This is a genomic window from Paenibacillus sp. J31P190 (assembly GCF_059692075.1).
Window position 1 is genome coordinate 1 of sequence record NZ_JCAUAS010000016.1, and the last position, 57671, is coordinate 57671.

General features: G+C 47.2%; 45 protein-coding genes, 1 rRNA gene and 1 pseudogene (1 of these 47 running past the window's edge). 12 read left to right on the top strand and 35 right to left on the bottom strand.

Annotation, left to right across the window (positions count from 1 at the left end):
* From AC58U0_RS24245 to AC58U0_RS24310, 14 genes are all read right to left on the bottom strand, one after another.
* A 16S ribosomal RNA gene (locus AC58U0_RS24245) occupies positions 1 to 584 on the bottom strand; the annotation flags it as partial.
* Between the two features lie 222 nt (positions 585 to 806).
* A complete protein-coding gene (locus AC58U0_RS24250) occupies positions 807 to 1817 on the bottom strand; it encodes a DUF1835 domain-containing protein (protein ID WP_497381515.1) in 1011 nt (336 codons plus the stop codon).
* A gap of 23 nt (positions 1818 to 1840) precedes the next feature.
* Positions 1841 to 3862, bottom strand: coding sequence for an NAD-dependent DNA ligase LigA (ligA, locus tag AC58U0_RS24255; RefSeq protein ID WP_497381516.1), 2022 nt, complete (start codon positions 3860 to 3862; stop codon positions 1841 to 1843).
* Between the two features lie 66 nt (positions 3863 to 3928).
* Entirely contained in the window at positions 3929 to 6286 is a 2358-nt protein-coding gene (gene pcrA, locus AC58U0_RS24260) for a DNA helicase PcrA (RefSeq protein WP_497381517.1), read from the bottom strand.
* A gap of 3 nt (positions 6287 to 6289) precedes the next feature.
* Positions 6290 to 6985: a heptaprenylglyceryl phosphate synthase gene (gene pcrB, locus AC58U0_RS24265; RefSeq protein WP_497381518.1), complete on the bottom strand. Its 696-nt coding sequence runs from the start codon at positions 6983 to 6985 to the stop codon at positions 6290 to 6292.
* A gap of 180 nt (positions 6986 to 7165) precedes the next feature.
* The gene (locus AC58U0_RS24270; protein WP_497381519.1) at positions 7166 to 7639 is read right to left on the bottom strand and encodes a DUF6130 family protein; all 474 of its coding nucleotides are present in this window, start codon (positions 7637 to 7639) and stop codon (positions 7166 to 7168) included.
* A 193-nt stretch (positions 7640 to 7832) separates the two neighbouring features.
* On the bottom strand, positions 7833 to 8648 hold the full coding sequence (locus AC58U0_RS24275; RefSeq protein ID WP_497381520.1) for a spore coat protein: 816 nt from the start codon (positions 8646 to 8648) through the stop codon (positions 7833 to 7835).
* Between the two features lie 29 nt (positions 8649 to 8677).
* Entirely contained in the window at positions 8678 to 8902 is a 225-nt protein-coding gene (locus tag AC58U0_RS24280) for a hypothetical protein (RefSeq protein WP_497381521.1), read from the bottom strand.
* A gap of 176 nt (positions 8903 to 9078) precedes the next feature.
* Entirely contained in the window at positions 9079 to 10011 is a 933-nt protein-coding gene (locus AC58U0_RS24285) for a DUF4340 domain-containing protein (RefSeq protein WP_497381522.1), read from the bottom strand.
* A complete protein-coding gene (locus AC58U0_RS24290; RefSeq protein WP_497381523.1) occupies positions 10008 to 11396 on the bottom strand; it encodes a GldG family protein in 1389 nt (462 codons plus the stop codon). Before AC58U0_RS24290 ends, AC58U0_RS24285 begins: the two co-directional genes overlap by 4 nt.
* Positions 11397 to 11401: 5 nt before the next feature.
* Positions 11402 to 12118, bottom strand: a complete 717-nt coding sequence (locus AC58U0_RS24295) for an ABC transporter permease subunit (protein ID WP_497381524.1) — start codon at positions 12116 to 12118, stop codon at positions 11402 to 11404.
* On the bottom strand, positions 12111 to 13181 hold the full coding sequence (locus tag AC58U0_RS24300; protein WP_497381525.1) for an ABC transporter ATP-binding protein: 1071 nt from the start codon (positions 13179 to 13181) through the stop codon (positions 12111 to 12113). Before AC58U0_RS24300 ends, AC58U0_RS24295 begins: the two co-directional genes overlap by 8 nt.
* Before the next feature lie 252 nt (positions 13182 to 13433).
* On the bottom strand, positions 13434 to 15725 hold the full coding sequence (locus AC58U0_RS24305) for a hypothetical protein (protein ID WP_497381526.1): 2292 nt from the start codon (positions 15723 to 15725) through the stop codon (positions 13434 to 13436).
* Positions 15726 to 15919: 194 nt separating this feature from the next.
* The gene (locus AC58U0_RS24310; protein ID WP_497381527.1) at positions 15920 to 18472 is read right to left on the bottom strand and encodes a U32 family peptidase; all 2553 of its coding nucleotides are present in this window, start codon (positions 18470 to 18472) and stop codon (positions 15920 to 15922) included.
* Between the two features lie 249 nt (positions 18473 to 18721).
* Here AC58U0_RS24310 and AC58U0_RS24315 point away from each other — a divergent pair, with 249 nt between their 5' ends.
* The 6 genes from AC58U0_RS24315 (at position 18722) to AC58U0_RS24340 (ending at position 26996) form a co-directional block, all read left to right on the top strand.
* Positions 18722 to 21961, top strand: coding sequence for an FG-GAP repeat domain-containing protein (locus AC58U0_RS24315; protein ID WP_497381528.1), 3240 nt, complete (start codon positions 18722 to 18724; stop codon positions 21959 to 21961).
* A 55-nt stretch (positions 21962 to 22016) separates the two neighbouring features.
* A complete protein-coding gene (locus AC58U0_RS24320; RefSeq protein ID WP_261303522.1) occupies positions 22017 to 22274 on the top strand; it encodes an acyl carrier protein in 258 nt (85 codons plus the stop codon).
* A 7-nt stretch (positions 22275 to 22281) separates the two neighbouring features.
* Positions 22282 to 23481, top strand: a complete 1200-nt coding sequence (locus tag AC58U0_RS24325; protein ID WP_497381529.1) for a class-II aminoacyl-tRNA synthetase family protein — start codon at positions 22282 to 22284, stop codon at positions 23479 to 23481.
* Between the two features lie 289 nt (positions 23482 to 23770).
* Positions 23771 to 24682, top strand: coding sequence for a hypothetical protein (locus tag AC58U0_RS24330; protein ID WP_497381530.1), 912 nt, complete (start codon positions 23771 to 23773; stop codon positions 24680 to 24682).
* 142 nt (positions 24683 to 24824) lie between these two features.
* Entirely contained in the window at positions 24825 to 25979 is a 1155-nt protein-coding gene (locus AC58U0_RS24335) for an MBOAT family O-acyltransferase (RefSeq protein ID WP_497381531.1), read from the top strand.
* A 48-nt stretch (positions 25980 to 26027) separates the two neighbouring features.
* Positions 26028 to 26996 (top strand): sugar phosphate isomerase/epimerase family protein, encoded by a 969-nt coding sequence (locus AC58U0_RS24340; RefSeq protein ID WP_057303263.1) that lies wholly within the window; start codon positions 26028 to 26030, stop codon positions 26994 to 26996.
* Positions 26997 to 27086: 90 nt separating this feature from the next.
* On the opposite strand, the gene AC58U0_RS24345 is transcribed toward AC58U0_RS24340, so the two are convergent.
* On the bottom strand, positions 27087 to 27290 hold the full coding sequence (locus AC58U0_RS24345) for a DUF2759 family protein (RefSeq protein ID WP_497381532.1): 204 nt from the start codon (positions 27288 to 27290) through the stop codon (positions 27087 to 27089).
* Between the two features lie 158 nt (positions 27291 to 27448).
* Here AC58U0_RS24345 and AC58U0_RS24350 point away from each other — a divergent pair.
* Positions 27449 to 27577: pseudogene (locus AC58U0_RS24350) on the top strand (hypothetical protein); the annotation flags it as partial.
* 100 nt (positions 27578 to 27677) lie between these two features.
* Here the strand turns inward: AC58U0_RS24350 and AC58U0_RS24355 are convergent.
* The 3 genes from AC58U0_RS24355 to uvrB all read right to left on the bottom strand — a co-directional run bounded on the left by AC58U0_RS24355 (position 27678) and on the right by uvrB (position 33024).
* Positions 27678 to 27836: a hypothetical protein gene (locus AC58U0_RS24355; RefSeq protein WP_261303518.1), complete on the bottom strand. Its 159-nt coding sequence runs from the start codon at positions 27834 to 27836 to the stop codon at positions 27678 to 27680.
* Between the two features lie 270 nt (positions 27837 to 28106).
* Positions 28107 to 30989 carry an excinuclease ABC subunit UvrA gene (gene uvrA, locus AC58U0_RS24360; RefSeq protein ID WP_497381533.1) on the bottom strand — a complete coding sequence of 961 codons (2883 nt, stop codon included), beginning with the start codon at positions 30987 to 30989 and terminating at the stop codon, positions 28107 to 28109.
* A gap of 37 nt (positions 30990 to 31026) precedes the next feature.
* The gene (uvrB, locus tag AC58U0_RS24365) at positions 31027 to 33024 is read right to left on the bottom strand and encodes an excinuclease ABC subunit UvrB (protein ID WP_497381534.1); all 1998 of its coding nucleotides are present in this window, start codon (positions 33022 to 33024) and stop codon (positions 31027 to 31029) included.
* Positions 33025 to 33363: 339 nt separating this feature from the next.
* Here uvrB and AC58U0_RS24370 point away from each other — a divergent pair, with 339 nt between their 5' ends.
* On the top strand, positions 33364 to 34158 hold the full coding sequence (locus AC58U0_RS24370; protein WP_497381535.1) for a flagellar motor protein: 795 nt from the start codon (positions 33364 to 33366) through the stop codon (positions 34156 to 34158).
* Complete coding sequence (locus tag AC58U0_RS24375; RefSeq protein ID WP_497381536.1) at positions 34142 to 34957, top strand: flagellar motor protein MotB; 816 nt, start codon at positions 34142 to 34144, stop codon at positions 34955 to 34957. The genes AC58U0_RS24370 and AC58U0_RS24375 overlap by 17 nt, the downstream gene beginning before the upstream one ends.
* A 47-nt stretch (positions 34958 to 35004) precedes the next feature.
* On the opposite strand, the gene AC58U0_RS24380 is transcribed toward AC58U0_RS24375, so the two are convergent.
* The 5 genes from AC58U0_RS24380 to ftsE form a co-directional block, all read right to left on the bottom strand.
* Positions 35005 to 36288, bottom strand: a complete 1284-nt coding sequence (locus AC58U0_RS24380) for a PDZ domain-containing protein (RefSeq protein WP_497381537.1) — start codon at positions 36286 to 36288, stop codon at positions 35005 to 35007.
* 123 nt (positions 36289 to 36411) lie between these two features.
* A complete protein-coding gene (locus tag AC58U0_RS24385; RefSeq protein ID WP_497381634.1) occupies positions 36412 to 37875 on the bottom strand; it encodes a S41 family peptidase in 1464 nt (487 codons plus the stop codon).
* Positions 37876 to 37966: 91 nt separating this feature from the next.
* On the bottom strand, positions 37967 to 39157 hold the full coding sequence (locus AC58U0_RS24390; protein ID WP_497381538.1) for a murein hydrolase activator EnvC family protein: 1191 nt from the start codon (positions 39155 to 39157) through the stop codon (positions 37967 to 37969).
* 294 nt (positions 39158 to 39451) lie between these two features.
* A complete protein-coding gene (ftsX, locus tag AC58U0_RS24395; RefSeq protein WP_497381539.1) occupies positions 39452 to 40369 on the bottom strand; it encodes a permease-like cell division protein FtsX in 918 nt (305 codons plus the stop codon).
* Positions 40359 to 41045 carry a cell division ATP-binding protein FtsE gene (ftsE, locus tag AC58U0_RS24400; protein ID WP_047682153.1) on the bottom strand — a complete coding sequence of 229 codons (687 nt, stop codon included), beginning with the start codon at positions 41043 to 41045 and terminating at the stop codon, positions 40359 to 40361. Before ftsE ends, ftsX begins: the two co-directional genes overlap by 11 nt.
* Positions 41046 to 41632: 587 nt before the next feature.
* Between ftsE and AC58U0_RS24405 the strand changes: the two genes are divergently transcribed.
* From AC58U0_RS24405 to AC58U0_RS24415, 3 genes are all read left to right on the top strand, one after another.
* On the top strand, positions 41633 to 43075 hold the full coding sequence (locus AC58U0_RS24405) for a VanW family protein (RefSeq protein WP_497381540.1): 1443 nt from the start codon (positions 41633 to 41635) through the stop codon (positions 43073 to 43075).
* A 120-nt stretch (positions 43076 to 43195) separates the two neighbouring features.
* On the top strand, positions 43196 to 43900 hold the full coding sequence (locus tag AC58U0_RS24410; protein ID WP_497381541.1) for an HAAS signaling domain-containing protein: 705 nt from the start codon (positions 43196 to 43198) through the stop codon (positions 43898 to 43900).
* A gap of 3 nt (positions 43901 to 43903) precedes the next feature.
* A complete protein-coding gene (locus tag AC58U0_RS24415) occupies positions 43904 to 44791 on the top strand; it encodes a DUF4097 family beta strand repeat-containing protein (RefSeq protein WP_497381542.1) in 888 nt (295 codons plus the stop codon).
* Positions 44792 to 44847: 56 nt separating this feature from the next.
* Here the strand turns inward: AC58U0_RS24415 and argH are convergent, their stop codons facing one another.
* The 12 genes from argH to secA form a co-directional block, all read right to left on the bottom strand.
* Positions 44848 to 46263 carry an argininosuccinate lyase gene (gene argH, locus AC58U0_RS24420; protein ID WP_497381543.1) on the bottom strand — a complete coding sequence of 472 codons (1416 nt, stop codon included), beginning with the start codon at positions 46261 to 46263 and terminating at the stop codon, positions 44848 to 44850.
* Positions 46264 to 46914: 651 nt separating this feature from the next.
* Positions 46915 to 48153 carry an argininosuccinate synthase gene (locus tag AC58U0_RS24425; protein WP_497381544.1) on the bottom strand — a complete coding sequence of 413 codons (1239 nt, stop codon included), beginning with the start codon at positions 48151 to 48153 and terminating at the stop codon, positions 46915 to 46917.
* A gap of 39 nt (positions 48154 to 48192) precedes the next feature.
* Entirely contained in the window at positions 48193 to 49152 is a 960-nt protein-coding gene (gene argF / locus AC58U0_RS24430; protein WP_047682143.1) for an ornithine carbamoyltransferase, read from the bottom strand.
* A 31-nt stretch (positions 49153 to 49183) separates the two neighbouring features.
* Positions 49184 to 50380 (bottom strand): acetylornithine transaminase, encoded by a 1197-nt coding sequence (argD, locus tag AC58U0_RS24435; RefSeq protein WP_497381545.1) that lies wholly within the window; start codon positions 50378 to 50380, stop codon positions 49184 to 49186.
* A 27-nt stretch (positions 50381 to 50407) separates the two neighbouring features.
* Complete coding sequence (locus tag AC58U0_RS24440) at positions 50408 to 50683, bottom strand: hypothetical protein (protein WP_497381546.1); 276 nt, start codon at positions 50681 to 50683, stop codon at positions 50408 to 50410.
* A gap of 281 nt (positions 50684 to 50964) precedes the next feature.
* Entirely contained in the window at positions 50965 to 51735 is a 771-nt protein-coding gene (gene argB, locus AC58U0_RS24445; RefSeq protein ID WP_497381635.1) for an acetylglutamate kinase, read from the bottom strand.
* A 68-nt stretch (positions 51736 to 51803) separates the two neighbouring features.
* Positions 51804 to 53030, bottom strand: a complete 1227-nt coding sequence (argJ, locus tag AC58U0_RS24450) for a bifunctional glutamate N-acetyltransferase/amino-acid acetyltransferase ArgJ (protein WP_497381547.1) — start codon at positions 53028 to 53030, stop codon at positions 51804 to 51806.
* A gap of 30 nt (positions 53031 to 53060) precedes the next feature.
* Complete coding sequence (argC, locus tag AC58U0_RS24455) at positions 53061 to 54110, bottom strand: N-acetyl-gamma-glutamyl-phosphate reductase (protein ID WP_497381548.1); 1050 nt, start codon at positions 54108 to 54110, stop codon at positions 53061 to 53063.
* A gap of 457 nt (positions 54111 to 54567) precedes the next feature.
* Entirely contained in the window at positions 54568 to 55461 is an 894-nt protein-coding gene (locus AC58U0_RS24460) for a YitT family protein (protein ID WP_497381549.1), read from the bottom strand.
* A 16-nt stretch (positions 55462 to 55477) separates the two neighbouring features.
* On the bottom strand, positions 55478 to 56296 hold the full coding sequence (gene speD / locus AC58U0_RS24465; protein WP_060647717.1) for an adenosylmethionine decarboxylase: 819 nt from the start codon (positions 56294 to 56296) through the stop codon (positions 55478 to 55480).
* A gap of 183 nt (positions 56297 to 56479) precedes the next feature.
* Positions 56480 to 57593, bottom strand: a protein-coding gene (gene prfB / locus AC58U0_RS24470) for a peptide chain release factor 2 (RefSeq protein ID WP_127527829.1) whose coding sequence is annotated in 2 segments (ribosomal slippage) — positions 56480 to 57520 and positions 57522 to 57593 — 1113 coding nt in all. Because the reading frame shifts where the segments join, the coding sequence is not laid out codon by codon here.
* Between the two features lie 66 nt (positions 57594 to 57659).
* Positions 57660 to 57671, bottom strand: the end of a protein-coding gene (gene secA, locus AC58U0_RS24475) for a preprotein translocase subunit SecA (protein WP_497381550.1). Its footprint extends 2508 nt past the window's final position; only the last 12 of its 2520 coding nucleotides appear in the window; the start codon falls outside the window, past its right edge — the gene reads right to left on this strand; it ends in the stop codon at positions 57660 to 57662.

The window sequence follows — 57671 nt, forward strand, 5'->3', positions numbered from 1 at the left end:
CTGCGCGCGCTTTACGCCCAATAATTCCGGACAACGCTTGCCCCCTACGTATTACCGCGGCTGCTGGCACGTAGTTAGCCGGGGCTTTCTTCTCCTATACCGTCACACAAAAGGCAGTTACTCCTCTTGCTGTTCGTCTAGGGCAACAGAGCTTTACGATCCGAAAACCTTCATCACTCACGCGGCGTTGCTCCGTCAGACTTGCGTCCATTGCGGAAGATTCCCTACTGCTGCCTCCCGTAGGAGTCTGGGCCGTGTCTCAGTCCCAGTGTGGCCGTTCACCCTCTCAGGTCGGCTACGCATCGTCGCCTTGGTAGGCCGTTACCCTACCAACTAGCTAATGCGCCGCAGGCCCATCTATAAGCCACAGATTGCTCCGTGTTTCATAATTCTCTCATGCGAGAAAACCAGTTATCCGGTCTTAGCTATCGTTTCCGATAGTTATCCCGATCTTATAGGCAGGTTACCTACGTGTTACTCACCCGTCCGCCGCTAACTTATCCCGAAGGATAAATCCGCTCGACTTGCATGTATTAGGCACGCCGCCAGCGTTCGTCCTGAGCCAGGATCAAACTCTCCATAATAGAAAAGCTGAAATGCTCATTGACTTGCTAGCGAGATTTTGCAATCTCAATTGTAGTCACTTGCGTGACTGAATTTGCTGATTTGCTTCATTCATTTGTTCAGTTTTCAAGGAGCTTTATTGCGTTACCGTTTAAAGCGTTAATGTGTCGCTCTTGCGGTGACAAGAAGTAATATTATCAGGTTTCAAAACGAATTGCAAGCAATTTTATACATCCATTATCTTACATCTTCTCAAACCCCGTAGAAATGCCTTTTCTGCGCCATATATCCTTTTTCCCAAGCAGATGAACGCCGCCAATCCAATCGTCAATGCCATTTAGATACAGATGATCCAACACACATGCATGAACTAGTTTGCCCATGTCCGTCCTTTGTAATCGCCATTTTTCAAAATGAGGCGGCAGTGCTTCGCTGTAAGTAGGCAGCTTGTCCCCTCCAGTAAGTCGGACCAGCGGAACCTCACATTTGCGGATACTATCCACTATAGCCCAGAACTGCAAATCACCGAGGCCGTAATGACTGGCCGTTTGGCCTACACTTTTAAACAATGACAGCATCGGCATTTCCTCCTCCCCTATCAGCTCCAGAATAAGCTGCTGGTTGGCTGACAAGCCATTTTGAGAGGATGGGTAGCGTTCTGAATTGGCCTCTAGGGCTTTTTTAAGAAAAGGCAGTGCAGATAAATCCTCTTCCAATAATGTCGCCATAAGAAGGGGCTCAGAAGCTGAGTAAGCTATCCAAACCTTGCAGGCCAAAAGAAGTTGGTCTTCATTAACAGGCAACCATTCGTGATGCAGCTGAGTAATTTGATCAACGTTTAGTTGTCCCAATCCATGAAAGAACTCAACGCCAGGAAATTGATTGATACTTAACAAAGATAGTTTAAAGGATCGATTAGGGAGAGCGAGTAATCTCGATAGCAAATAACAAAGCATCAATTGGTCATATAAATCATGCTCAAACCACAGGACAACTTCGTCTACATCCTCCGCGAGCTTGTCCAGCGCTTTTTCCTGCTGTAGGGTAATGGACTTGAACATTTCCTCAGGAATGCCGTGCTGGCGATTCATATAGGCTGCCCTCATAGATAAAAGGACACTATCAGACATCTCCATGCCGATAGGTCCTTCATATAGTGACTCGCGCCATACCAATATGTCTCCATCGATATCTGAAGCACGCAGCTTATGTCCAAATGCGTCTCCATTCACAATATGAAGTTTCTTCGGCATGGCACTGTCCCCTTATTTGTGATTTAAGCTTCACCTAAAAGCTGTAAAAGCTCCTGTTCATCCTCAATGATCCGAATTCCAAGTTCTTGCGCTTTCGTCAGCTTGCTTCCGGCGCTTTCCCCTGCGATCACGATGTCCGTTTTCTTAGAAACACTTCCGGTAATCTTAGCCCCTAGCGCTTCGAGCTTCTTGGCACATTCGTCACGTCCCATGGTCGATAGCGTACCTGTGAGGACAATGGTTTTACCAAAGAACGGATTGTCAGGGCTAGCCAATACAACCGCAGGCTCTTCAGCTATTGGATTGACGCCAGCAGCGAGCATACGCTCAATACTGGACACCATTACTGGGTCACGGAAGAATGAGTAAATACTCTCAGCTACTATTCCGCCTACATCTGGAAGCCCGATTAGCTCCTCAGGCGTAGCCGCCATAATCTTCGTTAGGCTGCGATAGTAGTCTGCCAGCACCTTGGTCGTGGTTTTACCCGAGTTAGGAATGCCTAGGGCATAAAGGAACGAAGCTAGATCGCGCGATTTACTTTTTTCAAGGGCATCAAGCAGGTTGCGCGCCTTCTTCTCGCCAAAGCGATCGAGCTTGACGAGATCCTCGAATTGTAAGGTGTACAAATCCGCAGGATCACGGACATCCAGCTCTTGATGCAGCTGTGAGGCAGTCATTTCGCTGAAAAACTCAATATCCATCGCATCGCGCGAGGCAAAATGCGCCATACGCCCAACCAGCTGCGGACTGCAGCCGAGACGGTTCAAACAAAACAGATGCGCACCACGCATCTCAAGTTCACTGCCGCAGGAAGGACAATGCGTCGGAGCTACAATCTCCTCTCCGTCATTCTCCTCGGTTACTTTGCCGAGAATCTCAGGAATGACATCATTGGAGCGACGGATGTAGACGAGGCTGCCTAAGGCATGCTTGAGGTTTTTGCGCTCAATGTCACCAACATTGTTGAGCGTACAGTTCTGTACGGTTACGCCAGCGAGATCCACGGCTTCAACACGGGCTAACGGTGTGATTTTGCCTGTGCGGCCGACTTCCCAAGATACACTTTGCAGGATCGTTGTCGCTTCTTCGGCTTCAAACTTATAAGCAATCGCCCAGCGAGGGAACTTCTCTGTGTAGCCGAGTACTTCTCTTGTGCGCATGTCCGTAATCTTAATGACACTTCCGTCAATCAGAAAATCAAAGCCAAGGCGTTCTTCGGCAATTTGCTCCAGCTCTGCACTTACTTCTTCAATCGTGCTGAAATAACGTGTGCGGTTGCTCACTTTAAAGTGGTTGTCACGAAGAAACTGAACCATATCGAAATGATTATCGAACTGGATGCCGTCTGAGTAACCCACATTATAGAAGAAAGCGTTCAGCTTACGCTCTGCCGTCACTTTGGGATTGAGATTGCGCAGTGCTCCAGCTGCAGCGTTGCGGGCATTTTTGAGCGGATCCGTAGCAGTCTGATTGTACGCCTCGAGAACGGAGAGGAACATCATGCCCTCACCCTGCACTTCAATGGTTCCGTCCTTGTACGGGATCTCCAGCGGGATGGATTTGATCGTCTTGATCTGGGCTAAAATGCCCTCACCAACCGTACCGTTTCCTCGCGTGGAGGCTTGAACTAGCTCTCCTTGCTTATAGGTAAGGTTCAGCGTGAGCCCGTCGAACTTCAATTCCACCACATACGTCGGGTCTGGCAACGGGTTCTCTGGATTCTTGCTGTTGTAATCTGCAATTAACTTAAGTACACGTGTATGCCAAGTCTGCAGGTCTTCGGCATTTTGCGCTTTGTCCAAGCTCCAAAGCCTAGCCAGATGCTTGTGTGGATCAAAACCTTTGAGAATGTCGCCGCCCACGCGCTGAGTCGGAGAAGAAGGCAGGGTAATCCCTGTCTCCTTCTCTAACGCGGTCAATTTATTGTATAAAGCATCCCACTCGGCATCGGAAATCGCCGGTTCATCGAGCGTGTAGTAGTTATGGTTATGTTTGTTGATTTCTTGGATGAGGGTTTTCATTGCCGCGATGGCATCTGTCATTACGGGCTCTTCCTCTCTAATGGGTAATAGGGGGTTGGTGCGGCAAATAAAGGCGCAAAGCGGCTCCTATTCTTTCGTAATAGGAGCGAACTTCGCAAGCAGGCGCTTCAAGCCAACTGGCGCCGGGAAAGCAATTTGCAGCTCGGTGTCATCACCCGAGCCTTTTACGGACACGACGGTGCCGATGCCCCACTTGCCATGCGACACTTTGTCGCTGGCTTTGTAGTCCGGCACCGCGCCGCCTGCGGCAGGCTGCGGAGCCCGGAACGCTGCCGGCTTCGCCCCGGCTGCAGGGCTTGGCGCAGCCGCGCCAGAGCTAGGCCGTCCGAAGGAGGACGGCGTGCCCCAAGCGGACGAGCCGGCGGAGCCGCGGCCCGCTTGGGAGGCAGTGGCGCTGCTGCCACTGCTGCCCCACGAGCTGGAGCTGGTGCGGCCAGCTCGCGAGAAGCCTCCGCCGATGGAGCCTCCCATCGAGACATTCTCCAGGAGTTCCTTCGGAATCTCCTGAAGGAATCTCGATGGCGCGTTCGCGGCGGTGCGGCCGAAGAGCGTGCGCATACGGGCGCACGTGAGGAAAAGCTCTTGCTCGGCGCGCGTGATACCGACATAGGCCAAACGGCGCTCCTCTTCGAGCTCTTCGTTATCGGCGAAGGCACGGCTGTGCGGGAAGACGCCTTCTTCCATCCCGATGATGAATACAACCGGGAACTCTAGACCTTTGGCACTGTGCATCGTCATTAGCACAACGGCGTCTTGCTCTTCCTCGCTTTTTTCTTTATCCAGCGTATCGATATCGGCGATAAGCGCCAAATCGGTTAGGAACGAAATGAGCGACTTGTCCTCATTACGTTTCTCGAAGTCCATCGTCACGGACAGGAACTCCTCAATATTTTCGAGACGAGCCTTGGATTCAATCGTATTCTCGCGCTGCATTTCCAGACGGTACTGCGACATCTCCAGTATTTTCTCCGTAAGTTCAGTTACAGATAAGTATTCAACCATTCGGTTCAGGTTATCAATCATTTCGCGGAAATCGGCTAAAGCGTGCTTAGCCTTGGACGTGATCTCCAATGAATCGACTTCCTCCAGCATGGCATATAAGGAAATGCCTCTTCGTCCCGCCATTTCGGCCACTCGGTCCATCGAGGTGTCACCAATGCCCCGCTTCGGCACATTCACGATTCGGCTCAAGCTAATATCATCATCCGGATTGGAGATGAGGCGCAGATAAGCCAAAATATCCTTGATCTCTTTCCGATCGTAGAACTTTACGCCGCCAACGATGGTGTATTGGATATCGGATTTAATGAGAATTTCCTCAATCACCCGAGATTGTGCGTTCGTTCGGTACAAAATGGCGTGATGACCGAACTTTTTACCATTGGACTTATTTTTATTAATTTCACTCGTAACAAAATAGCCTTCTTCGTGCTCGGAGTCAGCTTGAAATAGCTTAATCCTTACGCCGCCTTCTTTATCCGTCCATAAGTTTTTGGGCTTACGGCCCGTATTATTGGCAATGACCTTATTGGCAGCCTGCAAAATATTAGAAGTGGAGCGATAATTTTGCTCCAATAAAATAGCGGTAGCATTCGGATAATCTTTTTCAAAATTAAGGATATTCGAAATGTCAGCTCCACGCCAACGGTAAATGGACTGGTCACTGTCACCCACAACGCAAATGCGCTTATGTTTGGCCGCAATCATTTGACACAGCATGTACTGCGCCCTGTTCGTATCCTGATACTCATCGACATGAATATATTGAAATTTATTTTGATAAAACTCCAGAACTTCTGGAACTTCATTAAACAAATGAATGGTTGCCATAATTAAGTCATCGAAATCCAGGGAGTTATTGCTTCTAAGCTTCTTCTGATAAAGCGTATATATTTTCGAGGTCAACCCGTCGAAGTAGTCACCGATTTTATCTTCAAATTGTTTAGGAGAGATGAGTTCATTTTTGGCTGTAGAAATGGCCGCTTGAAAGGTCTTAGGTTCGTACTTCTTGGTATCAATGTTCAGTTCTTTGCAGCACGTTTTGATGACGGATAACTGATCACCGGAATCTAGAATGGTAAAATTCGAGGTGAAACCGATGCGTGAAATGTCTTTGCGCAGCATGCGTACACACATGGAGTGAAACGTGGAGACCCAAATATCGTTCCCGCTGCCGCCAACCAGCTTGCCGACACGGTCCTGCATCTCACGAGCCGCTTTATTCGTAAATGTAAGGGCCAGAATGCTCCATGGAGCCGCTCTGCGCGTGCCGATCAAGTAAGCAATACGATGCGTTAGCACGCGTGTCTTCCCGCTTCCCGCTCCAGCCATAATCAGAAGTGGGCCGTCGACAGCTTCGACTGCTTTGCGCTGTTCGGGATTCAACCTTTTTATCGCATCTAAAATATTGACTGTCTCGTTCATAAGTTACCTTCCTGTTCTATCAAAGTTCACGGTCTGAAGCGCCTGCTCCAGATCACTATAAATAATGTTGCCGACGACGATGGTATCTGCGACTTCCGCTGCTTGTTGCGCTTTATCTAGGCTGTCAATGCCGCCGCCATACAATAAACGGGCATTCTCCAGCACTTGTCGAGTCCGCCGTACCAGCTCCATATCTCCAAACACACCGCTATATTCCAAGTAAACAATAGACATGTGAAAAAGCTTGTCCGCCATGCGTGCGTATGCCGCAACATCCTTGGCATCCAAGTTCGTACGAGCCGACGTTAATTGCGCGGCCGTAGCTTCGCCATTTAGAATAATGTAGCCTTCAGCTATAATTTCGTCCCAATTGAGCATAGAACCATATTCCTTCAACGCCTCGTGATGCTGCCCAACGATCCAATTCGGATCATCCGCATTCAGAACAATCGGAATTAGGAATAAATCGAACCCTGGGACGATGGCCTCTTGATTGGATATTTCAAGCACACAGGGTACCTCATACTGACGAATGCGAGATAAAAGATCTACCGTGTTATCAAAGGTTATCCCCGTTGAGCCCCCCACCATGATCGCATCTGTACCAGACAGGCATAGCCGATCGAGCGCTTCATCTGAGATGTACCGATCTGGGTCAAGCTTAAAAACATGCTTCCACTTACGTATATCGACGATCAATTGTTTCCCTCCGATTAGGCGGCAATACTGCCATACTATCAACAGTCTATGCTACGTATTCAGGTGTGTCAAATGCCAAAAGACGGGCTAAGCGCCCGCCTTTTCAAGGAATATGTACGTAATGTTACCTGATCTGCGTCCAAGCTTGATTTCCGGTTAAATACGCACAAATGTTCCCAATTATTTTACTTCAATATTAAGAATTTTCTCTACATTAAGATCCTTATGATCATTTTGCTGAAGCTCGAGTTTGATCTCGTGTTTGCCTGCAGCTAAATTGGTCAGAGTTAACGGACCCGTTTTGCCGATCATTGCTTTCTGCTTACCATCTACGTATAAATGCAAATGTCCTTCACCTTGTACGGCCTTCTGATCCATATGATCCGCTATCTGGAAATTACTTGTTTGATACGTGATCGTAACATTTCTGCCGTCTACTTTATACTCGGCATCGATAGCTGGCTTGCCGCTGGAGGTCACCGTCTTCACACTGCTTTCCGTCTTCCCTTGAGCCACTGTAGTCGCTGCTTTGGGGTCCTTCAACCCTGCTGCACCGCTGCTAGCAACTTCCTCTTTGGAACCACATGCTGTTGTTAATGCTCCTAGTACAATTAAAGTAGCTGCGCCGTAAATCCACGTTTTTCTCATCAGCATTAGCACCCTTCTCCCATAAGTTTGGACATCCTATGTTCCTTATATATGAGTGACAAGCTGGTTCCATACCATGATTATGAGAAAAGTGGGACAAAATAAAAAATAAAACATATTTGGAGCGATGGAATGTTTGATAAAAAAAAGACGCCCTAGCTATAAGCTAGACGTCTTGGTCTTGAGGGAACGATGAGATTTAGAAGCTATATTTACTTCCCTCATGTTGTTGTTTACTAAGGTAAGAGCTTTCCCCTGCGGTTGAGGTATGGGAACCTGTTTGACTGCGGGAAGCGTTGGCGGAACTTGCTGATTTGCTAGTAATGCCAGCATTTTCAGATGCGCTGTATCCAGATGATGCAGAATAACCCTGAGATTGACCGTAGCCGGTTTGTCCATAATTCTGATCTTGAAAATTTTGTCCTTGCTGGTTGCTAATATAGGCTTGCTGTTGAGTTGTCTGATTTGGTGAAGACTGTGTGTGGGTTGAATAGCCTTGCCCTTGATTACTGTACACCGCATTCGGATATTGGGAGGCACTAATCATGGGTTGGATAGGTGTCTGTGCTTGATATAAAGCAGCAATCTGGTTCTGTTGTTGACTTTGCTGCTGATGTTGCTGTTGCTGGGCGATAGGCATCTGGTCTTGCTGCTGATAGCTCGCCGTGTTGGTTTGACTCAAATTTTGTTGTACAAAGGACTGCAGCTGAGCTGCGGTCTGGCTTTGTTTCTGCAGCTCTTGCCCAATTTGCTGCTGAGGAGCAGCTTGAATCTCATATTGGCCAAGCTTCTGGATTTCCTGAAATACGGCAGCTTGATCCTGCAGTGTCTTTTGCAATAACGACTGAAAGGCCTGCCTGATCTGTGGATTCGCGGCTTCCAAAGCGGCAGTCGTATATTCACGAGCACTGCGTTTCAATTCAGAAAGGACAAAGTTCGCGAAGTCCTCGTCTTTTAATTGTACTTGTTGCTGGTGAGACTGCTGCTGTTGTTGATAAGGGTTTTGCTGATACATGGCTTCTTGCACCTCCTATTATGTACGAATTAATGGGTAATGCCTGATTGCTGCTGTAGGGTGTTGATGAGGACGCTAATGTTTTGCAGACGCTCCTGCGAAAGTTGAGACAAGGTTTGTTTCAAGGATTGACTCTGGCTGTTCACCGCACCTTGAACACAAAGCTTTGCTAACAGCTCTTCATTTTTCAGCGTATCGGCTACATACAAAAGCTCTTTGCCTGAAATAGGATGGTTCCCTTGATTGCTATACATGTGAATGTTACCTCCTTTCCATTCCTTTTTTGTAGGTTTCCCAAATTATTCCGTTTTATGTGTTATTGGAAAAAAAAGTTAAACAAAATTTTGAGAAACTAGGTCATGCAGCTGCAGCAAACTACCAAAAAAACTGCTCCCCCACAGCACAATAGCTGTAGAGAGCAGTTTTCCTGTTAAGAGGCAGGCTGAGCCGGTTTGCCGGCATAGGCATCCGCCAATTTCTGTATATCTGCGGCTGTAAGCAGGTACGCCCACTGTCCGCCTTGCTTAGCCATCCAAACTTGATCTTGGCTTAGCTTGCCTTCATAGATCTCAGTGACTTCTTTGCCATCAACAGACAAGCCTAGCTCTACTTTGAGCTCACCGCCCGTAGTTGGCTTCTGAGCCGCTGGCTGCGGAAGCTCAGCGCTGTGCAGGAAGATCAGCTCATCCAACAGCGGATTCGCCTCCGTGCCTTTCAGCTCTTTATCACCAAGCTTCCAATTAGCCTCGGCAGCCACCTTGTCTTTGTCTGTTTTGGTAAGCGTCCAAGTCTGACCTTTCCACGTCAGCTTTACGCTTTGCACCTTATCGCTTTCGAATTGGACTGGGCTGGCATCAGCAAAGTCTACCGGTGCTTTGCTGAGGGCAGAGAGCGTCTGATCGCTCACCTGATAGACAGCAGGAGCTCCCTCCACCTGAACATAGGAGAAGCCTTCAATAGGAAGCGCTGCACCCACCAACAGTCCTTTCTTTGAGCCGTCTTTTAACGTAACTTCATAAGTTCCAAGCGGCTTATCTAACCCATAGTTGGATAGATTACTTACCTGATCTTCAACTAGTTTCGTTGATGTCACTAAACCTAGGGCATCCAACCACGAACCTACTTGATTCGTATTAATCGGCGCTGCTGCCGGGTTTTTCATTTCCCAGCCGCTGCCACTCCGGGCTAATTCAATCTGCTGTGCCTCTGTTTTTACATGGATGGACTGCACTTCTTCTTGCTTGAGTGTGATGAGCGATTTCGGTTCATCTTTTTTCTCTTGAAAGAAGTCTTTGCTCGAAGCGTACCAAAAACCGCCGATACAAATAACGACTAACAGAATCGTAGGAATAAACCGTTTCATCCTCGTCTCCTCCTCCACCAGATCAAGCCGCCAATGACTAGGAACAAGAGCGGTAAGAACACGATCGTTACGAGGAAAATAGTATTCGCTTGGCTAGGTGTAATCATGGCTTGTTGGAACGCATCCCCTTGACGCGGACGGATCGTGATCTGATCCTTCTGTTCCTGCAGCCAGCCGATACTGTTCAGAGCAAAATCCTTATTACCTTGGTTCTGAATATCTTCATCCAGTACGAATGTCGATCCCCCTAGAATAACAGCTTTAGGCTTGTTATCCTTGTTGGCAATCGCATAACCCAGATTGAGCGGTCCTTTGACATCTGTCGCATCCTGCTTGGTCTTGGATTGTGCAAGAAGGTTAATATCTGTTTCCCCGTAAGCTTTGTCTGTTGTTTTCAAAAGCAGAGACTGCGTGTAGTCTGGCGCACTTTCATCCGCATTCAAACTTACAGCCAGCGACAACATCGTAATCAAATTATTACTGGACAGCTTGTTGGTAATGTCATGGGGTCCATATTCCGGAATAATCGTCAGAGGATCATAGAGCGACGTTTGTTTCGGTTCAATGGCAATCGCATGTTGATCCTGAATGCCGTATGTTTTCATAATCGCATCGATGTTTTTCCACTTGGTCGCCATATCTTTATTGAAGCCTAACGCCATATAAATCTTGCCTTTATCCTTCAAATAAGCCTCTATTAGCGCCGCTTCTTTATCATTCAGGTCATTTTGCGGGCCAAGCAGCATGAGCATCTGCGCATCGTCCGGTATTTTACCCTCAACGAACAGATTAAGATCCTTCACGACATAATTAGCGGCTTCCAGACTGCTTTTCAAAATAGTCATGGCATTCAATGGATATTCCTGATGACCGGAAAGCAGATAAATCGTGTGCTTCTCTGTGGATGTGAGACTCTTAATGGCCTGGGTAAATTTCTCTTCCCCTGAGAACGTATAAGAACCGTCCTGTTGGCCTACAAACAATTCATAGAAATTGATATTCTGCTTTTTAGAACCCATCTCAAAAATAATCGTTCCGCCTTGATCAACACCATATTGCTTGGCCATCGAAGGCTGTTTCAGCATATCGTATTCATCATACGTAATCTTGCCGCTTTGCTTCTTGTATTCAGTCACCATATCGGTGACTTGTCGTGTTACAAAACCGTTGTTGTCCCCACTATTCGTAAAGGCAACGATGTGAATATCTTGGTTTAAGTTTTTGAGTGTGGCAACTGTTTGCTCGGAGAGCGTAAAGCTCTTATTTTTCGTCAAATCGACCTGAAAGCCTTTCAGCGAGTGAAGGAAGATGGTCAAAATGATGAAAATGCCGATAACGGCGATCGATAAAACAGTCGCATTAGTTCCCCGTATCCACTTATTCATCCCGCTCACCTCCAACGCTTTCTTTCAAGGACTTGTATGCAAAGAACCAGGAACACAGCTGTCAATGTGATATAAAAGAGGATGTCCCCGCCGTGCAGGACGCCTTTTTGTAAGTTTGTCAGATGGCTCGTCAATGAGAATTGAGCGAAGTAATCCTTTAGCTTGCCTGTCATACTGCCGCTTACCCAATCAAGCAGCCATAACATAAGCAAAATAACGAAGCCTGAAATACCGGCAACCATCTGGTTGTTAGACAAACTCGAAGCGAACAAGCCAATGGCCATCATCGCGCATCCTAGCAGGAACATACTTAGATAAGACAGCCACATAACAGGCTTATCCAACGTTCCGAAGGCAGACATAATAAGTGGATAGATCAAGCTGATCCCCACTAGCCCCACTTGTACAATAAAAGCAGATAAATATTTACCCAGCACGATTTCACCAATACCTGCAGGTGAAGTCAGAAGCAGCTCATCAGTCCCTTGACGGAACTCATCTGCGATAAGACGCATCGTTAAAAGCGGGATGATAAATAGGTACACGAATGTGGTATTTCCAACAACGGAACGCGCATCCACAATCGGCGGCTGGCCGTTAACGAAGTTGATGTAGAAGAAGAAGCTCGATAGCAGCACATAGAAAGCGAATGCCACGTAAGCAACAGGCGAAAAGAAATACATTTGCAGCTCTTTCGAGCAAATAGCCCAGACTCTACGCATCGGTGTCTACCTCCTCCTTCGGAGTGCTGTCGGCTTCGGTAGGCTCATCCGTCGTCAACTTGAGGAAGATATCCTCTAAGCTGAGGCTTTCCCGCCTCATCTCTAGAATCGGGTAGCCCGCGCCTGCCAGGCGGAAGAACAGCGCCTCGCGGATATCGGAGCGATCCGCGGAGGTGACGAGCAGCTTCACGGTTTCGGCTGCTGGTTCTGTGATCGCCGCTTCTGCTACTGCATCATCGGCAATGAACACATCCTGCGCAGCAGACGCAGCGATAGTTGCAGCGTCGCTAAGCGCGTCGACTTCTTTCACTTCTGCGACCGCTTCTAGGCTGCGCAGCTCGGTCAAGATCCGCTCGCGAGGTCCCTTGACCTCGAGCGACACCTCGAACGTCTCGCCCATCGTGCGGCCGAGGTTCTCAGGGCGCTCGTCGAGAACGACGCGGCCTTGGTTAATGATGAGAACGCGGTTGCAAATCGCGTTAATCTCCGGGAGAATGTGCGTGCTCAGCAGCACCGTATGGTTCTCTCCCAGCTCATGAATCAGCTGGCGAATCTCAATGATCTGCTTCGGATCGAGGCCGGACGTAGGCTCGTCCAGAATCAGCAGATCCGGTTGGTGCAAAATCGCTTGCGCGAGGCCCAAACGCTGCTTGTAGCCCTTAGACAAGGAGCGGATGATTTGCTTCTCGCGGCCTTGCAGACCTAGCTTGTCGATCGCTTCGCCGACACGCAGCTTCTGCTCCCGTGCAGGCACATCGCGAAGATTTGCGATAAATCGTAAATAAGCTTGCACCGTCATCTCGGGATAGAGAGGCGGCGTTTCGGGTAAGTAGCCGATTTTGCGGCGTGCTTTCTTCGGGTTATCAGCCATGGAGTGACCATCCACCCATATTTGACCATGCGTAGGGTTCAAATAACCCGTAATCATGCGCATCGTCGTTGTTTTGCCAGCACCGTTCGGCCCCAAGAAGCCAACGATCTCACCGCGCTGCATCGAGAAATCGATGTTGTGTACGCCGCGATCATTTTCGTACAGCTTGCTGACTTGTTTGACCTCAAGCATCCAAGATCCCCCATTTCTACTCGTTCATATAACCATCATCACTATACCCGTGGAACAATAAACCAACCTTAAGCAAATCTGAAAAATAGATTAAAAATTTGTGTCTGAATTGTGAACAAATAAGATAAGGCAGATAATGGGGGCTATATCGTCGAATGCTAAAGCAAGCTGAAATATGTATAAATAATAGAACTCCCTAGCTGCAAGGGAGTTCTATTACTTGTGGCATCATGATAAGGATTAAATGGTAGCCTAAAAACCTAACATTTTAGAGATCTTTTCAAGTAGTCGTTGCTGTGATGTCAATTGTTGAGATATGTCATCATATCGTTTGTTTAGTGATTCCGCAGTAGCAAGCATTTCACTTCGGATTTCTTGTTCCAACCTTTCACTTACCTTTTGCGTGTGAAGATGAATCAAATTACGAAGGTCCTTTACATCCTCCGAAACGCCCTCATATCTTTGATTCAGTAACTCCGTTATGGAAGTAAGTATTTCACCTTTGGGATCTTGATCCGAAGCTTCAGTTACCGTTTGTTGAACAGTTTCGATCACGTGTCGCAGTTCCGTTATTTCTTCAGTTACGTTATCATAGCGTTGGTCCAGTAACTCCGCTGTGGCAGTAAGTATTTCACCTTTGAGATCACGCTCTGAAGTTTCAGTTACCGTTTGTTGAACGCTTTGGATCGCATTCTGCAACCCTGTTACTTCTGTAGAAACACCCTCAATTTGTCTGTTCAGTATTTCAATTGTAGAAAAGACTTCACTTCTGATTTCATGTTCCAATATTTCACTTGCCTTTTGCGTATGGAGTTGAATCTCATTACGTAGGTTCTTTACATCCTTTGAAACGCCTTCATAGCGTTGGTTCAGCAACTCCGTTGTGGCAGTAAGTATTTCACCTTTGAGATCTTGCTCCGAAACTTCAGTTACCTTTTGCTTAACGTTTTGGATCACATTCTTCAGCCCTATTACTTCTTCAGATATGGTGTCATAGCGTTTGTATAGCGATTCTGCAGAAGCATTTACTTCACTTCGGATTTCTTGTTCCAATATTTCACTTGCCTTTTGCGTTTTGAGATGAATCTCATTTCGCAGGTTCTTTACATCCCGCGAAACACCTTCGTAACGTTGGTTCAGCAACTCCGTTGTGGCAGTAAGTATTTCACCTTTGAGATCTTGCTCCGAAACTTCAGTTACCTTTTGCTGAACGGTTTGGATCACATTCTTCAGCCCTATTACTTCTTCAGATATGGTGTCATAGCGTTTGTATAGCGATTCTGCAGAAGCATTTACTTCACTTCGGATTTCTTGTTCCAACATTTCACTTGCCTTTTGCGTTTTGAGATGAATCTCATTTCGCAGGTTCTTTACATCCCGCGAAACACCTTCGCAACGTTGGTTCAGTAACTCCGTTGTGGCAGTAAGTATTTCACCTTTGAGATCTTGTTCCGAAACTTTAGTTACCTTTTGCTGAACGTTTTGGATGACATTCTTCAGCCCTAATACTTCTTCAGATATGGTGTCATAGCGTTTGTATAGCGATTCTGCAGAAGCATTTACTTCACTTCGGATTTCTTGTTCCAACCTTTCACTTACCTTTTGCGTTTTGAGATGAATCTCATTTCGCAGGTTCTTTACATCCTCCGAAACGCCTTCATATCGTTGGTTCAGTAACTCCGTTGTGACAGTAAGTATTTCACCTTTGAGATCTTGCTCCGAGACTTCAGTTACCGTTTGCTGAACGGTTTGGATGACATTCTTTTGCCCTATTACTTCTACAGATACACCCTCAATTTGTCTGTGTAGTAATTCTAGCGTAGTAGTAACCTCACTTCTAATGTCCTGTTCGAATAAATCAGCTACATGTTGAGATAGAATCTGGATCACGTTTCGCAGTTCCGTTATTTCTTCAGAAACGCTCGAAACTTCGACAACCTTTTGCTTGAGCGTATGGATGATGTTACTAAGTTCCGCGACTTCATTACTTAATTGAACGAAATGAGAGTTGGAGTGACCCCTCATAGGTGACAAAAGCCCGCTACCTGCTATAGACGATATACCTGCCTTTTGATTCAAATCGTCGATATGTTCCTTCAAATTCCTTGGGGATTTATTCGCTTCTATTTTTTGCGTAAGGAGCTTTACCCTGTTACTTAATTCCATTGTTTCTTTACTTAATTGCAAGTTGGAGTTGTTCATAACTGGAAGTAGGATTGATTCGTCGACGGAAGGAGGTACATTGGCAATGGAGTCAGGAACAACAGTAGCTGTAGGAGGTAATGATTCTTCATCATTGAGTGCAATAATAGCCTTCTGACGCATTTCCTGTAAATGTTCTTTTATAAATTTAGGCGTTTTATTGGCATCGCTCAACTTGGATATGATCTCAAAAATTTCGATGGCTTCTTCTGTGTACCTTTGGGATCCGCCAAAAGCTTTAGTCGGAAGAAATTCGCGATAATAATTTGACCATCCCCTTACAACTTCTCGTGTTTTTCCGATTTTACCAGCGATCTCGGTGAACTTATATGTCCTTTTCATTGTTATCTATCGTCATCCTTTCTTCTTATGTCCATTAGGCTTAGGCATCAGTTGTAACATATTATTCAGGACATCAAACAAGTGACAACAAATGAAGGAAACATTTAAGAGTCCGCTTTTCCTCACCTTCCAAAAAACAACAAAAAACCCAGTACCTATGCGGCACTGAGTCTGTTTTCCACACTATAGATCCTCTACTTCACTAGCTGACCGCGAGTAACACCTAATTGGTTCGTCGCTTTCAACGAACGCCATACTTGCGTACCGCTAATTTCACCATCAATCGCGCGACGGTACAGGTCGAGAATTTCTCGTACCTTGTCTGGCGTCTCTTCAAGGAACTCCACACGGAAGGATCGAATGCCTAAATCCATAAAATGACTCAAGTACTCGGCACCAGATTGATCCACCGCGTTATACACCGTATTACGACAACCTTCATCGACACGCACCGGGTGAGACATACCGACACGGTCTTGTAAAGAAACGCTGTGATCCTCACATGGACGACCGCAGTTTGTAAAGTCGGTGCCTTCGCTCAGGAACGTACAGTACACACAGTGCTCCGTATGGAACATCGGCATGTGCTGATGGATAACAACCTCAAGCTTCGAGGTCTCAGCACGGCGAAGCAAATCGACCATTTGCTGAATGTTCAAATCGTACGAAGGCGTAATCTTCGAAAGGCCCGCTTCTAGGAACAAGGCAGCCGTTTTGTGGTTGGCCACATTGAGCGAGAAATCCCCGATTAACTGCGGTTTCGGCGCGTCCGGATTTTCCAACCGATGCTTCAAGAAGAAGTAGGCTGCGCCCGTATTGCGGATCAATACCGCATCCGGATTAAGCTTTAATATATGGTTAAAATAGCCCGTTTCCCCTGGCATGTGAATACGCGGTGTCACCAAAGCGATTTTGCGCCCGGCTGCACGAACGGCTTCCACGGCCGCTGGGAACTGCTTAATAAATTCGAAATCCGCATAAATAAATTCGATTTCCGTTGTTTCAAGCACAGCCTTCACCTGATCCAGGTTACGGCAAAGTGCAGTAAGCTCCACAGCCTTGCGTTCCGCTAAGGAAAGCGCAGGCGCATTCGCGGCAGCGTTGGTGATAGCCAACTCAGCAGCTGACTGAATCACGTCGTCATACACGCCGATCTCACGCTTCATGTAAACCGGTGGTTTCTGCCGCTCGTCTTCCATCAGCTCCACAGCCATGCGGCGCATGCTGTTAAGTTCACGCATCGGCACGATCAGCTCGCCGGTCAGCTGCACATCCAGCTGACTAAGCGCATAAATCGTACCGCCAAGGCGTCCGAACTGCTCCGTAAAGAGCTGTTCGTCCATCGGTCTTTTCTCCGCGCGAACGAGCGGAAGCTCGGATTGAACGAAAACGGTATGTCCGCCTTGAATATCCGTCCACCAGCTCTTGAGCGGCTCGCCTTCAACGCCGCTTACCTTCACACTAACCGGGAATGTCCGGTAAGGCTTGTCGGTCTCAAACGTCTGACGCAGGCGCTTGTCCAGCTGCGGATCATTCGTCTTCCAGATGCGGTCCCCGACATGCAGACGGCCCAGCTCCACATCATTGCGTCCCATAATGATCTCGATGAGTCCGCCCTCGGCTTCACCTTCGAGCTTCTCTCCCTTGCGGCGCAAATCGTAGATGCGTCCGCCTTCTTCCTTCTTCGTCGGATCCCCCGCGTCGAAAACAAGACCGTCACCGCGCTTGAGCGGCGCCTCCAACTCACAGATCACGCCATCGCGCAAAATCTGCTTGATGCGGCCAACGAAAACCCCGCGGCTCTTCGGAAACGTGCCGTCGACCAGCTGCTTATTGTTGGTTCCATTCAAGAAACCAACCGTAAATCCACGCGAGAAGCTTTGCTGAAGCTCACGAACCTCTTCTTTGGTCGGACGAGCATCCTCGCCATCGAAATAACGGTCAATCGCACGGCGATACTTGCTCACGACATTGGCCACATATTCAGGGGTCTTTAGACGCCCTTCAATTTTGAAAGAGCGTACGCCGGCTTCAATAAGCTCCGGCACGATCTCTATCGCTGCCAAATCCTTTGGCGACAGCAAATACGTGACATCACCCATCGGCTTTTGCACGCCATCGACCATCAGATCATACGGCAAGCGGCACGCTTGTGCGCATTCTCCGCGGTTAGCGGAACGCCCGCCCCACATCTCAGAAGTTAAACACTGACCGGAATAAGATACACAAAGCGCACCGTGCACGAAAACTTCCATTGGAAGCTTCGCTTGATCACCGATTTGTTTAATCTGCTTCAAGTTATTTTCGCGGCCTAAAACAACGCGTTCAATATCGAACGGCTTCGTAAATTCAACCGCCTCAGGCGATGTAATCGTCATCTGTGTCGATCCGTGAATCGGAAAATCCGGGGAGATTTGGCGAATCATTTTAACCAAACCAAGATCCTGTACAATGACCGCATCCACACCGGCGTCCACACATGCATCTATCAATTGCTTCGCATCATTCAGTTCTTCCTCAAACACAAGGATGTTGAAGGTAAGAAAGCCCTTTACCCCATATAGATGAAGGAACGACATAATATCCGGCAGTTCAGCCATCGTAAAGTTATGCGCGCGTGCCCTAGCATTAAATTTCTCCACACCAAAAAACACGGCATCCGCGCCATTGGCAACAGCCGCTCTCAAACAATCCCAATCCCCCGCAGGGGCCAACAATTCTATATCTTCTCTGCGTATCGTACGCATGGCAGCAAATCCTTTCAATAATAGATCCTCGGTTAAACCTCAAAGTCTTCTCTTTAGTGTAACAGAAAGGATAGGTAGGAATCTAGGGCGGGGGGTAATTACAAACTTAGCCAATATCCGACAGCCACAGCTGATTGCCAAACGTTTCCTCTCGGAACACCAAACCCTTTAGAAGTTAACAAAGCTTCCTATGAATGCTATAATGGCAAGGATAGTGACCTTTTTAGTAATTGAGGGATACCTTTGGTTTTGTCGAAAATTCGTGTTCTTAAACTACTGATCGGACTAGGCCTTGTCAGCCTATTTACCATTGTCCTACTTTTATTTTTGCCAAAAGTAGATGAAACCAAGCTCCTCTATGCGACGAGCGGGGATCTTTATGATGCGGCAGCCTATGGAAATTTTCAGCAAACCTTGCAAGCAGGCGTTCACATTGACAAGCAAAACCTACCTTCCTTAACAACGAGCCAGCTTCGTAAGTATGATGCGATTTATCTGGATCCTGCCCTTGCGCAAGATGCCGGGTGGGCGGAGCAAGTTACGAAGCTTGTTACATTCGTGAAGCAGGGCGGACATTTATTAGTGGAAAATGAGTTTGCTGACCGGTTTCCGCTGGATTTTCTTGGAGCTGCCAGAATTGTTGATTTAAAAAAGGTACCACTGAACAAATTCGGCTCACCTTTCTTATCAGGGGATTCACTGTCTCTCAGCTACCCGCAGGTGCCAGTTAATCTTCAGGGCATTCAACAAACCTTTCAATTATTTACGCAAAGCTATCTTAAGCATAATACAATGGACGATGATCTACCTGGTTTTAACCTCGGATACGGTTTCGATCCCTCCACAGGTCAAACGATTGTGGCAATGAATAAACCTGTGGAATCGAAGATGCCTGTATCGCTTGTTATGCAGAACCGCGTTGGAAAAGGCACCGTGCTGATCAGCAGTAACTTTCTGCCTAACCGGTACTTCCTAACAGGCTACGACATGATGAGCGGCATGGATCCGAAGCTAGGGTTCTCTCAGCTGGCTGCAAAGTACCAAGCAGAAATGAAACGGGTTCCGGGAACGACTTATTTCAATAGAAAAACGTTACCGATTGAGCCTTACTTTAACTTTGCTTTTGCTGCAGCGAACATGCAGTATCGCAGTGAGCTGCTGGCTTATGTATCGAAAGAAACACTTGGTTACAGTGTGAAAAAAATTCTCGGCCCTTACGGAAGGCCTGCGATGGCCTTTCAGAACCATTTTGAGGCGATGCCGGCAATTCAGCAGAAAGACGGCATTGCTTGGGCGGAGAAGCTGAAGGAATATAACGAGATCCCCTCGTTTACACTTGTGCGCAATGCCTTCTACTGGGGGCAATGGCGCGAGAGCGTGACGGTGCAGCTCAATACGGGAACGAATGCGCAGCCGAAGTTCGTAGGAGAGCTGCCTGGCTCGGGTTACGCGAGCGGGCTGCACGTGATGGCTGCCGGCAAGCCCCTGCGGCAGGCTGTGTTTCCGCAGTATCGTGATCTGCAGAGCGCGATTGAGCTGCCTTACCGCGCGTACCCTACGGCCGCGGATATGAACGGCGACGGCCGCGCGGACCTCGTGGTCGGCAGCTCGGATGGATTCGTGTATGTGTACACGAATCAAGGCGTGGACGCGGCGGCCTACACGAGTGAGCCGCTGCCTGAGGGCATGGCGCTGCCGGACACGTTCGGCGCGCCGGTGAAGCTGCTGCTGGAGTCCGGCGAGCCGCTCCAGCTTGGTCCTTACAGTGCCGTTCACGCCGCAGACGTGAACGGGGATGGCCGCACGGACCTCGTCGTCTCAGACGAGTCCGGGGCGGTAAGGCTTCTGCCGCAGCTCGCTAGCGGCAGGTTCGCGAAGCCCGCGGCGCTGCTCGCGGGCGGGAAGCCGCTGCAGCTGCCCGGAGGGCCTGCAGCGCCGTTCGTCGCCGACGTCGATGGCGACGGCAAGCTCGACCTTGTCCTAGGCGGAGCCGATGGACAAGTGTGGCTCTACAAGGGCCGCAGCGCAGCGGCCCTTGAGATCGAACAGGGCAGCGCCCTGTTCCCGCTGCCGCAGCATGCCACGCATGCCGCACCATCCGTGCGTGACATCAACGGCGATGGCCGACTTGATCTCGTGGTCGGCAGCAGCGATGGGGACCTACAAGTGTATCTTCAAGGCGCCGATGGCACTTGGACGCCACAAGGTCCCCTGCAAGGCACAACCCTGAACCAAGTTGGCGATCACGCCTTGGTTGCTGGCCACTACTCCGTCCCGCTTTGGATAGATCTTAATCACGACGGCAAAGACGACCTGGTCGTCGGCGGTATCGAATTCGGGTCCCCCGTTTCGATCGACGACCCGCAGTTTCCTTATCAAGCGGAGCTCCAGGAGTTCATCCAATACGCACGTGACAATCATTTACAAATCGATCCGCACATGTTCGTGCATAATTTCAAAAGTGCTGAAGAGGAACGTACCGAGCTTTCCCTTCACAAGAAAGCTTTCGATAAGCTCGGTATCCCTTGGCTGCACCCTGGAACGAACCAACACACGTGGCGCATCAATAACATAGATCAACAGCAAACACTGGAAAATGAACAACAGCAAGGATTATGGTACAATTTCGGATTCTTATCACCCGATTCGCCCGTTATTTCACGTCCCGAAGAGATTTGGTCGCTTCCCTTCCAACTACAGGATAAACAAGGGAATACAGATCATACGATGCTGATTCATACACCGACGCCGGTACTGCGGACAGGAGATTATGCAACGACGGACGTATTCGAATCGATGGCTAAATTGGACATGCCAATTGATTATTTCGAGCACATCGAGTACCATTTTCCAGTACCGTCTTTGGTTGCCGACTTAACCAATTTTGCTGATTACTTTAATAAACTTCGTATGAAGCATGATTATAATTTTATGACCGAAACACAGATGGCGAAGTCATTCTTAACCGCTATGAAAAGCGAAGTTCGTATTAGTCAGTCATGGGCTTCTTATTTATGGGACAAGCTGAAAGATCGTTTATCAGGCAGCAGCCCGCACTTTCACGCCATTTTGACACCGAATACCAACAAGGTGCCAAGCTTGGCTGGTGAGTATGCTGCCACACTTGGTGTTGTCATCGAAAAGGGTGAAAAACTTGCCCTATACTCCCTACAAAGTGATTCGGATATTTACACGACAATTGACAACCAATTCTATGTAGGTTTGGCTAAGCCATCCTCCATCGGTATTGGAGTGACCAAGGAAAAGTTCCACGTCGTGCGTTCTAATGTTCCATTTGAGCTGACACAGCAAGGAAACACTCATCAATTGGTCCTGAAATCAGCAGGTCTGCAGCAAGTGAAGGTATTCAGTCCCACGGAGCTACTATTCGACGGATCCGATGCCAAGATCGAGCATGATGCCCAAACACATATGTACACCATCACCCGATACGGTGATTTGACGACACTTTCTTTTACAGCAAAATGAACTAACGTTCTTTTATCTTATGACCACTTTTAAATTAACCAGGAGGCTTTCCAACATGTCTAATGAAGAATTAGTAGCGCAGCTTGAACAGCATATTCGCGAGCGTTATGAAATTGCTGAGGATGACGATGATTTTGACGTTGATGTTCATCTGTTTGATTATGGGTTCATTGACTCCATCGGAGCCACAGCACTCATCGCCCATATTGAGAAAACGTACAGCATCCAAGTGACGAATCAAGATTTAATGCTGTACTCTATGAACACGGTAAGCGAAATTGCCGATTTTATTTCCAAGAAGACTGCGAGGTAACCCACTCATGTTGACATGTAAAATTTCTTTAGAAGGCCTGGCTGAAAGTCAGCATGGACAAGTTAAATACGCGTCCGCCTTTGCCGATGAGCATATTCAGGATATTGCCCTTGTGGATGGTCACATTATCATTACCCATAACTCTCCGAATGGAAACGAAGGTATTACCGAACGGGTTCAGCGTCTTATTGAACGCTTCTCACACGGTGATTTCGGCTTCAAAGAAAACATTCTATTCGAACATAAAGTCAATACCCCTTACGAAGGCGATATTATCGCTGAGCTTGTAGAGCGTAAAGCAATTAAAGTGTTGGAGCCCGGTCTTTTTATTTTCCGTGAGCCTTTCTCCAGCTTAATGCGTTTCTTGGACTACTCTTTCGTTACAAAGATCGCCAAGCGTTTCGAAGGCATGCAGGAAGAGTCCTATCCAGCTGTCATTCATAGTCACACTTTGAATAAAACAAATCACTTCACTTCTTTCCCGGAGCACATTCATTTCGTGACTCATTTGCGTGAGGATTTGGATGTCATCGAATCCTTCTCCCAATCGATCCGCGAAGCTGGCGGTTGGAACCAAGAGCAGCCATTGGCGCTTGATAATAATATGGTGAAGCCGAACTTCATGATGAATCCTTCTACTTGTTATCACTGCTATGAAGGTCTTGAGAATGAAACGCTTGAGGGAGACGGCATCGTCGTTACAGCTATTGCGAAATGTCACCGTTTCGAGTCCAAAAACCACACCGATTTCGGTCGTCTGCTCGACTTCTCGATGCGCGAAATTATTTTCGTCGGTAAACCAGACTTCGTCAAAGAAAATCGCCTAAAATCGATTGAATATCTTAAAGAGCTTGCCGTTGAATGGAACGTGGACAGCATGATGGAGATCGCCAACGACCCGTTCTTCACGAACGATTTCCAAGTGAAAGCGTCCTTCCAACGCAATCAAGAGATGAAATATGAGCTGCGCTTGAGCATTCCTCATGTGAAGAAATCAATCGCCTGCTCCTCTGTAAACTTCCATAGCAACACGTTTGGGAATGCTTTTAATATTAAAATGGGCAAGCGCAACGCCGTTACAGGCTGTGTAGGTTTCGGAATCGAGCGCTGGGCGTTCGCATTCTTGGCGCAGTACGGTCTCGACGAGCAGCAGTGGCCTGCCACATTCCGTGAGCAGTACCATTCTTGGCAGGAGAAGGCGCTGTAAGTGCCTTTTCTGTTCTATCCGTAACTAACTTTGCTATATCGATCATAAGCAGATACCCTGATGGATCATTGATGTATAACCATTGATAATAAATCCCGATGAGTGATCCTCGAGGGCGCTGGATACATCAAGCAACCTACCCATTTCCCAAGTAACATTACATGGCCCACACGCCGACATTAGCTGTACGATATACAGTTCCTTGTCAGCTGTGGGCCAACTAATGCTTCATGCGTTCTCTATGGCAAGCCAGACGTGATGAAGCGTCCATCCTATACAAAGATAATGAGTGATACCGTTGAAAGTAGCTGCATTTCTCAAAAAAAATAGCTTCGTACTCGGCCTGATGCTGGCAATCGTCGTCTCCGACCTGCTCATTTCCTGGTGGAACCCGATGGTTAGCTCGCGCCGTTTTTACAAAAACGACTTTACCAAAACGCTCTACCACCACGGCTGGTCCCAATCGGGTCCAGTTTTCTTCGGTAATTCCTCCGTTACGGGTGCGTATATCGAAGAGAAATCCGAAGCCCATTTGGTTGAGATGGGACTTTCTTATGGAAAGCTAACCGACCTGAAAGCCATCCTATCAAATAACCTTTACCAGGTGAAGGATGAGCTTGTGATTGGCATTGATGTTCACACTATGCTGGACTCACTTGAAACCGATCCAACCTACCAATGGTTCAAACCCTGGTATCAGCCTTATGTTTACACGTATCGCGACTATTTCCGGGATTCCGGTGAAGAGTTTGCTCGTAATTTGAGTAAAGGCAGCCTAACCTACGAGCCTCGCTGGATAGATAAAGAGCTGTACCCCGGTCGCAAAGACGATGCATTCCTAAAGACGAAATGGACCGATTACGACAAACGTTTCGGTTCCATGAAACTGAAGGATTTTCAGGCAAATTTGGATGCTCTGCAATGGGTTATCCAGTATGCGAATAAGCATCAACTTCCTCTGCGTGTGATTTGGATGCCGTGGAACAAAGGATATGCGGATCCGCCTTACGTCGCCTCCTTAATGCAAGAGGCAAATCGCCAGCTGCAAGCTGCGAATGTGCCTACATTGGATTTGCTTCACAAATACGATCCACGCTATTTCCATGACCTTGTCCACTTGAACCGAGAAGAGGGCGCGCCGCTATTTACAAAGGAGGTAGGCACATGGTTAAAATCCTTAGGAAAACCATCGAAGTCCTGATCTATCTCGTGATGCTGTATTTGGTTTTCATCTATTTTACTGGCAAGGGCTTGTTTATCTACGAGAAATTCTAGTATTTCTAAATCTTCTAGAAGTCTAAGATGAGACTGATCAAGCTTTCGAAGCGAGGAGTTCTATAGCTATGTTTTATATGCACATGAACGCAATTATCGCTATGATTGGCATGGTTGCCGTTCTGATGCTCACCCGCAAGTGGGCTAATAACAAACGCATTCTGATGATTATTTTCAGCCTCTGCTTTCTGCTGCTGTTTAGCCAGAAGTTGCTTATTTTCTATGCTGCTTTCACGATCATTAATTATGCTGGCTTTGTTTATCTATGCCGAACAACGTTCTGGCGTAAAGCGACCTTTATTTTCGCGATTGCCGCTAATGTTGTCGGTGTGTTTCTCGGTGTCCGGCTTTTCGTCATGGACATTTTTCACAATCCTTTGTTCGATGCTATCATCTATTTAGGCCTCATTTATAACGTTCTAAAAGTGATCGATGCTTACTATTTTGCTTATTTTTTCGGTAAAGAAGGCCAAGTTCCAGCCATTGATTACGCGAATTACCTGCTCTTCATTCCAACTTTTACATCGGGACCGATTTTAAAATTCCGTGATTTCATGGCCGATAGCAAAAAGCCTTACAACGTAGACGCTGCTCTTTTTGAAGACAGTGTGAAACGGATCATTTTAGGTTTGTTTAAGAAAATTGTTGTGGTTACCTGGATGACCAGCGTATTCGATCAAGTGCTAAAGCAGGATCTGCACACCCATCAGTCGTTATTTCTATTGATCTGGTTCTATGCACTCATTTACTTTGATTTCTCCGGTTATTCCGATATGGCGATCGGCTTTGGGCGATTGATGGGCTATACGATGCCTGAGAACTTCAAGCGTCCTCTCTTCTCTCCTTCCATGACGCAGTTTTGGCGAAATTGGCACGCGACGTTAGGTGATTTTTTCCGAGATCATATTTTCATGTTCTTCTCCCGTACTGCTCCATCCCGCTGGGTAGCCTCCAGCTTGTCCGTTCTGATTATGGTCTTGATTGGTCTGTGGCATGGCTTTACATGGCTTTATTTCTTCTACGGGCTCTATCATGGGATCATTCTGGCCATCGAAAATATCTTTAAAATCACTACCGTTAACAAAAAGAAAGTATACAAAACTTATTTCTACTTTCGTTGTTTCGTGACACAAGCATTAGTTACGTTCTCGGTTATTATCTACAGCTCCAATTATGAGACGGTACTTCGGATCTATAAAGGCTTGCTTCATTTTACTGGATGATAGTGGTATAATTTGTGTGGTTGTTTACCATTTATGGAGGTGTACCTAATGAAGTTAGGCGTTTTTATGGTTCTGTTCGGTGGAAAACCTTTCGAGGAAGCGTTGGATTACATTGCTGCGAAAGGCTTAGATGCTGTCGAAATTGGTACAGGGGGCTATCCCGGTACAGCTCATTGCAACCCAAGCGAACTTCTCGCAGACGCAGGGAAATTAAAAGCATTTAAACATGCGGTGGAATCCCGCGGTTTGACAATCAGCGCGCTTAGCGCCCACGGTAACCCGCTGCACCCGCAAAAACACATTGCTAAAGAGTTTCATGATGCTATCATACAAACGATTGATCTTGCTGAGCGCTTAGAGGTACCTGTAGTTAATACGTTCTCAGGCTGCCCTGGTGACCATGAGGATGCGAAGTATCCGAACTGGCCGGTAGCGCCTTGGCCGAACGATTTCCAAGAGATTCTGGACTGGCAGTGGGGGAACAAAATTATTCCTTACTGGACAGAGACAGGCAAGTACGCTTCCGACCGTAATATTAAAATTGGTCTGGAGCTGCACGGTGGTTTCTCCGTACATACGCCAGCAACTCTCCTTCGTCTGCGCGAAGCAGCAGGTGATGCGATCGGCGCGAATCTTGACCCGAGTCATATGTGGTGGCAAGGAATCGATCCTGTTCAAGCTGTTCAAATCCTTGGCCGTGCCGGAGCGATTCACCATTTCCACGCCAAAGATACATCTCTTGATGTTAACAATGTGAACCGCTATGGTGTAACAGACATGCAATCCTACGCTAACATGCTTGACCGCGCTTGGCAGTTCCGCTCCGTTGGTTATGGTCATGATATGAAGGTTTGGGCTGACATCATTAGCGCTCTGCGCCTTGTTGGTTACGACTATGTCGTGAGCATCGAGCACGAAGACGGTTTGATGTCCGTTGAAGAAGGATTCTCCAAAGCGGTGCAAAATCTGCAACAAGTGCTCATCAAGGAACCTCTTGGTGAAATGTGGTGGGTATAAGCGTTCGCTTTAAATAAAACAAAAAAGCCCGCAGGTGCCGTTGATCTTACGATCTGGATCCTGTGGGCTTTTATCTTGTTTTGCTCTGATTTACCAGCCGCTGATCATAACGTAATCCATGAAGCCGAATACGATCAAGGAAACTCCCGCAAACCCAAGGGCAAACAAATTTCTTCGAGGGTTGATCAACTGTCTAATAACCGCAATGGCGATGACAACCGTGAAGATCAAAACGTAAATATCAAAGCTTGTATACGTACTTGTTGTTGCTGCTGCTGCTTCCGCTAATAACATGGTGAAACCTCCTTATAGTAACTCGGTGCAAGGCACACGTCCTGCTATTTTAATTCTATGTTAGCTTGATTGGGCATTAGATGCAAGTGATTACAACGATGTGTAACAAGTTTGTCACCTTTTGCAAGCCTTGACCCCTATGATAAGGCCATAGATGGATAGATTTAACGAAGCTAATACATCAAATCAATGATTTCTTTTTGATGAATCGTGTTTTCTCCTACCTGCCTCGTAAGTATAAAATGTCCATCTCATCGAATATTTATAACTCCGGTCATACTAAGATTTAACTCTTAATTTATACATCAGCTGCCAAAATAAAAAATAAACCCGACATCCCTATCGAGGGACGTTTCGGGTTCTATGTTTTTCATAGAGTTACATTTCTTAAACGACTAGTCCGTACACGGGGTCGAATTCTTTATGCTCCTCTAAGTATGCGTTTTGTAGTTTTTCTGCTAATTCTTTCTCCTGCCAAGCTAAGAATCGAAAAGGATCAATACCTAAAGCAGAAACAATCTCTTGTAACTCTAACGTCGGTTTCATAACAAGCCTCCATAAAGTAGATAGATTAGACTGCTTATATCCTCAATCATGGATAGTTAGTAAGTGGGATATTTTCGTATGCAACTTATAACCTAATTATAGGTCTATTCTCCCTCATTGAGATAGAGGGTTAAATTGTCGAAGCTTGTATCATTCAATTAAGTCTTAACAAAATTAATGGTATGTTAGTCGGAATTGTGACAAAAAGAACAAAATAAGCTTGGCGTCACGATCTCTTGTATCGTGAGCCAAGCTTATTCGGGTAACTGACTAGCCGACTGATTCTTCTAGCACCTCAAGGCGCTTCGCGTAGTTCTCAGAGCGCTCCCGATCCCGTTCAAGGATCGGTTTCAAATACTGGCCGGTGTAGGACCCGGCCACCTTCACGACATCCTCCGGCGTACCGGCAGCGACGATCAGTCCTCCGCGGGTACCACCCTCGGGGCCTAGATCGATGACGTGGTCCGCCGTCTTGATCACATCGAGGTTATGCTCGATGACAAGCACCGTTTCACCGTTCTCAACGAGACGGTGAAGCACCTTCAGCAGACGATCGATATCGTGGATGTGGAGCCCCGTAGTGGGCTCATCCAGGATGTAGATCGTCTTGCCTGTGCTGCGGCGGTACAGCTCCGCCGCGAGCTTCACACGCTGGGCTTCGCCGCCAGACAGCGTAGTAGCTGGCTGGCCGAGGGTCATGTAGCCCAGCCCCACATCTAGAAGTGTCGTCAGCTTACGATGAATACGCGGCAAGTTCTTGAAGAACTCGCAGCCGTCCTCAATCGTCATCTCTAACACTTCAGAAATGCTCTTGCCTTTGTACTTCACTTCCATCGTCTCGCGGTTGTATCGCTTGCCTTTACAGACTTCACAAGGCACGTACACGTCCGGTAAGAAGTGCATCTCGATCTTGATGATGCCGTCTCCACGACAAGCCTCACAGCGGCCGCCCTTCACGTTAAAGCTGAAGCGGCCTTTCTTGTAACCGCGAACTTTGGCTTCGTTCGTATTCGCATAAACATCACGAATATCGTCAAACACACCGGTATACGTCGCTGGATTGGAGCGTGGCGTACGGCCAATCGGTGATTGGTCAATGTCGATGACTTTATCAATGTGTTCAAGTCCCACAATTTCCTTGTGCTCGCCAGGACGCACCTTAGCTCCGTTTAGATCACGCGACAAGGTTTTGAACAAAATTTCGTTAATCAACGTACTTTTGCCTGAACCGGATACCCCTGTTACACAGGTGAATACTCCGAGTGGCACTTTAGCCGAGACGTTGCGCAAATTATTTTCTTTGGCGCCTTTGACCTCGATCCATTTCCCATTCGGCTTGCGTCGCGCTGCCGGAATAGGAATGAAACGTTTGCCGCTAAGGTATTGTCCGGTTAGAGAGTTTTCGTCTTTCATCAACTCTGTAGGCGTACCTTCCGCAATAACCTGTCCGCCATGAATACCGGCACCAGGACCGATATCGATAATGTAATCCGCAGCCATCATCGTGTCTTCATCATGTTCCACGACGATTAATGTGTTGCCGAGATCACGCATATGTTCGAGCGTCTGAATCAGACGCGTATTATCTCTCTGATGCAGTCCAATGCTAGGCTCATCCAAAATATAAAGGACACCCATCAAGCTAGAACCGATCTGAGTAGCCAAGCGAATCCGTTGTGCTTCTCCACCCGATAACGTACCTGCAGCACGATGCATCGTTAAGTAATCAAGACCCACGTTGACTAGGAACCCCAGGCGAGATCTGATTTCTTTGAGAATCAAATTGGAAATTGTCAGCTCACGTTCATTCAAGTCCAACCCTTTGAACCATTCCTCAGCGTCACCAATTGAAAGGGAAGTTGCGTGCGCAATGTTTTTGCCATTGATCGTCACAGCTAACGTTTCGGGCTTCAGACGCTGTCCTTTACACTTCGGACAAGGCTTCGTGCTCATATACGTCTGGATATGCTCCCTGATCCCCTCAGAGAAGGTATCTTTGAATCTGCGCTCTAAGTTGCGAATGATACCCTCGAAAGGAACTAATGCTTCCTTGCTCGCTCCCATATCATTCTCGTAGCGGAAGCGAATCTTCTCCCCGCCTGTTCCATAAAGGATAACCTTCATCTGATCATTGCTTATCTCAGAAACAGGTATATTGCGCGGAATGGAATAATGCTCACAAACCGCCGCAAGAAACTGCGGATAATAGTTGGAAGTGCTGCCAGCCCAAGCTTCGAACGCTCCTTCTTCAATCGTTAACTTCGCATCAGGAACAAGTAAATCAGGATCAACGATCATCTGACTGCCTAGTCCATCACAGTCGGGGCAAGCACCGAATGGACTGTTAAACGAAAACATTCTCGGTGCTAATTCTTCAACGCTGAAGCCGCACTCCGGACAAGCTAAGTTCTGGCTAAAGAGCAGCTCTTCTTGGTCAATAATATCGACGATTACCCGGCCATTTGCCAATTTGAGCGCTGTTTCCAGGGAATCCGCAAGACGAGTTTGAACATCCTCTTTGATCACGATACGGTCAACAACGACCTCGATCGTATGCTTTTTATTTTTGTCGAGCTCAATCTTCTCAGCGAGATCGACCGTTTCACCATTGACACGCACCCTGACGAATCCCTGCTTTTGAATATCAGCAAGCAGCTTCGTATGTTCGCCTTTGCGTCCTGAAATAAGAGGAGCTAGAATCTGGAGCTTCGTTCGTTCCGGATACTCCATAATGCGATCCACCATTTGTTCCACGGTTTGCGATGTAATCTCAATGCCATGGGTCGGACAGTGCGGACGTCCAATTCGAGCATATAGTAAGCGCAAATAGTCGTAAATCTCCGTTACTGTCCCAACCGTGGAACGCGGATTACGGCTTGTTGTTTTCTGATCAATGGAAATAGCCGGGGATAGACCTTCAATCGAATCTACATCCGGCTTATCCATTTGCCCTAGAAATTGTCTGGCATAGGCAGATAGAGATTCAACGTATCTGCGCTGCCCCTCCGCATAAATCGTATCAAAGGCAAGCGAAGATTTCCCTGATCCACTTAAGCCTGTGAGAACAACAAACTTATCACGCGGAATCGTGACATCGATATTTTTCAGATTATGAGCTCTCGCTCCTTTAATGACGATTTGATCTCTAGACACAGTACCCTTCCTCTCCTATGTGAAGCTGAAGCCCCTTCTAGGCGTCAGCTTTCATTTCCATAATAGCATCACGCAGCTGCGCGGCACGTTCGAACTGCAGGTTCTTCGCAGCCTCTTTCATCTCGCCTTCCAAACGCTCGATCAGCGATGCGCGATCCTTCTTCGACATCTTCGCACCCTTCACATCAGCCAGATAATCCGCTTTCTGTTCAGCCACCTTCGTAGCTTCAATGACATCGCGAATTTTCTTGGCAATCGTTTGCGGTGTGATCCCCAGCTTCTCATTATGCGCTTCTTGCAGACTTCGACGGCGACTCGTCTCATAGATCGCTTTCTGCATGGAGTCTGTTATTTTATCTCCATACATAATGACACGTCCGTCTGAATTCCTCGCAGCACGGCCGATGGTTTGAATCAGCGATCGTTCCGAGCGTAGGAAGCCTTCTTTGTCCGCATCTAGAATAGCGACCAGCGAAACCTCAGGTAAATCAAGCCCTTCCCTAAGGAGGTTAATCCCCACAAGAACATGGAAAGTGCCCAACCGCAAATCACGTAAAATCTGCATACGTTCAAATGTCTTGATATCCGAGTGCAAGTATCGAACCTTAATCCCTATTTCCTTAAAGTAATCGGTTAAATCTTCCGACATTTTTTTCGTTAAGGTAGTAACGAGCACCCGCTCATCTTTACGAATTCGATCATGAATTTCCGCTATTAAATCATCAATTTGTCCTTTGGTTGGTCTTACCTCAATAATAGGATCCAGTAACCCTGTAGGACGAATAATTTGCTGTGTCATTTGTGGACAATGTTCCAGCTCATAAGGTCCAGGCGTTGCTGATATATATAAAATTTGACTGACTTTCTCCTCAAACTCCTCAAAGCGTAAAGGTCGGTTATCCAGTGCAGATGGCAAACGGAAACCATGATCAACCAATACTTCTTTTCTCGCCCTATCTCCATTGTACATCGCGCGAATTTGCGGCAAAGTCACATGAGATTCATCGACCATAAAGAGCATGTCGTCCGGGAAATAATCCAAAAGCGTATAAGGCGTAGCCCCCCGCTCACGGAAAGTCAGCGGTCCTGAGTAATTCTCAATCCCATTGCAGAAGCCCATCTCTTGCATCATTTCCATATCATAACGAGTCCGCTGTTCAAGCCTTTGTGCTTCGAGCAGCTTCCCTTGCTCTTTCAGCTCAGCAAGACGCTCCTCAAGCTCACGTTCAATATTCACGAGAGCGCGTTTCATCGTATCTTCGTGCGTCACAAAGTGAGACGCTGGGAAAATCGCGATATGCTCGCGTTCGCCGATAATCTCGCCGGTGAGCACATCAATTTCCGTAATCCTTTCGATTTCGTCACCAAACAACTCAACTCTCACCGCTTGCTCGCCATGCGACGCTGGGAAAATCTCAACAACATCTCCGCGCACGCGAAAAGTCCCGCGCACAAAATTCAAATCATTCCGCTGATATTGAATATCCACGAGCTTGTGTAAAATTTCATTGCGCGATTTCTCCATACCTACACGTAAAGAAAGCAGCATATTGCCATATTCAATTGGTGAACCCAAGCCGTAAATACACGACACGCTCGCCACGACAATAACGTCACGGCGTTCAAATAACGAGCTTGTCGCTGAGTGACGAAGCTTATCAATCTCTTCATTGATGCTGGAATCTTTCTCGATGTAAGTGTCAGAGGAGGCAATGTAGGCTTCTGGTTGGTAGTAATCATAGTAACTAACGAAGTAGGAGACGGCATTATGAGGGAAGAATTCTTTAAATTCACTGCACAACTGTGCGGCTAACGTTTTGTTATGCGCAATAATTAGGGTTGGACGGTTCAACTTGGCAATGACTTGCGCCGCTGTGAACGTTTTTCCCGTTCCCGTCGCACCCAAGAGCGTCTGATGCTTATTACCCGCTTGTATACTTTGAACAATTTCTTCAATCGCTTGAGGCTGATCACCTTGCGGAGAAAAATCGGATACAAGTTCAAACTTCTTAGAACTAATTACAAGATCACTCATCAATAATCACCTACACTTATAGTGGTTGTTTAAAAAGTTCACTTTTTAAACCTACATTTTATCGAAATAAATCGAACTTTTATCCTATTAACTTTCCTTATGCTATTTCCGATATAGAAGTTTATGGAACTTATTCGCCACAAATATGAAGGATTCTCTAATTTCATCCATCATAAGAATGTTTGTTCTGGTTTTTCCATTATACTCTTTTTGAATCATGGATGCAAACGGCAATATCTGTTACGGCCTGTATAAAATTTGTGGAGAACGACACCAACGAACTTATCAGGTTGCTTTATGGTTCCTATTCTTTTTATGCTAATTAGGAGTGGTACAGTCATGGATTTGACAACAGTTTTAGGATTAGTATTGGGTCTTGCAGGTTTAGTCGGCGGGTACATGTGGGATGGCGGTCATATTAGTTCATTGATCATCCCGAGTGCCATGCTCATCGTTTTCGGGGGAACCTTTGGTGCGGTAGCCATCAGCTTCCCACTTTCTATTTTAGCCAAAATCCCTAAAGCTCTAGGCATTGCCTTCAAAGAAGTTAAAAGAGATCCGGGGGCAACGATTGATGAACTAGTGGATATGGCTTCGATCGCTCGTCGTGAAGGAGTACTAGCCCTAGAGCAGCGCGCACAGGAGCATACAAATCCGTTCCTTAAAGATGGCTTGCTAATGGTGGTGGATGGCACTGATCCCGAGCTTACCAGACAAATTCTGGAGCTTGAGATGGATGCTATTGAACATCAGGTTAACAATATGTCAAAAGTGTTTGAAGCTGGAGGCGGATATGCACCAACCATGGGAATTATCGGTACCGTTATGGGGCTCATTCACGTTCTCGGTAATCTCGACGACCCCTCCAGTCTCGGTCCCGCCATTGCCGTTGCTTTCACAGCCACTTTATACGGTGTTATGAGCGCCAACTTGGTCTATCTTCCGATTGCTAATAAAATTAAGGTTCGCGGCAAAGAAATGGTTTCCGAAATGGAACTGATGTTAGAAGGAATTCTTGCCCTTCAAGCTGGTGAGAATCCACAGTTAATTAAGAAAAAACTGAATTCCTTCCTCCACGATAAATCAACGAAGAAAGTCGTAGAGGAGGATGTCGACAATGGCGCGGAGAGGTAAGAAGCACGAGGAACATGTCAATCATGAGAGATGGCTCATTACTTACGCTGATTTAATCACCCTTCTGCTCGTTTTCTTCATTATTATGTATGCAATGAGTAAAGTCGATGTTCAAAAGTATTCCGTTCTGGCCCAAGCCTTAAACATGCAATTCCAGAAAGCTGACTCGGTTTTGGATAAAGGCTTTGGCGTAAGCGGCCAAATGACCCCTAAGCAAGGCGATGCCCAGACACCGCAGAACCAGAATCAGAGCCAGGACGATCAGAAGGAAGAGAAAGATAAAACGAAGCCTGAAGAGAATGAAAAAGAGAAGCGCGAAAAGGAACTTCAGGATCTTTTAAAACAAGTCCAAGCTTATATTAAGGATCAGAATCTGGAGGCACAAGTGTCTGCTAGTGATACAGAACGTGGTGTGGCTATCACCCTTAACGACTTATTCCTATTCGACCTAGGAAAAGCGGATCTGAAAGCGGCCTCCTTTCCTATTCTGCAGAAGCTTGCTTCACTTATCCCTACGTTGAACAGCAAGGTTAGCATTGAAGGTCATACCGACAACTTGCCGCTAGCTACGGGTTCTCCTTTCAAAGATAACTGGGGATTATCCTTCGCCCGTTCCCTTTCGGTGCTTCGCTATTTTAGTGATACGGCCAAGCTGGATAACAACAAATTTATTGCTACCGCTTATGCCGATACGATGCCAAAAGTAGCCAACACCAGCGATGAGAACCGCAGCAAAAATCGCCGCGTCGAAATCATTGTACTGCGTGATGGGCTTTCTCCAACAACAACGGTTAAATGAGCAAAGACCCTTCCTCTTTCAAACGAGAGGATAGGGTCTTTTTTTAATCACATGGATTTCGTCGAATCATTGGATAACAAGCCGGTTAGTTTACTTCGCAAATAGGAAAACAGGTGCAGAGGTTTTTGCTCTAGGAAGTACAATGCATCCTGATCCGGAGCTAAAATTATACCTAATTGATGATGATCGCCAGAGTAAATCGCTCGCTGCAAGAAACGTACCTCATCCTGCTCATTCAGCACTTCCAGCCTGCAAAAGGCGGAATTCAGCCCCATGGCAACGTGCAGATCGGTTTTAGTCTTGATTTTGTGACCGTTCACCTTATGAATGAGTTCGCCTGTTTGAATACCTAGCTCATTGGCAGGACTGTTTGGCACCACCGACAAGACCATAAGACCTCGCTGAGAGTGCACGTAGAACGGTACCAGCTTATCTTCTACCCATTGGTTATACCGAATCAATCCTTCATGTAAAGTAATGCTTAATACGGCTCCTACAAGCAGAATCGGCGTCCAGAAATGGGCGGCTATCGCTGTAGCTAACAGGGTGATGCCATATAAGTATAGTAAGCTTGCGCTGAAACGGGCTTGTCTACGAGGGAGCTTCGATCTCGTTAGCTCCGTAAAGCCGATCATTGCCGGAAAGGCTAGAAGTGTCCATCCTGACGCGAGGTTCGAACCAAACAGTGTTTCCCACGGAAGAGCTTGTATACTTCCCCCTGACATAGGAACGAGCAAGAACAAAGGGACAGGCCAGAAGCCTTGCAGCTGTTGCCCGCCGATAATCTGCCCTCGTCTTCCTTCGAGGAACAACGGTGTTGCCATACGTGCCCCTTGAAAGCCGACGAGCGTCCCTTCTAGAAGATGAAGTACGGCGACAATGACAAGCAAGGAAGGAATATCCGCGCCAACTACAATGTCCAGAATCGGTACCGCCTCCTGAAGGCTGGCTGCATTCGGTATCCACGAAAGAATCACTTGCGCGATTCCCAAAATACCTACCGCATAAGCCAGACACAAGAATCTAACGCGCATCATCACTAGAATAATCGATAGGACCCATAAGAGAATTACCGTGTTCGCTTCAATATTAACACCTACGAAGAGCATAAGTACGGAGGCACCGATACCGCCTAGCCATCCCCATAGTACGGTGCGCCACGTCTCACTCAATAAAGAATGCAAGCGCGTGTGAAACAGCTTACGTTCCATCTGAATCTGCTTCCGATAGTGCAGCACAATAAATAGAATACCTATATAATAAAAAGGATTCGCAAACAACTGCCCCACAGCATGCAGCAGTCTGTCCAAGAGTTGAATCAACACATCCATACGAATCTGGGCTCCTTGATGAAAAAGAAATAGGAAGGCTGCCGCAGCAACCTTCCTACACTAATTCGACTACGAGCGCTTATTTCCTGCCCATCCCGACGAATTTCCAATATCTGATCCTTATTATTTCCCGATTTGCTTTTGGATTTGCCCAATTGCTGCTTTCAGCTGCAAATCGTTCTTAGGCTCACGGATTTGCGCCAAAATTGATTTTTCTATTTTAGTCGCTGTTTCCGTGTCTACCTCGCCTGTCATCGGTAAACCGTTAGTCCGTTGGAATGCTTTAACAGCTGTAACTGTCTTATCATTGAAATAACCGTCCGTGCGCTCCGGGTTAAAACCTAGACCTGATAACATGAGCTGTAGATTCTTCACATCATCGCTTGTCGTATCCAGTTTAAGCACGCTTTTCTTAGACAGCGGAGCTGCTTTGAAATAACCTGGCTGCTCAACTGGGATATCCGGTTGGATCCCCGTTTTGTGAATCCAGTTGCCATTAGGCGTTAACCATTTGTATACGGTCATTTTAATATTGCTGCCGTCGCCCATTTCCTTCTCAAAAGTAACCTGAACGGTTCCTTTCCCGTAGGAAGTTTCACCAATAATCTTACTGCCAACCGCTTCTTGGAACGCTCCTGCCAATATCTCCGAAGCACTCGCACTACCCTTGTTCACAAGCACAGTAACCGGATAGTTCTTGCCTGAACCCGTTGAAGGTGTCGGCTCCCGCTTCCCATCCCGATTCTCGACCTGGACGATCGGCTTGCCGCTTTTGACAAAAGGATTCACGATGTCCACAACTACGTTCAACAGACCGCCTGGATCATTACGTACATCGATAACAAGCCCTTTCATCCCTTTGGCTTCAAGGCTTTTCAGCTCTTCAGCGAAACGGACGGCTGTATTCGAGGAGAATTGGCGAATCTCAATCTTCCCGATTTGGTCCTGCAGCATTTCGCCATAAACCGTTTCAACGTCAATATTATCCCTGACCACGATAACCTGCACGGGATCACCGGCACCTTGACGAAGTAAATCCAGCTTCGCTTGCGTCCCTTTAGGGCCGCGAATTTTCATGACCGCTTGGTTGAGTGTAAGCCCGTCCAATTTCTCTCCGTTGACGGAGACAATCACGTCTTTGGATTGAATACCCGCTTTCTCAGCAGGAGATCCCTTGATTGGAGACACGATAACGAATTTACCTTCCTCAATCGAAACCTCTGCCCCAATGCCTTGAAAAGAAGACGTAATGCTCTCATCGAACTGCTTCGCCTCCTTCTGATCCATATACACAGTAAACGGATCTTCCAGAGATTCCAGCATGCCATTGATTGCGCCGTTGACCAATTTATCATGATCCGGCTGCTTCAAATATTTGCTTTCGATCAATTGAAACGTTGTAGAGATTTTGCTCAAATCCTTACTCGATAGCCCGGATGAAGTGGCAGTGGATGCGGCTGTACTTCCCGCTGGCTGCTCTTTCCGCCCCCAAGAAAAGGATGAATCCACAATCGTCAGTGTCACGATACTGCTTGCAAACATGGCTAACAAAACAAATACTATAACCGTGCGTCCTTTGAATTGCAAAGCGCGTTTCACCACCTTTATCCTAAAACCCATCTGGGTTCGCCTGTTTGTAGTATATGACAAGCTATTCCCGTTTTATAACCAAGTCCCCTTATCGTAAGAACGGTTTAGGATCGGTTGGAACTTCATTCTTCCTAACCTCAAAGTGCAAATGGTTCCCTGTGGATTGACCTGTCGAGCCAACACCGGCAATTTTCTGTCCGCGTTTAACTAAATCGCCAACTTTGACGTAGATCCCGTCATTCATAATATGTCCATATACCGTCCATAACCCATTCCCATGATCCACGATGACGCAATTCCCGTAGCCGTTCATCCAAGATGCATAGATGACAGAGCCGTTCTCTGCCGCGAGGATGTCCGTTCCTTTGGGAGCTCCCAAATCAATCCCTTTATGGCTCTCTGCTCTGCCTGTAACTGGGTTGATTCTATTCGTAAAATCAGATGTAAGTGGCGCTTGAACGGCCAATGGGTAACCCAGTTTCCCACCGGAATAAGTGAAAGGCGACTTTGCATTACTAGCAGCCCGCTTCTTCGCCTGTAGGTCAGCTTCTTGCTTCGCTAATTGCGTAATCTGTTTATCACTTTCTTCTGAAATATCCTCAAGTACCTTCTCTTGCTTCGTAAGGGAAGCAATCTTAACTTCCTTGGCCTTCTCCTTCGCTTGCAGATCATCCCTAAGGTCATCTGCGTCAGCGTAAAGTGCCTTAACCTTCTCAAGCTGCTGCTCCGTATCTACTTTCTTCTGGGCAACCGTCTCTTTATCTTTCTTATTCGACTCTAGTATCTCTTTATCTTGATTGACAATAGATTTCAAAGCTTCAATACGGTTTAAGAAATCAGAAAAACTAGTCGCGCTAAGTACCACATCCATGTACGAAACAAAGCCGTTCATATACATCAAACGCACTCGGGATTTCAGCATGAGATCACGGCTCTCCACACGCGCTTCCGCTTCATCCAATTGTTTAGCATTATCTGCTAATGTGTCCGATACCTGATCGATCTCCTCATTCAGCTTCGTGAGCTTCATACTAGCCTCATTCACCTGATTAACAAGCGTTTTCATATCCTTGGTCGCCTGGTCCTTCTCCGTCTGGACCTTCGTTATTTGATTCTGCGCGTCATTCGCCTTCTGCTGCGCTTGCGCCTTCATCTTCTTGAGCTGAGTCAACTGCTGATCGATCTTTTCCGTTGTTGAAGCGGCATATCCCGCATATGGAACCGCCAATGAAGCCGCAATCCCAAGAGTCAACACCACAGGTAGAATCTTCTTCTTCAAGCACGTAGCCTCCCTATCATCAAAACCTGGCACTTCTTGAATCTTTTATATTTTGAATCTCTTAAATTCTTAATCTATGAATCTTTGAAAATGAAAAAATCAGTAGAAACTTAAATAACGCTTTTGTAACCGGCTTTCAGAACCGAGAAGGTTGGACGAAATCCGGAGAAGGAGGAACGGAGCTTAGTGTTTTGCTAAGTGAGTACCGCACTTCCCGGATTTCGTCCAAGATTCGACGCCGAATAAGCTACCTGTAACATCTTCGTTATCAAAGTCGGTTATAAAAGCTTCCGCTTAGACGCGGAGGAATTTGCGGACGGAGATTAGGGACCCCCAGATCCCTATTACCATACCAATACCTAACAATAAAGCCGTCATTGTAGGAGCAATCTTCCCGAAAGGTGTTAATTCCACCATAAGCAAGTTCAAGTTCAGTGAACTTGTGTTAAGCAGCTTCCAGTACCCGCCTAGAATAATAGCTGTAGGGACCACAGAGCCAATGAATCCGAGTAGAGCACCTTCTATAAAGAACGGCCAACGAATAAAGGAATTCGTCGCACCCACTAGTTTCATAATTGATATTTCCTTGCGTCTGGCCAAAATCGTAATTTTGATCGTATTCGCGATCAGGAATACGGCGGTAAATGAAAGTAAAATAACAATACCAATACCGATCCAACGAACAATTTGTGTCACCTTAAATAGGGCTTCAACCGTGCCTTTACCATAATTAACTTTATAGATAGGCTTTGGATCTTTGCCGATGTTAAGCGCGCTAATTTGATCAGCAACAACTGCCACATTTCGCGGGTCATCGACTTCGATAGTGAATGCATCATTTAGCGGGTTATTTTCCCCTTCGAATCCATCTAACAAAGCTTTACCGCTCTCACCTAGCTTTTGCCTTAAATAAACAAGGCCCTCTTCTTTCGAAACAAACTTGATGGTTTTTACCTCATGAATAGCTTGGATTTGAGATTCGAGTGCCTTAATCTGATCCTGCGAAGTGTTAACTTCCAAATACACATTAATCTCAACCTGTTTCTCAATCTGACCTGCAATATCATTCACATTAAGTGTAATAAGGACGAAAACACCTAAAATAAATAACGAAATGGCAATCGAACTGATCGACGCGAACGTCATCCAACCATTCCGAACGACATTCTTCGTACCTTCTCGCAAATGACGAGAAATTGTACTAATCTTCATAACCGTATTCCCCCCGTACCTGGTCACGAGCAATGAGTCCGTGCTCAATCGCAATGACTCGTTTACGCATCGTATTGACGATTTCCTTGTTATGCGTAGCCATGACTATGGTGGTTCCCCGGAAGTTAATTTCCTCCATCAATTTCATGATTCCCCAGGATGTCTCAGGGTCGAGATTTCCTGTTGGTTCATCGGCGATAATGACAGCTGGGTTGTTAATTATTGCCCGGGCAATCGCTACCCGCTGCTGCTCGCCTCCAGAAAGCTGTGAGGGCAGCGAATTCGCTTTATCCTTCAACTTAACAAGTTCGAGCACTTCCATTGTGCGTTTCTTAATCTGCTTCTTAGGTGCCTCGATAACTTCCATAGCGAAAGCCACATTTTCAAAAATATTAAGCTTAGGAAGCAGTCGATAATCCTGGAAAATAACGCCAATATTACGGCGCACATAAGGAATCTTACGCTGTTTGAGCTTTTCCAAATTAAAACCGTTCACGAAGATTTGACCTTTGGTCGGCCTCTCTTCTCTATACATCAACTTCATAAATGTAGATTTACCTGCGCCGGAAGGTCCAACAACATAGACAAACTCGTTGCTGTCCACTTTTACATTAATCCCTCGCAATGCATGAGTGCCGTTGGAGTATGTTTTCCATACGTCCTGCATTTCGATCACAATATCACATCCTAATATAATATAGGGATCTTTGAGCGGAGCTCAAAGTCTCTCTGCTTGGGGACCTTTGCTTAGCAAAATCTCTCTACTGTGGGATCTTTGAGCTTTCTCAATGTCTTAGCTCAAAGTCTCTCTGCTGTAAAGATAGCTTTTAACCATTCGACACAAAAGCTGAAATTCCTTCTAAAATAGCTTTGAGAATCCTGTTGAATACCGTCATTATATCATTTTCTTAGAGAATATGAGAAATCCAACGCTAGTAATGTCGAACAGGAAAACTATAATATACGCAAAAACCGCCCTACATAGGACGGTCGTGCATTAATTTTGTTTATTTTTAGGTGCGGCTACACTAGACCGAACGATCAATTCCGTTGGATACACCAATTGTTTGGTTACCTAACGACCTCTAGCATGTCAATAAGGGCGGATTGATAACCGATTTCAGTTTCCGATGGTTTTTTTCTTCTGGGCTGCTGGTTAATCCCCTAGCAAGTACTAAAACCCTTTAGCTAACGATACATATAATAGTACAGGCATCCTAGTGCCTGTACCGCTTGTATCTGAGCGTAAAGGAGCCGCTGTACATGCCAAGCCAAATTAGAAAAGTTATCTTCTATGCGTCTATCTTTATAGGCTTACTAAGTACGTTTAGCATTGCTCTATATTTCTATGGGTCTCGACCTACATTCCCTGCAGATTTCACAGTTGCTGGCTGGCGGGTTGGAGGAATGCCCTATGATAAATTTCAACAAGAATACGAAAAGCGCCTACAGCTGCTCTCATCCTATCCCGTTCAATTGCAATCCTCCCGTACGAACATTCCCAATAAACAACTGGCACTTGGACAATTGGGTGTTCAATATCAAACGGAAAAACTAGCTCGTTCACTTGGGCAGCTATTCGGCGGCTCTCCGATAGAACGTATAAAAGCTCGCTGGACTCTCCGTCATGCAGATATACCGCTTGAGGTCACTGTCAACGAAGCGCAGCTAAACACCGTACTCAAGGAGGCTTGGAAAGACCTCTATAGCCTTCAGCCGGTTGCCGCAAAACGAATCGTAACTAATGAAGATTTACTCGTTTTCGAGCCCGAACGTAAAGTGTTAAGAATCGATACGGCCCATTTGCTTGAACACTTGAAAGAAATTGCCCCCTCCATTGCCTATATTCACAATGCCGCCCCAATCATACTCTCCTTACCTTTATATGAGCAGGGCCCCGCGGTAACGACGGAAACATTGAAGCGTCAGGGTATCGATCGCAAAATCTCGGAATTTACGACCTCATTTCCCCCATCGGGTGAAGGGAGAATTCACAATATACGCTCAACAGCCGCCTCTATTCAGGATTATCTAATGGCTCCGGGAGAGACCTTCGACTATGGCAAGATAATTGAACAAACCGAAGCCAAATTCGGCTATAAAGAGGCACCAGTCATCCTAAACGGCAAACTCGTGCCAGGCATTGGAGGCGGCATTTGCCAAGTCTCTACAACGCTTTACAACGCTGTCTTGCGGAGTGGTCTAGACATTGTTGAGCGGCGCAATCATTCACTCCCTGTTAGTTATGTTACACTCGGCCAAGATGCAACTTTCGCCAGCGGTTATATTAATTTCAAATTCCGCAACAACACAGATGCCTATCTATTGATACGAACCATAACAACGGAACAAGCCGTCACCGTGAAGCTTTTCGGTCATATGTCGCCTTCCATTACCTATGACATCAATTCCAACATTGTAGAAACAATTCAACCACCGGTTAAATACTTGCAAAATTCCAGCCTGAAACCTGGCGTTACACGCCCTATCAGCACCGGCAAGGTCGGCTACAAGGTAGAGACCTATCGGATCAAAAGAGAAGATGGTGCGATCGTCAGTAAAGAATTAATCTCAAAGGATCAGTATTCTCCAGTGCCTACTATCATCGCCGCCAACCGGAGTGACATCAAGCCGGAAGAAATGAATCCCTCAACGCCAGAGCAGCCCATCCTTGAAGATGGCGTGAAAGGACCGGTTAACCGGTAATATATAGAGGCTTCTGCCTCTTTTGCGAATAGGAAAGGTCATGTGACTGTAGTTACTAGGTCATTATGACTTTTTTCTATTATGATAGGAATATGAAATAGCACACAAGGAGGCTAGGCGATGAGCAAAATCGATTATTTCAAAGAATTAAACTATCGACTGCGCGGACTTCCCGAGAAGGAGCGCCAAAATATATTGTCTGTTTATGAAGAATTGTTTCAGAAAGCAATTGAAAACGGCAAACAAGAGGATGATGTAGCCCAGTCTCTCGGCTATCCGCGAGTTCCTAACTGGGATGCTCAGAAGGAGACACCTAGTACGGAGCTGGAGCCTTCCAAAAGCACGTCTGGCGAACGGGTAGAGAAATCTTATCCTAGACCTGAACCGACTGCGACTCCTAAGCAAGCTCCTGAAACTAAGGGCTATCCACCTTACACGCATCCACAGGGCACGAATCCTTATATGAATCCCAATCACTACCCTTATCCTGTTAAACAGGAGTCGAGTATTAAGGCCATCATCGTAAGTATTATGCTTGGATTTTTTAATCTAATCTTCGTCGTTGGTCCTTGGTTCGGTATTCTCGCCGCTTTAATTGGGTTATTCGTTGCGGGCTTTGCGCTCATCATCTCGCCAATCGTTGGCATTCTCGGCAGCTATATGGGTACTGTCGGCAGCGATATGCAGTTCATTGGATTCGCCATGCTTGCTTGTTTCGGCTTGGGCATTATATTGACGACGCTAAGCACATGGTTATTCAAAGTATTTTTCAAAATCAGCTGGATGTACATCCAATTTAATGCCAAATTGATTAAGGGGGCTTAAGCTATGAAACGTGGAGTCAAATTTTTCTTACTGCTCGGCTTTGCCTGCCTTGGGGTCGGCCTTATTGGAGCAGCTGTTTCTTCTAAAGATGTCGATTGGAATGCAGGTGTCACGAATATTGATATCGAAAAGAAGATTCCGGCAGCCAATATTGATACATTAGTCATTCAAAATAACATCTCCGGGGTAACTTTTATCCCAAGTAACTCAGATGAAATTAAAGTGCATCTCGTAGGAACGGTTGGAGAGCTTACTGCTAAAAGCTGCACCATTGAGGCGGCGACAGAAGGAAGCAATGTATGGCGAGTAGACGTATGTACGCAGAAGAAACCGCAAATTAATTTTGGTTTCAATTTGTCAGATCTGAAAGCACTGATCAACAATCATGGTTTCCGATTACGAACAGAAGTCACACTTCCAGAAAAAATGTACAAAGCTATCACGGTTTCCTCGGATACTGGGGGCATCAACTTCAAAGAAGTAAAAGCCGACAAGCTTACAGTTACCACCGACACAGGCGGCATTTCCATTGATCGTTACGAAGGGAAGCAGCTAAACCTTCAAACAGATACGGGTCGTATCAACGTAGAGGACGGGCAAGGCGATGTAAAGATGAAAACAGATACAGGCAGCATCACAGCTAAGCTGCACGATATCGGAGATTCCGTATCGCTTCAAGCCGATACAGGCTCGATACGTCTTCAGCTCGATCCTACTCCAAAAGGCGCAAGCTTCGATCTCAATTCCGACGTAGGCAGTGTCCATATAGAAGTTCCTGACTTGATTGTACAAAGGTCTGATCATCATTCGGCAAAAGGCACCATCGGCGATGGCAGCAAAAAAATAAGTGTACGAACAGATACGGGGTATATCTCGGTTAACGGCAGATGAGAAAAAGCCTTCAAGACCATCAGATTCGATGGTTTTGAAGGCTTTTTCTCTATTGTTTATTTGCTTTTTTCTAAAAATTCTTGCAACCACTCGTTCGACTGCGCAAGCACTTGCTCGGCACGAGCGATCGCCTCAGTCACTTGGTTACTGGCTGTTCCGCCGTAGACATTACGCGCGTTAACTACTTGCTCTGGTTGTAGGACCTGATAAATATCGGACTCGAAAAGAGATGAGAACGTTTTGAACTCTTCGATGCTCATATCGAGTAGGTATTTTTTGTTTTGGATGCAGTATAGCACTGTTTTGCCAATCACTTCGTGCGCCTGACGGAAAGGCAGCCCTTTGTTCACAAGGTAATCGGCGATATCCGTTGCGTTCGAGAAATCTTGGTTCACAGCTTGTCTCATACGATCCGAGTTTACTTTCATCGTAGCGACCATAGGAGCGAATAATTGAAGAGCGCCCTGCAGGGTACGAACCGTATCGAACATGCCTTCTTTATCTTCCTGCATGTCCTTGTTGTAAGCCAGCGGCAGCGACTTGAGCACGGTCATCAGACCGAACAAGTTGCCGTAGACGCGGCCTGTTTTGCCGCGGACGAGCTCCGCCACGTCCGGGTTCTTCTTCTGCGGCATGATCGAGCTGCCGGTGCAGAAAGCATCATCGAGTTCGATGAACGCGAACTCGGTCGAGGACCAGAGCACCATTTCCTCGCTGAAGCGAGAAAGGTGCATCATGATCATAGACGCGTTAGAGAGGAACTCCAGGATGAAATCGCGGTCGCTGACCGCATCCAGGGAGTTCTCGTACACGCGTCCGAACCCGAGCTGCTCCGCCACGAAATGGCGGTCGATCGGGAACGTCGTGCCGGCGAGCGCGCCAGCGCCGAGCGGCAGCATGTCTACGCGCTTGTAGCTGTCCTGCAAGCGCTCAAGGTCACGCTGGAACATGCTGACGTAAGCCATCATGTGATGCGCGAACAGAATCGGCTGCGCGCGCTGCAGATGCGTATACCCCGGGATAATCGTATCGAGATTATCCTTCGCTTTCTCAAGCAAAGCCTCTTGCAGCTTGATCAGCAGGCCTACGAACTCAACCACCCGCTTGCGCAGGTAGAGGTGCATGTCCGTCGCCACTTGATCGTTACGGCTGCGGCCCGTATGAAGCTTGCCGCCGACAGGGCCGATCAAGTCGATCAAGGTTTTCTCGATATTCATATGAATATCTTCATTCTGAATCGTGTACTCCAGCTCGCCGCGGCGAATCATGCCTTGCACAGCCAGCAAGCCATCCTTGATTTTCTCGACATCATCCGCAGGAAGAATGCCGCACTTGCCAAGCATCGTCACATGCGCCAAGCTGCCTTCAATATCTTCCTCGGCTAACTCTTTATCAAATGTAATTGATGCGGTATATTCTTCGACCAGTTGGTCGGTTTTCTTCGTAAATCGTCCACCCCAAAGCTTAGACACCGTGCATGGCTCCTCTCGTATTAACACCTAATATAGGGATCTTTGAGCAGCGCTCAAAGTCTCTCTGCTGGATATAGGGATCTTTGAGCAGCGCTCAAAGTCTCTCTGCTGGATATAGGGATCTTTGAGCGGGCGCTCAAAGTCTCTCTGCTGAACAGACTAATAGAGAATTTCGATTGATTCATTATGCCTCCTCACAACCAGTAAACATTTCTCCAAAACTCGATTTTTGAGTCATTCTACTTTTGTGAGAGCAAATGAGCTATCGTGATTATACATGTTGTATCTTATACAACACTTCTCACTCACAAAGGCTATTTTGCAACTAGAAGTTGCAATTTGTACAACATTTTGTACCCATTTGTTACTAAATGGCCCGTATAGGACGAAATTGTTGTACATTATGCAACAACGAAGGGAGAGAGGCGAGATTTTGACAGCAATTGTTGCATTTTTTACAACATCATTCAAAGGCGAATAGGGATTCATCATCCAGCAATCTCAATTTAGCATAGTTGCGATTGATCCCGATTTAAGATGCCTCCATGAAACAAGATTCGACGACTGAAGCGACAGTCTCTAATAGACAACCTTATGGACAACCCAAAGGCTTTCCACAAGGGAAAGCCAGCGCACCGTGCTGCTATATAATTACTTCTTTGCTTTTTGTTCTACGCCGGAGGATACTTTCAGACGAAGCGCGTTCAAACGGATGAATCCAGTTGCATCGCCTTGGTCATATGCTTTCGTCGGATCTGCTTCCATTGTAGCAATTTCCGGATTGTACAAGGATACTGGACTTTTCACACCAGCGCCAATTACATTGCCTTTGTACAATCTCAAGCGTACAGTACCTGTTACGTTCTTTTGGCTTTCTCCCACAAGCGCTTGAATCGCCAAACGCTCAGGTGCAAACCAGAAGCCGTTGTAAACAAGTGTCGCATATTTGGTAATAAGGGAATCACGAAGGTGCATGACATCGCGGTCCATCGTGAGGGATTCCATTTTGCGGTGAGCGGTGAAAAGGATCGTACCGCCCGGTGTTTCATACACGCCGCGGCTCTTCATGCCGACGAAACGGTTCTCTACCATGTCAACGCGGCCAATACCGTGCTTGCCGCCGATTTCATTCAAGGTTTCCATAACTTGAAGGGGAGACAACTTGTTGCCATTGATGGCTACGCAGTCACCTTTGTCAAACTCAAGCTCGATGTACTCCGCTTGATCCGGTGCATCTTCTGGAGCTACGCTCAAGACGTACATGCCTTTGTTCTCGTCGGATGCAGCATCAAACCATGGATCTTCCAGCATGCCGCTCTCGAAAGAGATATGCAGCAGGTTGCGATCCGTCGAATACGGCTTCGCCGCTGATGCAGTAACCGGAATGCCGTGTTTCTCGGCATATGCGATCATCTCTGCGCGACCCGGGAACTGCTCGCGGAATTCTTCTAAACGCCAAGGCGCGATAACGGACAGCTCAGGCGCCAACGCCGCTGCTGTTAGCTCGAAGCGCACTTGGTCATTCCCTTTGCCGGTTGCGCCGTGAGCAATCGCTGTTGCGCCTTCAGCGCGAGCGATTTCGACCATGCGCTTCGCGATCAAAGGACGAGCAATCGAAGTGCCTAGCAGGTATTGCCCTTCATAAAGAGCACCCGCTTGGAACATCGGGTTGATGAAATCCTTCGCGAACTCTTCGCGCAGGTCGTCGATGTAGATCTTGGATGCGCCGGTTTGGAGCGCTTTTTCCTCCAGACCGTCCAGCTCATCCTTTTGCCCGATATCCGCTGTAAAAGCAATAATTTCGGCGTCGTAAGTCTCCTTGAGCCATTTCAAAATAACTGATGTATCCAATCCGCCGGAATAGGCGAGAACGATTTTTTCCTTAGCCATGTCTACTAATCTCTCCGTTTCTATGTCTGCTACGAATTATTATATCATTGTCGCGGCCATAATGGCCTTTTGCGCATGAAGACGATTCTCTGCTTGGTCAAAAATAATGGAATTCGGGCCGTCAATAACACCCTCGCTCACTTCTTCCCCGCGATGTGCAGGCAAGCAGTGCATGAACAAGTAATCTTGCTTAGCATGCTTCACAAGCGCCTCGTTGATTTGGAAATTCTTGAAAGCAATCTCCCGCTCCTGCTGCTCCGCCTCAAAGCCCATGCTTGCCCAAACGTCTGTGTAGACGATGTCTGCATTTTCAATCGCTTCGCGTGGATCGCGAGTCAGGAGAACACTGCCTCCGGTTTGTGCTGCGTTCTCTTTAGAAATCTGAATGACTTCCTTGTCAGGATCATAGCCTTCCGGCGATGCAATCGCGAAGTTCATCCCTAATTTGCTTGCACCCATCATGAGGGAATGCACCATATTGTTGCCATCTCCGATGTAGGCGACTTTGAGACCTTTCAAACGGCCTTTTTTCTCCAAAACCGTCTGATAATCAGCCATAACCTGACAAGGGTGGGCATAATCTGTTAATCCATTAATGACCGGTACGGTTGATCCACGTGCAAGGTCAATCACTTTGCGGTGTTCGTACGTGCGAATCATGATGCCATCTAAGTAACGGGACAGTGTTTGTGCAGTATCCCAAACGGTTTCGCCGCGTCCAAGCTGCAGATCATTTTTGCTAAGGAATAGAGCCTGACCTCCTAGTTGGTACATCCCTACTTCAAAGGAAACACGCGTGCGCGTCGAGGATTTCTCAAAAATCATTCCCAGTGTCTTACCAGCGAGCACAGCATGCGGCTCTCTAGCTTTCTGCTTACGCTTAAGCTCAATCGCATAGTGAATCAAGTATTCAATTTCTTCTGATGTATAATCAACCAAAGCAAGAAAATCCTTGCCCTTCAACTGGGCAGCCAGTTCTTCCTTTACAGCCATATTCATGTTATCCAACCTCTCTAAACGGAACTTTTTACTAGACGCTGCTGATAGTTGATGCCTTCTGGGAGAGGACACTGCACACCACATCTAGGGCTTGATCTAAATCTTCTTGCGGTATAGTCAACGCGGGCACCAGACGAATAACGTTCGGCCCTGCCGGAATCACGAGAACACCTTGCTTATGAATTTCGCTAATGATTTCACCTGCTGGCTGTGTGCATTCGATCCCGATTAAGAGACCAATGCCGCGAATATTGCTGATAAGCGGATTGCCTGCAAGCTTGCTCTCCAGCTTCTTCACCGTATATGCGCCTAATTCCGCAGCACGTTCAGGCAATTTATTTGAGATAATCGTGTCAACAGCGGCATATCCTGCAGCTGTAGCTATCGGCGTTCCACCAAAAGTTGACCCGTGGCTTCCAGCGCTAAATGCTTCAGCCAAGAACGCTTTGCCTAACATAGCACCGATCGGAAACCCTCCGCCAAGGCCTTTGGCCAACGTGAAAATATCCGGCTCCACCCCATAATGCTCATAGGCAAAAAGCTTACCTGTACGTCCCACACCCGTCTGGATTTCATCCACGATCAGAAGCAGATTTTCTTGCTTGCAAAGCTCTGCAATTTGCTTCACGAACTCCGGATCAGCCGGCAATACGCCGCCTTCCCCTTGCACCATCTCCAGCATGATGGCACATGTGTGGTCATTAACGAGATTGCGGACCGCCTCGAAATCGTTATAAGGCGCATAGACGAAGCCGCCAGGAAGCGGATGGAAGCCTTCCTTTACTTTATCCTGCCCTGTAGCCGTCAATGTCGCCAGCGTGCGTCCGTGGAACGACATGTTGAACGTAATAATCTCGTACCGACCATTGTTCAAAACCTTCTGGTTATAGCGACGTGCCAGCTTAATTGCAGCCTCATTCGCTTCCGCACCAGTTGAACAGAAGAATACCGCGTCTGCACAGCTGTTATCTGTAAGTAGTGTAGCCAGTTTCTCCTGGTTCGGAATATGGAAAAGATTGCTCACATGCCATACTTGATCGAGCTGTTCGATCAACTTCTCCTTCACCGCTTGAGGCGCGTGCCCGAGGTTCGTCACCGCGATCCCGCTCATCAAGTCGATGTATTCCTTGCCTGTATCATCCCACAGACGGCTGCCCTCACCCTTTACTAGTGTGATTGGATATCTTGCGTAGGTTGGAAATAGCGAGCTTTTTCCTGTTTCAGTCATGTACATTCCCTCCTTAAAGTTTGTAGTTCAACCCATGAGTTCGAACTTATGCCAAGCTAGATAAAGACATATTGCTGCAGCTGCAAATAAAATGATAGCCGTTACTCGATTCCTTCGCATCTTCATCCCGTATGCAATGAAAAAGACAGCTGCCGCTAATTTAGAGAAGCCTTGGTAAGCTGGATCATTCGAAAAGTAGGAATTGCTAAAAATAAGTGCAATAAGCAAGGTTGTCGAAATAAGTATTTTAAACCATAAGGGCTCTCTTCGGAATTGTTTAAACATAAAAGTAATCCGCTGCATCACAGATACCTCCGTTCAAAAACCTTTGATTATAGAGTGGTAACGATGTTTCTCATCGCTCTGGAGACAGCCTGACGTTAATCCTTAGTTACAGCGATGAAAATCATCGTTAAGTGAGTCAATTTACAGGTAAACCTACATTACAGCCTTATTTTAGAATGAAATACATCGTTAAACTCGCTCCGGAATCTTGTAGTTGCACCATTAGGATGAAAAACATCGTTATTGCGGTATTTGATTTGCAAGTCTGTATCTGTCGATACGATGAAAAACACTGCTATCTAGCGCACAATCCTCGTGCCTATCCCCGTGCCCTTCAGCACTTTGCTCAGCACATTCGGCTCAGAGCCGTTCACGATGACAACTTCTTGGACCCTGCCTTGAATGCAAGCAATCGCTGCTCGAACCTTCGGAATCATGCCCCCGTAGATATCACCATTCGCGATCATTTCTTCAATCTCTGCCACGCTGACAACGGGAAGCACCTGCTTCTCGCCATCCACTGTTTTCATAATGCCGGGAACGTCTGTCACCACAACCATCTGCTCTACACCAAGGTGAGAAGCAACAGCTCCTGCTGCTGTATCGGCATTAATGTTATAACGCTGACCGCCATCGGCGCCAAGTCCAACTGGTGCGATCACCGGGATGTAGCCCATGTTCACGATTCCTTGAATCAGCTCAGCGTTCACTTTCGTTACATCACCAACAAGGCCAACCTCGTGGCTATTCTCTACCGGCTTCGCTTCAATCAAATGTCCATCCACACCGGACAATCCAAGCGCCATTGCGCCTGTTAATTGAATTCGGCGTACGATCTCTTTGTTAATCTGGCCGGAAAGCACCATCTCCACAACGTCGAGCACTGCTTCATTCGTCACCCGCAGACCGTTTACGAAACCGGACTCAATCCCGAGCTTCCCAAGCGTCTCCGAAATAGCAGGACCGCCGCCGTGAACGATGACCGTTACAATACCCTCATCCTGAAGCTGACGCATATCTTCAAAGAAACTAATCGGTAATGCAGCCAGCGTGCTGCCGCCGCATTTCATCACAAAGCAATTGTTCTTCACAAGCTTTCGATCCCCTTTGCTTCCTTATGTGCTAGCTAAAACCGAACCTAAGTCCGATAAGCCGCATTGATCCGCACATAATCATATGTTAAATCGCAGCCCCAGCCCGTTGCCTTGCCAGCGCCCATATGTAAATTCACATGAATTTGAATCGTATCTGTTTTCAAATAAGCAAGCGCCGCTTCCTCGTCGAACTTCACCGGACGCGACTGCTCAAGAACTGCGATGTCGCCTAGGCGAATATCGACGGTGTTCACGTTCACCGGCTGGCCTGAGTAACCGACAGCCGCAATGATCCGACCCCAGTTCGCATCCGCGCCATAAACAGCGGATTTGACCAAGCTAGAGCCAATGATCGACTTCACGATCTTGCGTGCCGCATCGTCGCTCTCCGCACCGACTACCGTCGTCTCGATCAGCTTCGTTGCGCCCTCGCCGTCGCGCGCAATCGCCTTGGCGAGGTACTCGCCAACGTACTGGAACCCTGCCGCGAACGCCTCCCAATCCGGATGCTCCGGATTCAAAGCTTCGCCGCCGGCAAGCCCGCTTGCCATCGCCACGACCATGTCGTTGGTGCTAGTATCCCCGTCAACGGTGATCATGTTGAACGTGGTATCTGTGATCCTGCTCAGCAGCAGCTGCAGGTATTCGCTCTCAATCGGCGCGTCGGTTGTCATGAAACCGAGCATCGTCGCCATGTTCGGGTGAATCATCCCCGAACCCTTCGCTGCCCCGGCAATGTGAACTTCCTTACCGCCAACGACAACACGGACGCACGTCATCTTCTGCGTGAGATCCGTGGTCAGGATCGATTGGCAGAAGTCGTTGCCGCCTTCTGCCCTCACTTTAGACGGCAGCTGCTCGATGCCGCTGAGTACTTTCCCCATCGGCAGCAACTCGCCGATGACGCCTGTGCTCGTCACGCCGACGTGGTGCTCCGCCACGCCTAGCGCCTTCGCACTTGCAGCGCGCATCGCGTATGCGTCGTCCTCGCCTTGCTGGCCGGTACACGCATTCGCGTTACCGCTGTTGACGATCATCGCCTGCAGCTTGCCGCCTTGGGCGATGCTCTCCTGCGTCACGCGCAGCGGTGCCGCTTGGAATGCATTCAGCGTGTAAACGCCTGCCGCTGCTGCCGGTACATCACAGACGATTGCGCCTAAATCATAGCGCTCCGTCTTCTTTAATCCGCAGTGCAGACCACCTGCACGAAAGCCTTTCGGCGTCGTCACTGTGCCCTCTGGCACGACAGTAAAGCTCACTTGATCAAGCATGTTCGTCCTTCACCTGTCCTCATCTTCTCGTTATGGATACACCGGTGCGAACAACAGCCCTGTCGTTTCGTCCCAGCCTTGCATAATATTTAAATTCTGAATCGCCTGCCCTGCAGCGCCTTTAACCACATTGTCGATGACAGAAACGATGGTCACACGCCCCGTACGCTCATCCACTGCAAAGCCGATGTCGCAGTAGTTCGAGCCGAATACTTCCTTCGTAGAAGGGAGTTTTCCATTTTGACGAATCCGCACAAATCTCCGGCCTTCATAATACTGGCGGTACAATTCGATAAATTCCTCGGCGGTGTGTTCACCTTGTATAGTTCCATACATAGTAGACATAATTCCGCGAGTCATAGGCACAAGATGTGTCGTGAACGTTGTAACAACCGGTTTACCTGCGACACGGCTGAGCGCCTGCTCGATTTCCGGAATATGCTGATGCTTATTCACTTTATAAGCTGTTAAATTCTCATTCACTTCCGCGTAGTGCACGCCCAGATTAACGCCGCGCCCCGCGCCGGACACGCCCGATTTGGCATCAATAATAATCGTAGATGGATCGATCCAACCCGCTTTAACTGCAGGAATGAGACCAAGCAGCGTGGCTGTCGGATAGCAGCCTGGGTTAGCAATTAAATCACTGCCCTTCACTTCATCCCCGAACACCTCAGACAAACCATAAATCGATTGCGCCAATGTTTCCTCGGAAGCTGCCGGCTTTTTATACCATTTTTCATAGTCGGCACTAGATTTCAATCTTAAATCCCCAGAAATATCAATGACCTTCAGGCCAGCTGCCAGAAGCTTTGGTGAAAGTTCTGCACTCACACCAGCTGGTGTCGCCAAGAACACAACATCCGCTTTGCCCGCAATCAAATCAACATCAAGCACATCTAGAATATCCACAACCACTTCTTGCAAGTGTGGAAAATGCTCCGCAAGCGGCGCTCCTGCATTAGAAGTCGAGATGACCGAAGTGATCTGTACCAAAGGATGCGCCTGCAACAGACGAATCAACTCCGCACCACCATAACCTGTGGCTCCAATAATAGCCGCCCTAACTCCATGACTCATTCGAATTTCCCTCCCGATGTTCCGAAAATATATGTATTATTATACAGTCGTATACATAATAATTCAATGAATTTTTTTATGCGGATTTTGACAATTGAATTGTGCCTACGCAAGGCATTTCAAGGCTTTTTTACATTAAAATCGACAAACCTTTTATTTTTTTGGTTCCTGCCTTCCGACAAAAAGTATACATAATATGCATCGTTTAAACGCAACATGTGCATAAAAACATTTTTTTCTTATCGATTCCTATTTGTTTAACAAATCAATTATCCCAAATTATACGGCATACAGGCAAATCCTGTATGTGATTATTTCAAATTATTCAAGAAGTGTGGGTAAGTAGTATGGTTATCCACAGATTATACACACTTTATCCACAGGACACTCTTTCCTCAACAAAGTTATGCACAAAAAGACGCACTATAAGTGCGCCAATCTATCACAAAACTTCTCGCTATGCATGTCGTTTGAAACCTTCCCCTAGTACCTCATTCGTTTCGCTCAAAATGACAAAAGCCTGCGGATCCACCGACTGGACTAATGTTTTCAATCGACTTACTTCATTTTGTTTCACAACGACCATTAAGACCGTTCGCGATTCGCCTGTAAATCCCCCGGACCCATTAAGCTCCGTAAGTCCACGGTCCAAATCGTATAAAATCGCCTTACGTATGGCTTCTGTATGATCGGAAATAATGAAGGCCACTTTGGCATAGTTGAAGCCGAGTTGAACGATATCGATCGTTTTCGTGGTGACAAATAACCCAATTAACCCGTACAGCGCATTCTCCGGTGTGAAAACAAGCGCAGAGCTTAGAATGACCAGACCATCAAAAATCGCTACCGAGAATCCTAAACTTAAGCCTGTGTATTTATGCAGCATTTGCGCGGCCAACCCAAGTCCGCCAGTGGATCCTCGCCCTCGAAAGACGATTCCGAGTCCAAGTCCAACACCGATGCCTCCATAGACAGACGCAAGCAAAGGATTTTGCGTAGGCACCCCTAAATGGCTCGTTACGAGTACGCACAGCGGAAATATGACCGACCCGACTGCCGCCTTAACCCCGAATTGTCCACCTAGCAGCCATAAGGCTAATAAGAAAATCGGTATATTCAGGGCCCACTGCGTAATCGCCGGGTTCAAACCCGACAAATGCTGAACAATCGTAGAAATACCCGAAACCCCACCTGTTGCAATTTGATTCGGGTTCAAAAAACAGTTAAAACTAGCCGCCATAATCAGCGAGCCGATCAACATCAATATATACTCAAATACGGTATGTGCTGGACTTCCTATCCGTATTCGCGGTTCTTTTCTGGGCACGAACGGCCCTCCTCTCGGTACCATCTAATCAGGCCCATAGTTACAACAGGGGAGCACTCATATTTTTACCGTAAAATATTTCGTCCATTTCCCACTTTACACTTTCTGTTATGTCCTTCTGCTCCGCTTCGCTCAATTTGTCTTTCGTATAACCGAACAAATAATTGTTTAAATCAAATTTCTTCAGCTTACATTTTGTATGAAAAATATTCTCCTGATACACGTTCACATCGATCATGTCGTACATGTTTTTGATTTCCTCAGGAATGTAGTTCTGAATCGAACTAATATCATGATCAATAAACAGCTTATGCCCGTTTATATCCCGTGTGAAGCCTCGAACCCGATAATCCATCGTCATAATATCCGTATCGAAGGAATGGATTAAGTAATTCAGTGCCTTTAGCGGCGAAATTTCCCCACATGTGGATACATCAATGTCTGCCCTAAACGTGCTGATCCCTTCATCTGGGTGATATTCCGGATAGGTATGAACCGTAATATGGCTGGTGTTCAGGTGCATAAGCACCGTCTCCGGCAGGGGCCCGGGGGATTCCTCAAATGAAGTTTCAGGAGCACCCTCCACAGGACCTTCTGAAACCAACATCGTTACGCTTGCCCCTTGCGGATCATAATCCTGCTTAGCCACATTAAGCACATGAGCACCGATGATATCCGCTACCGCTTTGAGAATTTTGGTTAGCCGGGCTGCATTGTACTGTTCGTCAATATATTCTATGTAGGCTTCGCGCTCTTCTTTGGTTCTGGTGTAGCAGATATCGTACATATTGAAGCTCAATGATTTCGTAAGGTTGTTAAAACCGTGCAGAGTAATGCGCTGCTCCGTAGTAAGTGTCATGATTTTTCTTCCTCCTTGTTGTTCCATCCCTACTATTTCCTTACCCAAACCCTGATTGACATTAAACTTGAAAAAATCCTACACCTTTCAGATGTAGGATAAACGTCTATTGCTCCATGTATGCGTTTTGCGTTTAGTGTTCAGTGCACCAAGCTCTTCCAGTACACAGCTCCTCTGCACATTCTACTCCGGCTTCCGAATCTGATGACGAAGGTATGCATCGATGAACATATTGAGATCTCCATCCATAACTGCGCCAATATTACCAGTTTCCGCTGAAGTCCTGTGATCTTTGACCATGCTATAGGGATGAAACACATAAGAACGAATCTGACTGCCCCAGGCAATGTCAGACTGCTCGCCGCGAATCTCTGCGAGATGCTTCAGCTGCTCTTCGATCTTCCGCTCGTAGAGCTTGGATCGCAGCATCTTCATCGCTTTCTCGCGGTTCTTAATCTGCGAGCGTTCTTGCTGACAGCTCACCACGACACCCGTTGGTATGTGCGTAATCCGCACAGCCGAATCCGTGGTGTTAATGTGTTGACCGCCGGCGCCGCTTGCGCGGTACGTGTCGATTTTGAGATCCTCGGAGCGGATCTCTCCCACGTCCGTGTCGTCCTCAATCTCCGGCATGACGTCACACGACGCAAACGAGGTGTGACGACGACCGGAGGCGTCGAACGGCGAGATCCGGACGAGCCGATGCACGCCTTTCTCCGCCTTCAAATAGCCGTAGGCGTTGAAGCCTGTGATCTGCAGCGTGACACTCTTCACGCCGGCTTCGTCGCCGGGCAAATAGTCGAGCACCTCGACTTTATAGCCCCGCTTCTCCGCCCAGCGGCGGTACATGCGCAGCAGCATCTCCGCCCAGTCCTGAGACTCGGTGCCGCCCGCACCGGGATGCAGCTCCAGGATCGCATTCAGCCGGTCATACGGCTGATTGAGAAGCAAGCCTAGCTCGAAGGATTCGAGCTTCTTCTTCAAAGCATCGATGCCTGCTTCAATGTCTTTCGCTAGGCCGGCATCGCTCTCCTCTTCCTCGAGCTCGACCATCACCTGCAGGTCGTCGAACTCGTTCGAGAAGCCTTGGAACTGATCGACGACGCTTTTGATGGCGTTGAGATCCGCGATGGTCTTCTGGGCACGATCATTATCGTCCCAGAAGTCCGGCGCCCCCATTTTTTCCTCAAAATCCCCAATCGCTTCGAGCTTATGATCTAAGTCAAAGAGACCCCCGTAATTCGGTTAGTCGCTTTGCTGTCTCTCTTAAATCCTGTTTTACTTCTGGTTCCAGCATGTCTTACACCTCATTTATTCTCTTGTGCCTAAGTTATCTAGATGCAGTTAGCCAGTTATACAGCGATTAGCTGCCTTG

What these genes read in the sequence shown, in the direction of transcription:
- AC58U0_RS24250 (WP_497381515.1), bottom strand. Translation starts at nt 1,817, where the DNA reads ATGCCGAAGAAACTTCATATTGTGAATGGAGACGCATTTGGACATAAG.
- ligA (WP_497381516.1), bottom strand. Translation starts at nt 3,862, where the DNA reads ATGACAGATGCCATCGCGGCAATGAAAACCCTCATCCAAGAAATCAAC.
- pcrA (WP_497381517.1), bottom strand. Translation starts at nt 6,286, where the DNA reads ATGAACGAGACAGTCAATATTTTAGATGCGATAAAAAGGTTGAATCCC.
- AC58U0_RS24270 (WP_497381519.1), bottom strand. Translation starts at nt 7,639, where the DNA reads ATGCTGATGAGAAAAACGTGGATTTACGGCGCAGCTACTTTAATTGTA.
- AC58U0_RS24275 (WP_497381520.1), bottom strand. Translation starts at nt 8,648, where the DNA reads ATGTATCAGCAAAACCCTTATCAACAACAGCAGCAGTCTCACCAGCAA.
- AC58U0_RS24280 (WP_497381521.1), bottom strand. Translation starts at nt 8,902, where the DNA reads ATGTATAGCAATCAAGGGAACCATCCTATTTCAGGCAAAGAGCTTTTG.
- AC58U0_RS24285 (WP_497381522.1), bottom strand. Translation starts at nt 10,011, where the DNA reads ATGAAACGGTTTATTCCTACGATTCTGTTAGTCGTTATTTGTATCGGC.
- AC58U0_RS24290 (WP_497381523.1), bottom strand. Translation starts at nt 11,396, where the DNA reads ATGAATAAGTGGATACGGGGAACTAATGCGACTGTTTTATCGATCGCC.
- AC58U0_RS24295 (WP_497381524.1), bottom strand. Translation starts at nt 12,118, where the DNA reads ATGCGTAGAGTCTGGGCTATTTGCTCGAAAGAGCTGCAAATGTATTTC.
- AC58U0_RS24300 (WP_497381525.1), bottom strand. Translation starts at nt 13,181, where the DNA reads ATGCTTGAGGTCAAACAAGTCAGCAAGCTGTACGAAAATGATCGCGGC.
- AC58U0_RS24305 (WP_497381526.1), bottom strand. Translation starts at nt 15,725, where the DNA reads ATGAAAAGGACATATAAGTTCACCGAGATCGCTGGTAAAATCGGAAAA.
- AC58U0_RS24310 (WP_497381527.1), bottom strand. Translation starts at nt 18,472, where the DNA reads ATGCGTACGATACGCAGAGAAGATATAGAATTGTTGGCCCCTGCGGGG.
- AC58U0_RS24320 (WP_261303522.1), top strand. Translation starts at nt 22,017, where the DNA reads ATGTCTAATGAAGAATTAGTAGCGCAGCTTGAACAGCATATTCGCGAG.
- AC58U0_RS24325 (WP_497381529.1), top strand. Translation starts at nt 22,282, where the DNA reads ATGTTGACATGTAAAATTTCTTTAGAAGGCCTGGCTGAAAGTCAGCAT.
- AC58U0_RS24335 (WP_497381531.1), top strand. Translation starts at nt 24,825, where the DNA reads ATGTTTTATATGCACATGAACGCAATTATCGCTATGATTGGCATGGTT.
- AC58U0_RS24340 (WP_057303263.1), top strand. Translation starts at nt 26,028, where the DNA reads ATGAAGTTAGGCGTTTTTATGGTTCTGTTCGGTGGAAAACCTTTCGAG.
- AC58U0_RS24345 (WP_497381532.1), bottom strand. Translation starts at nt 27,290, where the DNA reads ATGTTATTAGCGGAAGCAGCAGCAGCAACAACAAGTACGTATACAAGC.
- AC58U0_RS24355 (WP_261303518.1), bottom strand. Translation starts at nt 27,836, where the DNA reads ATGAAACCGACGTTAGAGTTACAAGAGATTGTTTCTGCTTTAGGTATT.
- uvrB (WP_497381534.1), bottom strand. Translation starts at nt 33,024, where the DNA reads ATGAGTGATCTTGTAATTAGTTCTAAGAAGTTTGAACTTGTATCCGAT.
- AC58U0_RS24370 (WP_497381535.1), top strand. Translation starts at nt 33,364, where the DNA reads ATGGATTTGACAACAGTTTTAGGATTAGTATTGGGTCTTGCAGGTTTA.
- AC58U0_RS24375 (WP_497381536.1), top strand. Translation starts at nt 34,142, where the DNA reads ATGGCGCGGAGAGGTAAGAAGCACGAGGAACATGTCAATCATGAGAGA.
- AC58U0_RS24380 (WP_497381537.1), bottom strand. Translation starts at nt 36,288, where the DNA reads ATGGATGTGTTGATTCAACTCTTGGACAGACTGCTGCATGCTGTGGGG.
- ftsX (WP_497381539.1), bottom strand. Translation starts at nt 40,369, where the DNA reads ATGAAGATTAGTACAATTTCTCGTCATTTGCGAGAAGGTACGAAGAAT.
- AC58U0_RS24405 (WP_497381540.1), top strand. Translation starts at nt 41,633, where the DNA reads ATGCCAAGCCAAATTAGAAAAGTTATCTTCTATGCGTCTATCTTTATA.
- AC58U0_RS24410 (WP_497381541.1), top strand. Translation starts at nt 43,196, where the DNA reads ATGAGCAAAATCGATTATTTCAAAGAATTAAACTATCGACTGCGCGGA.
- AC58U0_RS24415 (WP_497381542.1), top strand. Translation starts at nt 43,904, where the DNA reads ATGAAACGTGGAGTCAAATTTTTCTTACTGCTCGGCTTTGCCTGCCTT.
- AC58U0_RS24425 (WP_497381544.1), bottom strand. Translation starts at nt 48,153, where the DNA reads ATGGCTAAGGAAAAAATCGTTCTCGCCTATTCCGGCGGATTGGATACA.
- argF (WP_047682143.1), bottom strand. Translation starts at nt 49,152, where the DNA reads ATGAATATGGCTGTAAAGGAAGAACTGGCTGCCCAGTTGAAGGGCAAG.
- argD (WP_497381545.1), bottom strand. Translation starts at nt 50,380, where the DNA reads ATGACTGAAACAGGAAAAAGCTCGCTATTTCCAACCTACGCAAGATAT.
- AC58U0_RS24440 (WP_497381546.1), bottom strand. Translation starts at nt 50,683, where the DNA reads ATGCAGCGGATTACTTTTATGTTTAAACAATTCCGAAGAGAGCCCTTA.
- argB (WP_497381635.1), bottom strand. Translation starts at nt 51,735, where the DNA reads ATGAAATGCGGCGGCAGCACGCTGGCTGCATTACCGATTAGTTTCTTT.
- argJ (WP_497381547.1), bottom strand. Translation starts at nt 53,030, where the DNA reads ATGCTTGATCAAGTGAGCTTTACTGTCGTGCCAGAGGGCACAGTGACG.
- argC (WP_497381548.1), bottom strand. Translation starts at nt 54,110, where the DNA reads ATGAGTCATGGAGTTAGGGCGGCTATTATTGGAGCCACAGGTTATGGT.
- AC58U0_RS24460 (WP_497381549.1), bottom strand. Translation starts at nt 55,461, where the DNA reads ATGGTACCGAGAGGAGGGCCGTTCGTGCCCAGAAAAGAACCGCGAATA.
- speD (WP_060647717.1), bottom strand. Translation starts at nt 56,296, where the DNA reads ATGACACTTACTACGGAGCAGCGCATTACTCTGCACGGTTTTAACAAC.